This window comes from Alteromonas sp. 009811495, assembly GCF_028865455.1.
GTDB lineage: Bacteria > Pseudomonadota > Gammaproteobacteria > Enterobacterales > Alteromonadaceae > Alteromonas.
In genome coordinates this window covers 1-57,671 of the sequence record NZ_CP113972.1, presented here as the reverse complement: position 1 = coordinate 57,671, position 57,671 = coordinate 1, and the positions used below count along the sequence as shown (strand labels likewise).

Annotated in this window: 48 protein-coding genes and 3 rRNA genes (1 of these 51 running past the window's edge); 26 read left to right on the top strand and 25 right to left on the bottom strand. The window is 43.7% G+C overall.

The features are described from left to right. Together OZ660_RS00255 and radC are read right to left on the bottom strand one after the other, a co-directional pair. Positions 1–112 carry the start of a hypothetical protein gene (locus OZ660_RS00255; RefSeq protein WP_274742163.1) on the bottom strand. Its footprint begins 236 nt before the window's first position, so the window shows 112 of its 348 coding nt (coding positions 1–112); its start codon is at positions 110–112; its stop codon lies beyond the left edge, outside the window. Between the two features lie 95 nt (positions 113–207). After that, the gene (gene radC / locus OZ660_RS00250; protein WP_274742162.1) at positions 208–885 is read right to left on the bottom strand and encodes a RadC family protein; all 678 of its coding nucleotides are present in this window, start codon (positions 883–885) and stop codon (positions 208–210) included. Between the two features lie 174 nt (positions 886–1,059). On the opposite strand from radC, the gene coaBC reads away from it, so the two are divergent. Continuing rightward, positions 1,060–2,289: a bifunctional phosphopantothenoylcysteine decarboxylase/phosphopantothenate--cysteine ligase CoaBC gene (gene coaBC / locus OZ660_RS00245; RefSeq protein WP_202265820.1), complete on the top strand. Its 1,230-nt coding sequence runs from the start codon at positions 1,060–1,062 to the stop codon at positions 2,287–2,289. A 114-nt stretch (positions 2,290–2,403) separates the two neighbouring features. Further along, positions 2,404–2,991 carry a nucleoid occlusion factor SlmA gene (gene slmA, locus OZ660_RS00240; RefSeq protein ID WP_202263064.1) on the top strand — a complete coding sequence of 196 codons (588 nt, stop codon included), beginning with the start codon at positions 2,404–2,406 and terminating at the stop codon, positions 2,989–2,991. A gap of 83 nt (positions 2,992–3,074) precedes the next feature. Here the strand turns inward: slmA and OZ660_RS00235 are convergent, their stop codons facing one another. Continuing rightward, a complete protein-coding gene (locus OZ660_RS00235) occupies positions 3,075–4,139 on the bottom strand; it encodes a CDP-glycerol glycerophosphotransferase family protein (RefSeq protein WP_202263063.1) in 1,065 nt (354 codons plus the stop codon). A gap of 112 nt (positions 4,140–4,251) precedes the next feature. Between OZ660_RS00235 and OZ660_RS00230 the strand changes: the two genes are divergently transcribed. Beyond that, on the top strand, positions 4,252–5,091 hold the full coding sequence (locus tag OZ660_RS00230) for an adenylyltransferase/cytidyltransferase family protein (protein ID WP_274742161.1): 840 nt from the start codon (positions 4,252–4,254) through the stop codon (positions 5,089–5,091). A 43-nt stretch (positions 5,092–5,134) separates the two neighbouring features. Here OZ660_RS00230 and OZ660_RS00225 read toward each other — a convergent pair whose 3' ends face one another. Then, a complete protein-coding gene (locus tag OZ660_RS00225) occupies positions 5,135–6,772 on the bottom strand; it encodes a M28 family metallopeptidase (RefSeq protein WP_274742160.1) in 1,638 nt (545 codons plus the stop codon). Positions 6,773–6,979: 207 nt separating this feature from the next. Here OZ660_RS00225 and OZ660_RS00220 point away from each other — a divergent pair, with 207 nt between their 5' ends. The 9 genes from OZ660_RS00220 (at position 6,980) to OZ660_RS00180 (ending at position 17,732) form a co-directional block, all read left to right on the top strand. Then, positions 6,980–7,315, top strand: coding sequence for a DUF1820 family protein (locus tag OZ660_RS00220; protein ID WP_202263061.1), 336 nt, complete (start codon positions 6,980–6,982; stop codon positions 7,313–7,315). Positions 7,316–7,353: 38 nt separating this feature from the next. After that, positions 7,354–9,105 (top strand): DUF885 domain-containing protein, encoded by a 1,752-nt coding sequence (locus OZ660_RS00215; protein WP_274742159.1) that lies wholly within the window; start codon positions 7,354–7,356, stop codon positions 9,103–9,105. Between the two features lie 2 nt (positions 9,106–9,107). Beyond that, the gene (locus tag OZ660_RS00210; protein ID WP_274742158.1) at positions 9,108–9,617 is read left to right on the top strand and encodes a hypothetical protein; all 510 of its coding nucleotides are present in this window, start codon (positions 9,108–9,110) and stop codon (positions 9,615–9,617) included. A gap of 237 nt (positions 9,618–9,854) precedes the next feature. Further along, positions 9,855–10,544 carry a translesion DNA synthesis-associated protein ImuA gene (imuA, locus tag OZ660_RS00205; protein WP_202263058.1) on the top strand — a complete coding sequence of 230 codons (690 nt, stop codon included), beginning with the start codon at positions 9,855–9,857 and terminating at the stop codon, positions 10,542–10,544. Between the two features lie 2 nt (positions 10,545–10,546). Beyond that, positions 10,547–11,989: a Y-family DNA polymerase gene (locus OZ660_RS00200; protein WP_274742157.1), complete on the top strand. Its 1,443-nt coding sequence runs from the start codon at positions 10,547–10,549 to the stop codon at positions 11,987–11,989. 30 nt (positions 11,990–12,019) lie between these two features. Next, positions 12,020–15,094, top strand: coding sequence for an error-prone DNA polymerase (locus OZ660_RS00195; protein ID WP_274742156.1), 3,075 nt, complete (start codon positions 12,020–12,022; stop codon positions 15,092–15,094). A 78-nt stretch (positions 15,095–15,172) separates the two neighbouring features. Then, positions 15,173–15,976, top strand: coding sequence for a transporter substrate-binding domain-containing protein (locus OZ660_RS00190; protein ID WP_232369643.1), 804 nt, complete (start codon positions 15,173–15,175; stop codon positions 15,974–15,976). Next, positions 15,957–16,784, top strand: coding sequence for a transporter substrate-binding domain-containing protein (locus OZ660_RS00185; RefSeq protein WP_274742155.1), 828 nt, complete (start codon positions 15,957–15,959; stop codon positions 16,782–16,784). Before OZ660_RS00190 ends, OZ660_RS00185 begins: the two co-directional genes overlap by 20 nt. Before the next feature lie 93 nt (positions 16,785–16,877). After that, a complete protein-coding gene (locus OZ660_RS00180) occupies positions 16,878–17,732 on the top strand; it encodes a DUF2785 domain-containing protein (RefSeq protein WP_274742154.1) in 855 nt (284 codons plus the stop codon). A gap of 98 nt (positions 17,733–17,830) precedes the next feature. On the opposite strand, the gene rrf is transcribed toward OZ660_RS00180, so the two are convergent. From rrf to OZ660_RS00165, 3 genes are all read right to left on the bottom strand, one after another. After that, a 5S ribosomal RNA gene (rrf, locus tag OZ660_RS00175) occupies positions 17,831–17,946 on the bottom strand. 134 nt (positions 17,947–18,080) lie between these two features. Then, positions 18,081–20,956: ribosomal RNA gene (locus OZ660_RS00170) — 23S ribosomal RNA — on the bottom strand. A gap of 273 nt (positions 20,957–21,229) precedes the next feature. Next, a 16S ribosomal RNA gene (locus tag OZ660_RS00165) occupies positions 21,230–22,762 on the bottom strand. The 16S, 23S and 5S rRNA genes sit together here, the layout of an rRNA operon. 625 nt (positions 22,763–23,387) lie before the next feature. Between OZ660_RS00165 and OZ660_RS00160 the strand changes: the two genes are divergently transcribed. Continuing rightward, positions 23,388–23,921 carry a gamma carbonic anhydrase family protein gene (locus tag OZ660_RS00160; RefSeq protein ID WP_274742153.1) on the top strand — a complete coding sequence of 178 codons (534 nt, stop codon included), beginning with the start codon at positions 23,388–23,390 and terminating at the stop codon, positions 23,919–23,921. A gap of 85 nt (positions 23,922–24,006) precedes the next feature. Here OZ660_RS00160 and aroE read toward each other — a convergent pair whose 3' ends face one another. After that, positions 24,007–24,831, bottom strand: coding sequence for a shikimate dehydrogenase (gene aroE / locus OZ660_RS00155; protein ID WP_274742152.1), 825 nt, complete (start codon positions 24,829–24,831; stop codon positions 24,007–24,009). On the opposite strand from aroE, the gene OZ660_RS00150 reads away from it, so the two are divergent. Further along, positions 24,830–25,258, top strand: coding sequence for a group II truncated hemoglobin (locus tag OZ660_RS00150; protein ID WP_274742151.1), 429 nt, complete (start codon positions 24,830–24,832; stop codon positions 25,256–25,258). The genes aroE and OZ660_RS00150 overlap by 2 nt on opposite strands. A gap of 91 nt (positions 25,259–25,349) precedes the next feature. Here OZ660_RS00150 and OZ660_RS00145 read toward each other — a convergent pair whose 3' ends face one another. The 7 genes from OZ660_RS00145 to OZ660_RS00115 all read right to left on the bottom strand — a co-directional run bounded on the left by OZ660_RS00145 (position 25,350) and on the right by OZ660_RS00115 (position 31,105). Beyond that, positions 25,350–26,024, bottom strand: coding sequence for an OmpW family outer membrane protein (locus tag OZ660_RS00145; protein ID WP_274742150.1), 675 nt, complete (start codon positions 26,022–26,024; stop codon positions 25,350–25,352). 192 nt (positions 26,025–26,216) lie between these two features. Next, positions 26,217–27,149: an oxygen-dependent coproporphyrinogen oxidase gene (gene hemF / locus OZ660_RS00140; RefSeq protein ID WP_202263050.1), complete on the bottom strand. Its 933-nt coding sequence runs from the start codon at positions 27,147–27,149 to the stop codon at positions 26,217–26,219. After that, entirely contained in the window at positions 27,146–27,745 is a 600-nt protein-coding gene (locus OZ660_RS00135; RefSeq protein WP_274742149.1) for a Sua5/YciO/YrdC/YwlC family protein, read from the bottom strand. Before OZ660_RS00135 ends, hemF begins: the two co-directional genes overlap by 4 nt. Before the next feature lie 23 nt (positions 27,746–27,768). Then, positions 27,769–28,311 carry a DNA topoisomerase family protein gene (locus tag OZ660_RS00130; RefSeq protein ID WP_274742148.1) on the bottom strand — a complete coding sequence of 181 codons (543 nt, stop codon included), beginning with the start codon at positions 28,309–28,311 and terminating at the stop codon, positions 27,769–27,771. 71 nt (positions 28,312–28,382) lie between these two features. Then, the gene (locus OZ660_RS00125; protein WP_014947732.1) at positions 28,383–28,859 is read right to left on the bottom strand and encodes a DUF494 family protein; all 477 of its coding nucleotides are present in this window, start codon (positions 28,857–28,859) and stop codon (positions 28,383–28,385) included. A gap of 1 nt (position 28,860) precedes the next feature. Continuing rightward, positions 28,861–29,964: a DNA-processing protein DprA gene (dprA, locus tag OZ660_RS00120; protein WP_274742147.1), complete on the bottom strand. Its 1,104-nt coding sequence runs from the start codon at positions 29,962–29,964 to the stop codon at positions 28,861–28,863. Between the two features lie 37 nt (positions 29,965–30,001). After that, the gene (locus tag OZ660_RS00115) at positions 30,002–31,105 is read right to left on the bottom strand and encodes a LysM peptidoglycan-binding domain-containing protein (RefSeq protein WP_274742146.1); all 1,104 of its coding nucleotides are present in this window, start codon (positions 31,103–31,105) and stop codon (positions 30,002–30,004) included. Between the two features lie 186 nt (positions 31,106–31,291). Between OZ660_RS00115 and def the strand changes: the two genes are divergently transcribed. The 4 genes from def (at position 31,292) to trkA (ending at position 35,523) form a co-directional block, all read left to right on the top strand. Further along, positions 31,292–31,801 carry a peptide deformylase gene (gene def / locus OZ660_RS00110; RefSeq protein WP_202263046.1) on the top strand — a complete coding sequence of 170 codons (510 nt, stop codon included), beginning with the start codon at positions 31,292–31,294 and terminating at the stop codon, positions 31,799–31,801. A gap of 8 nt (positions 31,802–31,809) precedes the next feature. Continuing rightward, positions 31,810–32,766, top strand: coding sequence for a methionyl-tRNA formyltransferase (gene fmt / locus OZ660_RS00105; RefSeq protein ID WP_274742145.1), 957 nt, complete (start codon positions 31,810–31,812; stop codon positions 32,764–32,766). Further along, a complete protein-coding gene (gene rsmB / locus OZ660_RS00100) occupies positions 32,763–34,082 on the top strand; it encodes a 16S rRNA (cytosine(967)-C(5))-methyltransferase RsmB (RefSeq protein WP_274742144.1) in 1,320 nt (439 codons plus the stop codon). The genes fmt and rsmB overlap by 4 nt, the downstream gene beginning before the upstream one ends. A gap of 61 nt (positions 34,083–34,143) precedes the next feature. Next, positions 34,144–35,523: a Trk system potassium transporter TrkA gene (gene trkA / locus OZ660_RS00095; protein WP_202263043.1), complete on the top strand. Its 1,380-nt coding sequence runs from the start codon at positions 34,144–34,146 to the stop codon at positions 35,521–35,523. On the opposite strand, the gene OZ660_RS00090 is transcribed toward trkA, so the two are convergent. Then, positions 35,520–36,971 carry a TrkH family potassium uptake protein gene (locus OZ660_RS00090; RefSeq protein ID WP_202263042.1) on the bottom strand — a complete coding sequence of 484 codons (1,452 nt, stop codon included), beginning with the start codon at positions 36,969–36,971 and terminating at the stop codon, positions 35,520–35,522. The genes trkA and OZ660_RS00090 overlap by 4 nt on opposite strands. 127 nt (positions 36,972–37,098) lie before the next feature. Continuing rightward, positions 37,099–37,752: an isoprenoid biosynthesis glyoxalase ElbB gene (gene elbB, locus OZ660_RS00085; protein WP_226433694.1), complete on the bottom strand. Its 654-nt coding sequence runs from the start codon at positions 37,750–37,752 to the stop codon at positions 37,099–37,101. A 433-nt stretch (positions 37,753–38,185) separates the two neighbouring features. Between elbB and polA the strand changes: the two genes are divergently transcribed. After that, a complete protein-coding gene (gene polA / locus OZ660_RS00080; protein WP_274742143.1) occupies positions 38,186–40,996 on the top strand; it encodes a DNA polymerase I in 2,811 nt (936 codons plus the stop codon). Positions 40,997–41,401: 405 nt separating this feature from the next. On the opposite strand, the gene yihA is transcribed toward polA, so the two are convergent. Continuing rightward, positions 41,402–42,043: a ribosome biogenesis GTP-binding protein YihA/YsxC gene (yihA, locus tag OZ660_RS00075; protein WP_274742142.1), complete on the bottom strand. Its 642-nt coding sequence runs from the start codon at positions 42,041–42,043 to the stop codon at positions 41,402–41,404. Between the two features lie 174 nt (positions 42,044–42,217). On the opposite strand from yihA, the gene OZ660_RS00070 reads away from it, so the two are divergent. The 4 genes from OZ660_RS00070 (at position 42,218) to OZ660_RS00055 (ending at position 44,946) form a co-directional block, all read left to right on the top strand. Further along, entirely contained in the window at positions 42,218–42,841 is a 624-nt protein-coding gene (locus tag OZ660_RS00070; protein ID WP_202263038.1) for a c-type cytochrome, read from the top strand. A 375-nt stretch (positions 42,842–43,216) separates the two neighbouring features. Then, a complete protein-coding gene (locus OZ660_RS00065; RefSeq protein WP_274742141.1) occupies positions 43,217–43,876 on the top strand; it encodes a class I SAM-dependent methyltransferase in 660 nt (219 codons plus the stop codon). Positions 43,877–43,966: 90 nt separating this feature from the next. Next, positions 43,967–44,473, top strand: a complete 507-nt coding sequence (gene yihI, locus OZ660_RS00060) for a Der GTPase-activating protein YihI (protein WP_202263036.1) — start codon at positions 43,967–43,969, stop codon at positions 44,471–44,473. Positions 44,474–44,490: 17 nt separating this feature from the next. After that, positions 44,491–44,946: a DUF2489 domain-containing protein gene (locus OZ660_RS00055; protein WP_274742140.1), complete on the top strand. Its 456-nt coding sequence runs from the start codon at positions 44,491–44,493 to the stop codon at positions 44,944–44,946. A gap of 34 nt (positions 44,947–44,980) precedes the next feature. Here OZ660_RS00055 and OZ660_RS00050 read toward each other — a convergent pair whose 3' ends face one another. Next, on the bottom strand, positions 44,981–45,568 hold the full coding sequence (locus tag OZ660_RS00050) for a DNA-3-methyladenine glycosylase I (protein WP_274742139.1): 588 nt from the start codon (positions 45,566–45,568) through the stop codon (positions 44,981–44,983). A 132-nt stretch (positions 45,569–45,700) separates the two neighbouring features. On the opposite strand from OZ660_RS00050, the gene glyQ reads away from it, so the two are divergent. From glyQ to OZ660_RS00035, 3 genes are all read left to right on the top strand, one after another. Continuing rightward, the gene (glyQ, locus tag OZ660_RS00045) at positions 45,701–46,606 is read left to right on the top strand and encodes a glycine--tRNA ligase subunit alpha (protein ID WP_202263033.1); all 906 of its coding nucleotides are present in this window, start codon (positions 45,701–45,703) and stop codon (positions 46,604–46,606) included. A 2-nt stretch (positions 46,607–46,608) separates the two neighbouring features. Continuing rightward, complete coding sequence (glyS, locus tag OZ660_RS00040) at positions 46,609–48,687, top strand: glycine--tRNA ligase subunit beta (RefSeq protein ID WP_274742138.1); 2,079 nt, start codon at positions 46,609–46,611, stop codon at positions 48,685–48,687. 87 nt (positions 48,688–48,774) lie between these two features. Beyond that, positions 48,775–49,218, top strand: a complete 444-nt coding sequence (locus OZ660_RS00035; RefSeq protein ID WP_202263031.1) for a hypothetical protein — start codon at positions 48,775–48,777, stop codon at positions 49,216–49,218. Positions 49,219–49,271: 53 nt separating this feature from the next. On the opposite strand, the gene OZ660_RS00030 is transcribed toward OZ660_RS00035, so the two are convergent. The 6 genes from OZ660_RS00030 to dnaA form a co-directional block, all read right to left on the bottom strand. Then, positions 49,272–50,402: a hypothetical protein gene (locus OZ660_RS00030; RefSeq protein ID WP_274742137.1), complete on the bottom strand. Its 1,131-nt coding sequence runs from the start codon at positions 50,400–50,402 to the stop codon at positions 49,272–49,274. A 1-nt stretch (position 50,403) separates the two neighbouring features. Further along, on the bottom strand, positions 50,404–51,090 hold the full coding sequence (locus tag OZ660_RS00025) for a hypothetical protein (RefSeq protein ID WP_274742136.1): 687 nt from the start codon (positions 51,088–51,090) through the stop codon (positions 50,404–50,406). 192 nt (positions 51,091–51,282) lie between these two features. Next, positions 51,283–53,703 carry a DNA topoisomerase (ATP-hydrolyzing) subunit B gene (gyrB, locus tag OZ660_RS00020; RefSeq protein WP_274742135.1) on the bottom strand — a complete coding sequence of 807 codons (2,421 nt, stop codon included), beginning with the start codon at positions 53,701–53,703 and terminating at the stop codon, positions 51,283–51,285. A gap of 8 nt (positions 53,704–53,711) precedes the next feature. After that, entirely contained in the window at positions 53,712–54,800 is a 1,089-nt protein-coding gene (recF, locus tag OZ660_RS00015; protein ID WP_202263027.1) for a DNA replication/repair protein RecF, read from the bottom strand. 127 nt (positions 54,801–54,927) lie between these two features. Continuing rightward, positions 54,928–56,028 (bottom strand): DNA polymerase III subunit beta, encoded by a 1,101-nt coding sequence (dnaN, locus tag OZ660_RS00010; RefSeq protein ID WP_202263026.1) that lies wholly within the window; start codon positions 56,026–56,028, stop codon positions 54,928–54,930. Between the two features lie 32 nt (positions 56,029–56,060). Then, complete coding sequence (dnaA, locus tag OZ660_RS00005) at positions 56,061–57,671, bottom strand: chromosomal replication initiator protein DnaA (protein ID WP_274742134.1); 1,611 nt, start codon at positions 57,669–57,671, stop codon at positions 56,061–56,063.

Genomic DNA, 57,671 nt, shown 5'->3' with positions numbered 1-57,671 from the left:
CGCCAGATACTGCACCAACACCACCAGCACCAGAGCCGCCTTCGCCTTCTTGTGCGTTTACACCTGCCGCCATAGTTGCGGCTGCAAATAATGCAATAATTGACTTCTTCATAACAGTCCTTTAAAAAAAAATAACCCACTAATATCCTATGCTAAATCATTTTCACCTATTTGACTAGATTCTAAGCGAAAAATGATTCAAGTTTCTTATCTTAGCAAGCCTCGTTGTGCGAATGAAACAGTTTCTTTGTCTCCAACCACAAAATGATCGAGCACTGGCACATCGATCGCTTTCATTGCGTCTTTGATCTCACCCGTCAACCGAATATCTGCATGGCTAGGTTCTGCAATGCCTGAGGGGTGATTGTGCACTAGGATCACAGCGGCTGCATTGTCGATCATCACTTGTTTGATCAATTCTCTGGGGTAAACCGCAGCACTATTGATCGTGCCATTAAACATAGTGCGAAATGCGATAAGTTGATGCTGACTGTCTAACATCAGTAAAGCGAACTTCTCTTGTTCACAATCTCTTAATTTTGCTTGTAAATAACGCTTTGTATCATCCACATTATTAAAGACATCCTGCCGTTTTAATTGAATTTCTAGATTTCTTCTAAAAAGCTCAAAGCCCGCTTGAAACTGCGCATATTTGCATGGTCCTAACCCTGCTATATCTGAAAACTGTGTGAGTGACGCGGTAACCACACCGCGCAGATCGTTGAGTTTGTGCAACAAGTCATGTGCAACTGCCAACGCCGACTTACCTTTTATTCCTTTCCCTAAAAGAACAGCAATAAGCTCAGCATCGCTTAGGCTGTTTACGCCTTGTTCAAGTAGCTTTTCTCTGGGCCGCTCACTTTTGGGCCATACCTTTATTGACATTATGTGTAATACCACAGTATTTAACGTGATGAGTGTTATAAAAGAAATACGTAGCTGTAACGACTGTATTAAAGACGGGTTTCGCCACAAAATCGTCTTTGTAGCTTTGGTTCAGCTATCCGATTTTTATCGAGCATGGTAGGCTAAAGCTAATTTGTGAAATGACCATTTACTATGTCAATTGCCAATAAAAATATCCTACTTGGTGTTACAGGCGGTATTGCTGCCTACAAGGCACCTGATCTTGTGAGAAAATTAACAGCGCTTGGCGCTAATGTACGCGTTGTATTAACCGACTCAGCTGCAGAGTTTGTCAGTCCGTTGTCATTACAGGCTGTTTCGGGCAACCCTGTTCATCAACATTTATTAGACCCTGCAGCAGAAGCAGCGATGGGCCATATAGAATTGGCAAAATGGGCCGATATATTGGTTATTGCACCTGCCACTGCGAATACGTTAGCCAAACTGGCTCATGGTATGGCTGATGATTTACTGACCACACTGTATCTTGCAACGACTGCCCGCGTTTTCATTGCGCCAGCTATGAACCAACAAATGTGGAAAGCACCCGCAACGCAGTCAAATTTGAGTTTACTAGCAAGTCGGGATACCTATTTTATTGGTCCTGCCAGCGGTGAACAGGCATGTGGTGATATAGGTGCGGGTAGAATGGTTGAGCCTATTGATATTGCCAATGAAATAGCGCAGGCTTTTCAAGTGGCAAACGAACTCACTGTTTTGCTCGACACACTTAGCGATAAACGTATCACTATCACCGCAGGCCCTACACGTGAACCGCTTGACCCCGTTCGCTACATTTCTAACCACAGTTCTGGAAAAATGGGATTTGCTATTGCACAGGCTGCTGCACAAGCAGGTGCAAACGTTACTTTAGTCGCGGGGCCAGTGTCCCTGCCGACACCAAATGGGTGTGAACGTGTGGATGTTACAAGTGCACAAGAGATGTTAGATGCTTGTCTGTCACTTGTACCGACAACTGATATATTTATTAGCACTGCCGCAGTAGCGGATTACAGGGCAGCAAATGTAGCAGATAACAAAATTAAGAAAACAGGTGATGAGTTAACACTTACTTTTGTTAAAAACCCTGATATTCTAGCTACAGTTTCTGAGCGAAAAGATAGACCATTTTGTGTTGGCTTTGCCGCTGAAAGCCAAGATGTGGAAACCTATGCGCGTGCTAAGCTTGTTAAAAAGCAACTTAACATGATTGCGGCCAATGATATAACAGCAGAAGGTTTAGGGTTTAATAGCGATAAAAACGCATTACATGTTATTTGGCCTGAGGGTGACAAAAAGCTACCCGCCACCAGCAAGGACAACTTGGCTATGCAGTTATTGTCGCTAATTGCACAACAATATTCGGCCGTTCAGAAAAACTAACAGATACTTTCTAAGTGTCGATAATAACAATAATAAATACAACAAATTGGCATAAGCCAACTTAACATGGAGCCCGTGCGTATTACGTGCGGTTGCGGAGGAAATACAGTCGTCATGCCTGCTGTCAAAAAAACAAATCGCAGAGCGCAAATTCTGCAAGCACTTGCTGGAATGTTAGAAACCAGCCCAGGTCAACGAATAACTACTGCAAAACTAGCGGAAAAAGTTGGGGTTTCAGAGGCCGCACTATACCGTCACTTCCCTAGTAAGGCGAGAATGTTTGAAGGCCTTATTGAGTTTATTGAAGATACGTTGTTTACGCGAATCAATAAGATTGTAAACGAAGAAAAAGATTCACTAACACGCTGTCAGCTTATTTTGCATCTTATTTTAGGCTTTGCTGAAAAGAACCCTGGTATTACACGTATTTTGAACGGTGATGCATTAATGGGCGAGCAAGAGCGGTTACGTGCGCGTATTGCTAAACTTTTTGAGCGACTTGAGACTCAGTTAAAACAAGTATTGCGTGAACGAAAACTGCGTGAAGGTAAGACATTATCTGCCGATGAAGCGATTATAGCCAATATGCTTATTAGCTACACAGATGGACGCATTAATGCGTTTATTCGCAGTGGCTTTACTCGCAAACCCACTGAACAATTCAACGAGCAGTGGAATACATTTAAACAAATGTTTATTTAACACATTAGCATAGCCATTAAAGCCCGCTACAGGCGGTGCTTTAATGGTAGCTCATTATGCTTTTGGCAGCATCATCTTAAGCTTCAGTGTTGCTCTAAATAGTCCACTATACGCACCGAACTTTGCCCATCCGTTGGACCTACGTGATTTTCGGTATATTCCTTACGCTCTTTTTCAAACAGTGACTTATCGCGCATTTGTTTTGTCACGGCCTCTTTTAGTTCCGAAAAGTCGTTAATATGCATACCAATATTTTGGTAAATCACGTTGTCCTTGCCAAAGCGTTTCTCAAAGCGGTATTTAAAAATACCTCGGTATGACCATTTCAGTTTAAAGAAATTACATACGATTACAGGCTTAGCAAGTGCTACAAATTCAAATAGCGTGCTTGATGCTTCGCTGATGAGAATGTCCGCTTCCTTCATAAAAGGAAGCAATGAAATGTCTAATTCAGTTGCCACATAGGTATTGCTAAACTGCGACCACTTTTTCAGTTTTTTGCGCTGATTTTTGTAAGCTTCACGGGTATAAGTGAATGTGTGCGGTTTAATGAGTATGTTGAACTCGTTAAACTGACTAGGCCAATTATCGGGAAAACGCTCTAGTGAACTCGGATTGAACGTAGGCGCAAATAACAGCGTTGGTTTGTCTTTGTCGAGTCCAAGCTTGTTGTAATCTAACCCTGGTTCAGTCTGATTAAAAAGTGGGTCTAACTTAGAAAAGCCAACCTGCACAAATGTATCATTTGGGTACAGTTCTTTAATTTTAACAAGGCGCTCTTTTCCTTCAATAAACCTCACTGTCATAGGCGTACACGACTTGTGGTAGTAGCTAGGTTTAGGCCCAACGCCGTGGCCAAGTTGCGCCGTTTTACTAACGTTGTGAATTTCATCTAAGTACGAGAAAGAATTACCAAAGAATATCCAGTCTGGGGCGTCTTTTAAGTATAACTCTTTTGCCGCTTTTTCATCATCAACCCAGCAATATTCATAGGCAAGCGCAGACAATACCTGTTCAAATTTTTGCGCATCATTTTTGTTGCTATAACACACCAGTTTAATTTGGTGGCCCCGCTTGGCTAGTTCATCACAAATAGGAAGAAATTGGGGCAAGTAATAAACATTGACGGTATCAAACGCTATTTTCATAAAATTCTTTTTCTATCATTTCTATTAAGTAGTACCAAAAAACGTGTGTGACTGTGCGCAGCACATGGTTTGTATTACACTATGTCACCTGTCCATTAACGCAACGAGAGCTATGCTAAACGCCACCCTATCAAAATTCGGATATCCCGAGAGCCTTATTAAAACCTATGACTATTGGCACGTGCTATTAAGACCAGGTCAAGTAACGCTGGGGTCTTTGGTACTTGTTTGCAAAGAAGATGTCTTTCAATACTCAGATATTTCTGACGAAGCAGCGAAAGAACAAAAGCAAGTTGTTGCTGATATTGAAAGGGTACTTAAAAAGCGTTTCAACTTCAGCAAAATAAATTATTTAATGTTGATGATGGTCGATCCCATCGTTCATTTCCACGTTATTCCTCGATATGAGCATCCCGTCGGCTTCTGCGAGAAGCAGTTTGAAGACAAACACTGGCCAAAACCACCTGTTTTAAGTGATGTACTTGAGTTAGACGATGTCTATATCAATGAATTAAGGTCTACGCTGAAAGCAGATTTTGCTTTGATCAACGATGATGCCGTTGAAGTTGGCAAGAAATACCGAAGAATGTACACGTCAGGTTGCTTCGATATTTTCCATCAGGGTCACCTAAATATTCTTAAGAAAACCAAAGCGCTTTGTGACTACTTGATTGTGGGTGTCTCTACTGACGAGTTAATTGAAAAGTCTAAAGGCCGTCCCCCACTTATTCCATTTGAAGAGCGTATCTCTATTTTAGAGTCAAACCGATTTGTGGATGAGGTAATTCCGCAAATAGACAAAAACAAACAGAAAGTGGTTGATGAGTATAACATTGATGCTATTTCTGTCGGTTCAGATTGGAAAGGAAAATACCCAAGTGTGACATGCGATATGGTGTATTTCGACTATACGCCAAACGTAAGTTCAACTGTGTTAAAACGAAAACTCTAATCGAAAAATTGAGCTAGCAGTGCGCTGCTAGCTCATCATCACTTTACTTGCCGAATGTGTTTCCGAAGAAGTCGCCTTTATTCCACTGAGGCTTGTCTTCTTGGTTTGCCAATGTCCAACCAATTTGCGCATTTACCTTGGTAAAGGTCTCTGCAGCTTTCCAGTTAAACGGCTGGTGAATATCATCGCTAGGCTTGTGGTAATGTGTCGACAAGAACTGACCAAACACTTTGCTGCCATCTACGTTAGGATCTTTTGACTTTAGGCCCGGTACCATGAATACCGCAGGTACACCTTGTTTAACAAACGCGTAGTGATCTGAACGAGTAAACAACGCTTGTTCCGGCCATGGGTCTGGACTCAACTCAATATCTGCATTTGCTGCGGCTTTTTCTACTGACGCTTGAAGGTCGCTATGGTTAGCGCCAAAAGCAATTACGTCAGCAAATTCGTACGTCAAAATAGGCATATCCAAGTTTACGTTGGCCACCATTGACGTTACAGGTACTGTAGGGTTACGGGCGAAATAATCGGCTCCTAGTAAACCTTTTTCTTCACCAGTTACCGACACAAACAAGATTGAGCGCTTTGGCTTTTCTTTCATTTCACTGAACAAGCGTGCTGTTTCAAGCATAACTGACGTGCCTGACGCATTATCCATAGCACCGTTATTAATGTTGTCTTTCTTCACCGTTTTCGCAAAACCAATGTGGTCTGAGTGCGCAGAGAACACAACATATTCGTCTTTTAGTTTTGGATCAGAACCTTCTAAAATGCCCACAACGTTAGGGCTGGTGATCGTGTCGTGAGTGCTCTTTTTGCTGATATCTACAGAACCTTTAAGTGCAAAGCCTGTTGGTACTTTGTCTGCTTCAAGCAATGCATATACATCGTCTAGGCTTTTCTCAGCACCGTTAAATAGCTTACGTGCTGCGCCTTCACTCATGTAAGCACCGCCTTTTAGCTGCGCAAAACTATTAGCTGGATTACCGTCTTTGTCTAGCCATGCCATGCGCGGTGTATGAATGTAGTTCAGTCGACTCTGGTATGGACGTACTTTTTCGTTCTTAGGCGTAGTAATAGTGATCATACCGATAGCACCATTATCTACTGCATATTTTGACTTTTGGTAGCCAGATGCAAAGTGCGCGCCTTCCTCTGATGGGAAGCCACTTGGCTTACCTGCAAGCGCAACTACAATCTTACCTTCTACATCTAGGCCTTTGTAATCGTTATGTGATAATTCATCAGCAACGATACCGTAGCCAACGAATACCATCTCACCGTTAACGTGTGCATCAGTATTCAACAGGCTTGGGCCAGCCAAATATTCCTTGGGGTAGTCAAAGCTAATGGTTTCGCCATTTTGAGTCAGCGTAAACGACGGCGACTCTTGAATAAGATTTGCCTTTCTGAATGACACATTTTGAATATAGCCGTCAGTGCCCGCTGGCTTTAAGCCATATTTTGCAAACTCTGTGGCAATGTATAGCGCAGCAATTTCGTGGCCACGTGAACCTGTATCACGGCCTTCAAGTAAATCATCTGCTAAGAAGAACAAATGCGATTTGATGCGCTGCGTATCAGGGTTAAAGCTACTATCTGTCGATTCATGGTTGTGCGCTGTCGCGGCAAATGTCATTGCCGTCATTGCACCACCAATAAGGAGTTTTTTTATCATTTTAGTTTTACCAATTAATTATGTGATTATTTCACGTAAGTGGACTGCTCAACATGGTATCGCAGTTCATGACTGCAATGCTATTTTATGCCTGCGAGTATTGCATTTAACTTCACCATGCGTTTCCTACCGTTGCTCGTATTTTTGCCCCAGTGTAAAATTATGCTTTATACGTACGGCACTTTTTTTAGGATTTAAGAACAGCACATGTCTAAAGACGACACGCTATATCGCGTTCAATTTGTGAGTAATGGCGAGCGCTACGAATTGTATGTAAAAACCCTTATTCAAGGGGCACTGTTTGGTTTTATCGAAATTGGTGATTTTGTTTGGGATACCCATACCAGTGTTGTGGTAGATCCTAGCCACGAGCGCTTGAAATCAGAGTTTGCTGATGTCACCCAAACCTACGTACCAATGCATAATGTACTTCGCATTGACGCGGTGAAGAAAAAAGGTTCAGCCAAAATTACTAAATTAGAAAATAAATCTGATAAAGTAACCTCATTCCCTAGTCCAATTTATACACCAACGAAAGAGTAACCGCCGGGTCTAGCCGGTAAAGGTTACCGGAGACCCTTATGTATCGCTATGTGTTAGCAGCAATACTGTTAGTAAGCAGTATCAATCTGTCGGCTAAGCCTAACAATGATGAAAGCTTGTACCAACTATTAGATGAAATATGGCAATACGAGCTTTCTGTTTCTCCCTTACTAGCGTCGCGACAGGGTCATAGCGAACAAGCACATTTGCTGCCAGATATCTCGCCAAGCGCGTTAGCTACGCAGCATAAGCAGTGGCAAGCGTTTCAGAAGTCTTTAGCGCAATACAACCAAGATACCATTTCTAAAGACGCCTATATTGCACTTTTAATGCAGCAATATCGCCTTGCCAACTATGTAGATGAGTATACTTACCGTGCATATCTGGTTCCCATCAATTCAGAATATGGTTTTCATGGTGCAATGGCATCGCTACCTAACCTATCTACGTTTAAACGAGTAGAAGACTACAATGCGTATATTAGCCGCTTAAACGCCCTTCTCCCCTATTTTGAGCAACAAATGGCTTATATGAAGCAAGCACTTAAAGAGGGGTACACCCAACCTAAAGTGGTACTTGCTGGGTTTGAGGATTCCATCTCTTCTTATTTAGTGGACAAAGTAGAAGACAGTGGTTTTTACGCGCCTTTCACACGCTTTCCTGAGTACTTTTCAGAAGAAGAGAAAACAAACTTAACTAATCAAGGTCAACGCGCCATTAAAGAACGTGTTTTACCCGCCTACCAAGCCTTTTACGACTTTATGGTTGAGGACTATATTCCTAACGCAAGAGATGACATTGCTGCCAATACTTGGCCTGACGGTGTCGCGTATTACGCTAATAGAGCCAAACATTACACCACGACGGATATGAGCCCGCAGGACATTCACAACTTAGGCCTTGCTGAGGTGAAACGCATACGCAGCGAGATGCAGCAAATAGTGGACGAACTTGCTTTTGAGGGGGACATTAACGACTTTATCGCGTTTTTGCGTGAAGACCCTCAATTTTACGCCACCAGCGCAGAAGAATTATTAAAAGAAGCGTCGTTTATTGCTAAGAAGATGGACGCCAAGCTTCCTTCTCTTTTTGAATACTTACCTAGAACGCCATACGGCGTTGCACCTGTTCCAGATAGTATTGCACCTAAGTACACCACAGGTCGCTATATTCACCCTAGTCGCGATGATCAGCCAGGTTATTATTGGGTGAATACGTACGCGCTTGATAAACGTCCGCTTTACGCTTTACCTGCACTCACGTTGCACGAAGCCGTGCCGGGTCACCATTTGCAAATTTCACTTGCGGCAGAACTTGAAGATTTACCTATGGTGCGCCGCAATACGTATATTTCAGCGTTTGGTGAAGGCTGGGGACTGTATTCTGAGTTTTTGGGCATTGAAGCCGGCATTTATGAAGACCCTTATGATGACTTCGGCCGCTTAAGTTATGAGATGTGGCGAGCATGCCGTTTAGTTGTCGATACAGGTATGCACACGATGGGCTGGACGCGGCAACAAGCAGTTGATTACATGATGGAAAATACGGCATTATCAGAGCACAATGTGAATACGGAAATAGACCGCTATATCTCATGGCCTGCACAAGCGCTGTCATACAAGATTGGCGAAATTAAGATTAAAGCACTTCGCAAGAAAGCGGAAACGGCGCTTGGTGAGAATTTCGACGTACGTAAGTTTCACCGTGCAGTGCTAGAGAACGGTTCTGTTCCTTTGTTTATTTTAGAACAGCACATTAATACCTTTATAGAAGAACAAAAGGCTAATTAAGCATGATCGTTGCATTTAGTGTTATAGGATTACTTATCCTGCTGTTAATTTACTTTGTGCTTCGCGCGCAGAATCAACAAAAAGAACTCGCGCTATTGCGCCATTCTAATAAGCAATCAAACAACAAAGTTAACTATGCTTATCGAAACCTGGTGCTGGTGAACGATCTGTTGGAAAAGAACTTAGTGCTTCGCATTGAAAGTGCTTTTAAGAGCCGCCTTATTGACCAAAACCAGTACAATGTACTGCACATGCTCATGAGAAACTTTTCTAACATTGTTATGGGTTGCTGTGAAAAAGGGCTGTCGTTTGAAGAGTCTTTAAACAAGGCATTAAGCTACGAAGAATTGACACTTGAAGATGTGAAAGAAGTGGTTAAGGGCCTGCCAAGCAATGTACGTATGGCATGGTCAAAGAATACGTCAGATGGTTTTATCGCCTTTTGTCACGCCGTCACCTCTGCTATCTCTGGCACAACAAAGTCAGAAAAAAGCGACGCACCACAAGCGTAATCGCCCCCTTTACAGCGTTTTTATAAATGCTGTCTGCAATTTTTGCGGGCAGCATCCATCGATAGCTCAATCTCGATACTGCACTCACAATACTTAACTCTCTTACATTTAATTTTTCTGTTTTCCATACTTTTTAATAACTTAGAAAAGCACTACGACAGGTACTGCGAGTTTTTCTTGAAAAGGGTATTTGCTGCACTATAATACTGTATATAAATACAGTTCATTTTGAGTGCCATGCTAGAATCTTTATCAGAGCTTAACAAGCATCCGCATATATGGCGGGCCCGAGAGCAACATAAAGGCGAAACTAAATTTTCGCTTGGGTATGCTCGTCTTGATAAAGCCCTCAATGGTGGTGTTGCATCTACAGGCCTTATACGCATTGCCTCATGCACTGGTGTAGGAGAGCTCACATTATTTAAACAGGTTTTATGCCATCAGCGTACGCATAAAATGGTGGTATTTATTAACCCACCGGGTGTATTACAAACACCTTGGTTAGCAGAATTAGGGCTAGATCTTCAGCAGGTGTTGGTAGTTAACACACAAAACGAACAAGACTCCCTATGGGCAGCAGAGCAATGTTTAAAAAGCACCGCGTGTCACTGTGTTGTGCTGTGGAGTAATGCTGTTGATGCTAAAGCCGCAAGGCGTTTACAAGTAGCGGCTACGCACAATGACGCCCTATGTTTACTGTACACCGCATTAAATAAAAATGTCCTCGCTCAGCCACTCCCTATATCACTGGATATCGCATTACACCACCGTGCACAGCAATTGTCTGTGGATGTTCGCAAACAGCGTCATGGTTGGCCAGTTAACAGTATTGCCATTGATCATCGCTGGACACCGGATAATCACGCTATTAAATGGGCCATGGAACATAACAAACTGACAGGCCAAGCACTCCACTCGGTAAGCTAATTATGCTGTGGATGTATATTCATTGCTATCAACTGACGTTAGATGCGTACTTGCAGACTATTGGTCATGGCGAAAAGCCCCATGCGACGACTGCAAAAGGCACACTGCCTAACGAGAACGATAACCCTGTTGCGGTATATTGCAGTAAATCAAACCGTATTACGCAGGTTAATAAGACTGCGCATAATATGGGCATTGAAGTAAACCATGGGCTTGCACAAGCCGCAGCCCTATGCCCCCACATTCATATACTGCCTTTTGATGCTGAGAACGAGCGAGTTATGCTGTCGCAGCTTGCCCACCGGCTTTACCCTTTTGCTTCTGATATCGCGCTTGATGAACATTGTGGTTTGGCTATACGGCTAGATAACCTTACGCATTATTACGGGGGGCATAAGGCACTGTGGTCGACACTTTCTCGGGAACTGTCGTTATCTGGTACCACCTACCACTTTGCCACCGCCTGGACTATAGAAGCAGCCAAAGTACTGGCAAAGCACCAGGTAAACACATATTTAGACGCACACGATGATATCAAAAATGCATTGTCATCGTGCTCACTGCTACTGACTGAGTTAGCCCCTAAGGTGGTCGAGTCATTAACCAGAGTTGGCATTAAACACGTCCATCAGTTGCTGGCCATGCCCGTACACGAACTCGGCAGACGTTTTGATAATCGCACCATCACTTATTTAACCGCACTTCGAGGCGAAACCTTTCCCAAAGTCATACTATTTAGGCCACAGGCGTATTTTGATGATGTGGTACTGCTGCCTTTTGATATTGAAAACACGCAGCATCTGGTGCCTTTTATTACACAGCAACTTGAACACTTGTCGCATTATTTGCGCGCGCGTAATTTACACACGGCATGTATTCACGTGCATATCCATTTTCGAGAAGCGCCGATTACCGTTATAGACATTCGCGCCGCCATGCCACAATCATCGGTAAATAGTTGGCTTAGCTTACTCACATTAAAAATAGAAAATGTAATATTGCCAGAGCCCGCAACGGCGCTTTCGCTTAAGTGCGATCAATTTGAAGATATCGACACCGACAACAGCGACTTTTTCAGTAATCGCTTTAACGAGGTTGCGCAAAAGCAATTAATTGGGCGTTTAAATGCCAAGCTTGGAGAAGACAGTACTTTTCAACCTAAAGCGGCAGATAGTCATCAATTTGAGTATATGACAGTCAATGAGGCCTCTGCCCCACTTAATACCTACAGCAGTGACATTGCGCCCACGTTAACCTTTAAAAAGCCCAAACCCCTTACCCAGCCTACTCACGTGTGTTTTGGCCCTATTAGACTACACAGTGAATGGTGGCACGACATGCCTCATAAACGTGATTACTTTATTGCTCAAACAACACAAGGCATACGCATGCTCATTTTTAAAGATGAAGCCAGTCAATGGTGGGCACAAGGGCTTTTTTGTTAGTGCTTGTGCGTATTGCAATGAAGTAGAACGATGAAATACAGCGAGCTTTTTTGTCAAAGCCACTACAGCTTTTTATGTGGCGCTTCATCACCGGGTGAACTGGTTACTACAGCCTCATTTTTAGGCTATGACGCTATTGCCATCACTGACGAATGCTCAGTTGCAGGCGTAGTGCGCGCGTACGATGAAATTACACATCAGCGTTTGCCTATCAAGCTTATTGTGGGGAGTTATTTTGTTTTTGATGATTCCTTATCTTTTGTTCTATTGTGCCCCAATAAAGCTGCCTACAGCGAGCTATGCCGTATTATTACTAACGCAAGGCGCCGCTCAGAAAAAGGGGAATATCAGCTGGCCGAATGGGACCTGCGTACTATTAGGCACTGTAAATTTGTATGGCTTCCTCGAGGTAACAACACCCATGACACATATTGGGCAAAATGGTTACAAAAGCATTCCGCGATAGACGCCTATATTGGCGCACAGCGTTTACTTGATGGGCACGATCACCATAGATTTGCGCACTACAACACACTGCAGGCAACTTATCCGTTCCCTGTTATCGCTTGTACCGGTGTACTTATGCACCATGCAGACAGACTGCCACTACAACATGTTTTGCACGCAACGCACGCACACACCAGCGTGCATAAAATTGGCCGGAAGGCGCTGAGTAATGCCGAGCGAAGCCTACGCACTACTCACAAAATAAAAAAACTTTATCCAGAAAAATGGATAGCTAATACCAATGCTTTGGCAAGCTTATTTACCTTTTGTTTAAGTGAATTACGTTACCAATACCCAGCGGAGTTAGTTCCTGATGGATACACGCCAACCTCTTATTTGCGAGAGCGAGTAGAAGCGGGCATAAAAGTGCGCTTCCCCGAGGGGCTCAAACCCGACATACGGGCTATTATAGAAAAAGAGTTAACGCTTATTGCAGAGCAGGAATACGAGTACTTCTTCCTAACCATTTATGACATTGTACAGTTTGCCAAGCGCCAAGGTATTTTGTATCAAGGAAGGGGCTCGGCGGCTAATTCTGTCGTGTGTTATTGCTTAGAAATTACTGCCGTCGATCCAAGACAAATTAGCGTACTCTTCGAACGCTTCATTTCCAAAGAGCGCAACGAACCGCCCGACATAGATGTAGATTTTGAGCATCAGCGGCGTGAGGAAATTATTCAATACATTTACCAAAAGTATGGCAGAGAACGTACCGCAATAGCTGCAACCGTTATTTGCTATCGCTTTAAATCAGCGTTCAAAGACGTCGGTAAAGCACTAGGTTTTAGCGAGTCACAGCTAGACTTTGTCATCAAACAAATAAATCGCAGAGACAGCGTTATCCCGTGGAAATCGCAGCTTGCAAACCTTGGGTTAAACCCAGAAGACAACAAAGTACGTCAACTCATCACGCTAACCGAAGCGCTATTAGGTACACCTCGGCACTTATCACAACATGTGGGAGGCTTTGTTATCAGTGCCGGGCCTTTATATGACCTTGTACCGGTAGAAAACGCCGCAATGGAAGCGCGAACCATTATTCAATGGGACAAAGACGATATCGAAACCTTGGGATTACTCAAAGTCGATGTACTCGCACTCGGTATGCTAAGCGCAATTCGCCGTGCTTTTCAGCTTATTAATAAGCAGTATCCGCATGAAGTGAGTATTCCATTTATCACTAAACTTGGTGATGACAAACAAGTGTTCGACATGATTTGCAGGGCCGACACTGTTGGTGTGTTTCAAATTGAATCTCGCGCGCAGATGTCTATGCTTCCCCGTTTAAAACCACGACGTTACTATGACTTGGTGGTGCAAATCGCCATTGTTCGTCCGGGACCTATTCAAGGTGATATGGTGCATCCTTATCTTATTCGGCGTCATGGCAATGAAGTGATCACCTACCCATCTAAAGCGGTAGAAGGCGTGCTTTCTCGCACTATGGGCGTTCCCATATTTCAAGAGCAAGTTATTCAACTTGCCATGGTCGCTGCAGGTTTTAGTGGGGGTGAAGCTGATCAACTGCGCCGTGCCATGGCCAGTTGGAAAAAAGACGGCCGCATTTTTGAGTTCAAAGAAAAGCTGATTAAGGGCATGACAGATCGCGGCTATGAAAGCACCTTTGCACATAACTTGTTTGAACAAATTAAAGGGTTTGCAGGGTATGGCTTTCCCGAGTCTCATTCAGCCTCGTTTGCCGTATTAGCCTATGTATCATGCTGGTTAAAGTTCTATTTTCCTGTGGAGTTTTACGTGGCATTACTTAACAGCTGGCCTATGGGCTTCTACTCGCCCTCACAACTTGTTCAGGACGCTAAACGACATGGCATTACTGTATTTGCACCTTGTGTAAACCAGTCAGATGTTGAACACACTTTGGTTATTAAAGGGCAAGAAAAACAACTTCAACTAGGATTAACCCTTATAAAAGGGTTAAGCGAAGAAGCCGCGCACGAACTGGTAAAGTTACGTCCAGCCAAGGGCTACAGCAGTATCAATCAAGTTCAACAACTTAGTCTAAAGCGCAACGAGTTAGAAGCACTTGCCAGTGCTGATGCACTACGCACATTATCAGGCGATCGCTACCAAACACGTTGGCGAATGATGGATACGCAAACCAGCCTGCCTCTTTTTGATGATCAAGAAGCATCAAGCACACTTACTGCACCGCCCTCTGAAGCTGAAAATTTGCTAGAGGACTACGCCGCTACCGGGCTTTCTGTAAATAATCACCCTATTGCACTGCTTAAGCAAAAACACAAACTGCACGATATCAGTTGGTCAGACACGCTTACCCACAAGAAAAACAAGTCGGTGGTAAAAGTATTAGGTGCCGTAACCGGCAGGCAGGCGCCAGGAACCGCAGCTGGCGTTACTTTTCTTACGTTAGAAGATGATAGGGGCAACATTAATATTGTAGTGTGGCAAGCGACTGCGCGAGCACAACAGCAAACGTTTTTGAAAGCCAAATTACTTCAAGTGAATGGTATAATAGAGTGCTCTAAAGAAGGTGTTATTCACGTTATCGCTGGAAAGCTAATTGATAGAACACCTTGGCTTGAAAACATTACTTTGCCTTCTCGAGACTTTCATTAGTGTTTACACCGTTACAGAGCTGGCATACCTTGTAAGAATAAACGGACGCCACGATAAGTAGGGGCATTGAGGAGTATTTTGACAAATTTCTTGAAGCGATTTATCACACTGCTATTTTGTTACACGCTAGGCACGAATGCACTTGCAGATAAATTTATTGTTGGCGCTCAAAATTTGGACTACTTTCCTCACTACGACTTTAGCTCGGAAATTGATAAAGGCGTAGGATGGGCAATATTGGAAGCTTTTTCTGAAGCTTCAGGGCACGAGTTTATCTATCTCAGTATGCCTATTCGCCGTCTTCAAATGGAGCTCCTAAAAGGAAATGTAGACTTTGTTTATCCCGATAATCAAGGCTGGTACAACAGCATTACATCTTCTAAGCAGAAATATTTTTCCCTACCGCTAACTTACGCATTAACAGGTACCATTGTTTCTACTAACAATGCAGGGAAAGGCATTGATGGGGTAAAACATTTAGCGATGCCGCTGGGCTTTACACCTGTTAACTGGCAGCAACGCATCGACAATGAACAAACTAAAATCACATGGGTAAAAGATTTAAAACAAGGATTTGCTTTACTCTACCAAGGACGTGTGGATGCATTAGACTTAGAGTACTTTGTTACACAGTACGCCAGCATCAATGCCTATCCGACAAATGCTTTTACCCTTGATTTAACATTGCCACATAATGAAATTCCATTTTCACTATCTACGCTTTCACACAGCGCAATCATACAAGAACTCAATGCATTTATTGCCTCAAACCCTGAATTAATTGATAGTATAAGACGCAAATACGGCATTACACCGTACTCTGAATTATCAAAACAGCTATTAAAGGAACAAGGGTTAAACCATGACGAGGTTTGGAAATAGCAATCGATTCACTGTTGGCTTATTTCTCCTTGTAATTCATTTAATTACTCCTCCTACAACTCATGCAGATAACTTTGTTGTAGGTACACAAGACATTGCATATCTCCCCTATTACAATTTCCCCTCTACACACGATAAGGGAGTTGGCTGGGCGATCCTAGAAGCATTTGCTAAGGAAAGCGGACATACTTTTGAGTATGTGGTTATGCCCATCAATAGACTTCAAATTGAACTAAACAAAGGTAATCTTGATTTTGTTTTTCCAGACAACCAGCGCTGGAACAAACATATTGACAGCGTTATGGGGAAAATTTATTCGAATGCGTTGATAGATAGTTTTGCCGTTACGCTTGTTAAAACAGAGAATATAAATCGTCCACTGTCGCACATTAAACGCCTCGCTATACCACAAGGCTTTACACCTGCTAAATGGACGGATTTGATCGCCACTAAACAAGTAAATGTAAACGAAGTAGAAAACGTGTATCAAGGACTTCGATATCTTCAGTCAGATACTGTTGACGCAATGGACGTTGAATACAACGTAGCAAAGCGCTATGAGGAACGATTTGCGCAACTAGGTCCTTTTACCGCTGACTTGACCTTGCCTCATAATTCAGTAGCGTTTTGCTTGTCATCTTTAAAACATCCAGCGCTAATCGAAGAGTTCAATACCTTTTTGAGTACACATAAAACACTTATTGAGGAGATAAAGCAGCAATACCATATTACCAGTACGCAAGACGTGATTGAAGAAGCCAAGCGGATGCAAAAGATAGATAATGAAGACATATGGCGCTCACAATAGACGCATTTAATCCCTTTTGAGCCGATACGCGCTAGCAGTCTTCTTTTAAATTACGTAGTGTAGATATACTAAGAATCTTAAAAGCGCTACGTTATGAAATTTAAAATACTCGCAATGGCTACTGGTATTTACCTTTCTCAAGGGGCATATGCGGCGTGTCCGATTACTAAAGATTTTCTCGATAAAGATAACGCCGTTCAAAATCTAACATTAAATGAAAAAATTAGTTGTTTAGCTTCTGAACTACCAAAAGTAAGAGATGGTATAGCCTTTACAGAGATCAGTAACACGTTACGAAGTGGTGAATTATCAGCACAAGATGTCAGGGGGGTTTACGAAACACTGCTAGACGAACTTAGTAAACCTAATAAAGAAGCGTATCACACATCATTTCTTATCTTGGCACTCGCTGAAGTTGCACGCGTTGATAGAATCACGCCTTTCTTAAGTAAAGTAGAGCGAGAAAAATTAGTTAGCATAGCCATTAAAGCGTTAACCGATGTAGAGAATTACACTGGATTTGATGAGCGAGTTGGGTATATTCATCAAGTAGCGCACGCCGCTGATTTAGTACTTCAACTATCACTCAACGATGCTATAGATACTGATTCTCTTCAAGCACTGTCTACGGCGATACAGCAAGCTATTAATCCATCATCAACACATTTTTATCATTACGGTGAACCCGACAGATTAGTGCGAGCTACTGTATATCTCATGCTTAGAGAGTCGCTTACGTTAGAGTATTGGAAATTGTGGCTTGCTGATGCAGCTAAGCCTCCTAAAACTACGTGGCAGGATGCTTATGGTAACAATGAAGGGTTGGCCGCACTTCACAATACCCAAAGCTTTTTTAACAGGTTATTGCTATGGACAAGCGATGCACAGAACCCAAAGCTTAAAGCAATAAATGAACAAGTACTTTTGCATTTAAAAGCAATTAGGTGATGCAGCGCAGTACGCTCAGTTGTTGGCTACTTCTTTGATGCTTTCAAACAGGCACAAAAAAAGCCCTTGTCATTAGACAAGGGCTTTTCGGAATTAGGACCTGGCAGTGTCCTACTCTCACATGGGGAAGCCCCACACTACCATCGGCGCTAATACGTTTCACTTCTGAGTTCGGAATGGAGTCAGGTGGTACCGTATCGCTATGGCTGCCAGGAAAAACTGGTAACAATCTAGAAAACTGGATATCAATTCAATCGTGAGTAACTACTTTTCACTCTACTTTCTGCTCATTTTTCAGAGCTTAGCTTGTCTACAACACTCAAAAGCCTAAAGCTTCTTGGGCGTTGTATGGTTAAGCCTCTCGGGCAATTAGTACAGGTTAGCTTAACGCCTTACAACGCTTCCACACCCTGCCTATCAACGTCATCGTCTATAACAACCCTTCCAGAACTTAAAGTTCAGGGATGACTCATCTTTGGGCCGGCTTCCCGCTTAGATGCTTTCAGCGGTTATCCGTTCCGAACATAGCTACCGGGCAATGCCATTGGCATGACAACCCGAACACCAGCGGTTCGTCCACTCCGGTCCTCTCGTACTAGGAGCAGCTCCCATCAATCATCCAACGCCCACACCAGATAGGGACCGAACTGTCTCACGACGTTCTAAACCCAGCTCGCGTACCACTTTAAATGGCGAACAGCCATACCCTTGGGACCGACTTCAGCCCCAGGATGTGATGAGCCGACATCGAGGTGCCAAACACCGCCGTCGATATGAACTCTTGGGCGGTATCAGCCTGTTATCCCCGGAGTACCTTTTATCCGTTGAGCGATGGCCCTTCCATACAGAACCACCGGATCACTATGACCTACTTTCGTACCTGCTCGACGTGTCTGTCTCGCAGTTAAGCTAGCTTATGCCATTGCACTAACCTCACGATGTCCGACCGTGATTAGCTAACCTTCGTGCTCCTCCGTTACTATTTGGGAGGAGACCGCCCCAGTCAAACTACCCACCAGACACTGTCCACAATCCCGATAAGGGACCAATGTTAGAACATCAAACATACAAGGGTGGTATTTCAAGGACGGCTCCACACAATCTAGCGACTGTGCTTCAAAGCCTCCCACCTATCCTACACATGTAGGTTCAATGTTCAGTGCCAAGCTGTAGTAAAGGTTCACGGGGTCTTTCCGTCTAGGTGCGGGTACACAGCATCTTCACTGCGATTTCAATTTCACTGAGTCTCGGGTGGAGACAGCGTGGCCATGGTTACACCATTCGTGCAGGTCGGAACTTACCCGACAAGGAATTTCGCTACCTTAGGACCGTTATAGTTACGGCCGCCGTTTACCGGGGCTTCGATCAAGAGCTTCGCATACGCTAACCCCATCAATTAACCTTCCGGCACCGGGCAGGTGTCACACCCTATACGTCCTCTTACGAGTTTGCAGAGTGCTGTGTTTTTAATAAACAGTCCCAGCCACCTGGTCACTGCGGCCCCCATCTGCTTACCGCGCAAGGCGTTCACAAACAGGGGCGTACCTTCTCCCGAAGTTACGGTACAATTTTGCCGAGTTCCTTCACCCGAGTTCTCTCAAGCGCCTTAGTATTCTCTACCTGACCACCTGTGTCGGTTTGGGGTACGGTTCACATAATCATAAGTTTAGAAGCTTTTCCTGGAAGCAGGGCATCAACAACTTCACTACCGTAGTAGTTCGTCTCGCGTCTCAGCTTTAAGAACCCGGATTTACCTAAGTTCTCGGCCTACTCGCTTTCACTTGGACAACCAACGCCAAGCTTGCCTAGCCTTCTCCGTCCCTCCATCACTGATTATATAAGTACGGGAATATTAACCCGTTTCCCATCGACTACGCATTTCTGCCTCGCCTTAGGGGCCGACTTACCCTGCCCTGATTAGCATGGGACAGGAAACCTTGGTCTTCCGGCGTGGGAGTTTTTCACTCCCATTATCGTTACTCATGTCAGCATTCGCACTTGTGATATGTCCAGCAAGCTTTACAACTCACCTTCATCCACTTACACAACGCTCCCCTACCCAGCATGTAAACATGCTGCCGCAGCTTCGGTATATTGCTTAGCCCCGTTACATCTTCCGCGCAGGCCGACTCGACTAGTGAGCTATTACGCTTTCTTTAAAGGGTGGCTGCTTCTAAGCCAACCTCCTAGCTGTCTATGCCTTCCCACATCGTTTCCCACTTAGCAATATTTTGGGACCTTAGCTGGCGGTCTGGGTTGTTTCCCTCTCCACGACGGACGTTAGCACCCGCCGTGTGTCTCCCGGATAGTTCTCATTGGTATTCGGAGTTTGCAAAGGGTTGGTAAGTCGGGATGACCCCCTAGCCTTAACAGTGCTCTACCCCCAATGGAATTCGTCCGAGGCTCTACCTAAAAATAGATTTCGGGGAGAACCAGCTATCTCCCGGTTTGATTGGCCTTTCACCCCCAGCCACAGGTCATCCCCTAACTTTTCAACGTTAGTGGGTTCGGTCCTCCAGTTGATGTTACTCAACCTTCAACCTGCCCATGGCTAGATCACCGGGTTTCGGGTCTATACCTAGCAACTAAACGCGCAGTTAACACTCGCTTTCGCTACGGCTCCGTTATTCACTTAACCTTGCTACTAAATATAAGTCGCTGACCCATTATACAAAAGGTACGCAGTCACCCCGAAGGGCTCCCACTGCTTGTACGTATACGGTTTCAGGTTCTATTTCACTCCCCTCACAGGGGTTCTTTTCGCCTTTCCCTCACGGTACTGGTTCACTATCGGTCAGTTAGGAGTATTTAGCCTTGGAGGATGGTCCCCCCATATTCAGTCAAGATAACACGTGTCCCGACCTACTCGATTTCACTGTAAAGAATCCGTCGTGTACAGGGCTATCACCTTGTATCGCTCCTCTTCCCAAAGGATTCCACTAAATTCTAAACAGCTTAAGGGCTGCTCCCCGTTCGCTCGCCGCTACTAGGGGAATCTCGGTTGATTTCTTTTCCTAAGGGTACTTAGATGTTTCAGTTCCCCTCGTTCGCCTCGTTACACTATGTATTCATGCAACGATACCTATAAATAGGTGGGTTTCCCCATTCGGACATCTGTGGCTCAAATGCATTTTGTCGGCTCACCACAGCTTTTCGCAGACTTACACGTCCTTCATCGCCTCTAACTGCCAAGGCATCCACCGTATACGCTTCGTCACTTAACCATACAACCCCAAACAGCCTTTTGACTTCTGTCTAAGTTATGTCGCATGAATGACAAGCTAATCGGAAGAATTGCCTTGCTATCAAATCATCGATTGATAACAAGCAATTCAGTCAAGTAGAGTAAAAAGTCATCTTTCGATTTCTCAGTTACTCAATTTTGATTGATTACTATTAATATCAGCTTTCCAAATTGTTAAAGAACATAAGTTTTGTTCAATAAAAACAAGACTATCTGTGTAGGCACTGCATCAAGGCGTCTATCGACGTAATGGTAAGGAGGTGATCCAACCCCAGGTTCCCCTAGGGTTACCTTGTTACGACTTCACCCCAGTCATGAAACACAAAGTGGTAATCGTCCTCCCGAAGGTTAGACTAACTACTTCTTTTGCATCCCACTCCCATGGTGTGACGGGCGGTGTGTACAAGGCCCGGGAACGTATTCACCGCAGTATTCTGACCTGCGATTACTAGCGATTCCGACTTCATGGAGTCGAGTTGCAGACTCCAATCCGGACTACGACATTCTTTAAGGGGTCCGCTCCACATCACTGTCTCGCTTCCCTCTGTAAATGCCATTGTAGCACGTGTGTAGCCCTACACGTAAGGGCCATGATGACTTGACGTCGTCCCCACCTTCCTCCGGTTTGTCACCGGCAGTCTCCTTAGAGTGCCCAACTTAATGCTGGCAACTAAGGACAAGGGTTGCGCTCGTTGCGGGACTTAACCCAACATCTCACGACACGAGCTGACGACAGCCATGCAGCACCTGTGTCAGAGTTCCCGAAGGCACCAATCCATCTCTGGAAAGTTCTCTGCATGTCAAGTGTAGGTAAGGTTCTTCGCGTTGCATCGAATTAAACCACATGCTCCACCGCTTGTGCGGGCCCCCGTCAATTCATTTGAGTTTTAACCTTGCGGCCGTACTCCCCAGGCGGTCTACTTAGCGCGTTAGCTTCGCTACGCACGATTTAAAATCACACACAGCTAGTAGACAGCGTTTACGGTGTGGACTACCAGGGTATCTAATCCTGTTCGCTACCCACACTTTCGCACATGAGCGTCAGTCTTTGGCCAGGGAGTCGCCTTCGCCACTGATGTTCCTCCAGATATCTACGCATTTCACCGCTACACCTGGAATTCCACTCCCCTCTCCAAGACTCTAGTCTGCCAGTTCTAAATGACCATCCCAGGTTGAGCCCGGGGCTTTCACATCTAGCTTAACAAACCGCCTGCGTGCGCTTTACGCCCAGTAATTCCGATTAACGCTCGCACCCTCCGTATTACCGCGGCTGCTGGCACGGAGTTAGCCGGTGCTTCTTCTGTTGTTAACGTCACGGCTAGCAGGTATTAACTACTAACTTTTCCTCACAACTGAAAGTGCTTTACAACCCGAAGGCCTTCTTCACACACGCGGCATGGCTGCATCAGGGTTTCCCCCATTGTGCAATATTCCCCACTGCTGCCTCCCGTAGGAGTCTGGGCCGTGTCTCAGTCCCAGTGTGGCTGATCTTCCTCTCAGAACAGCTAGAGATCGTCGCCTTGGTGAGCCTTTACCTCACCAACTAGCTAATCTCACTTGGGCCTCTCTTTGCGCCGGAGCCGAAGCCCCGTTTGGTCCGAAGACATTATGCGGTATTAGCAGTCGTTTCCAACTGTTATCCCCCTCGCAAAGGCAAGTTCCCAAGCATTACTCACCCGTCCGCCACTCGTCATCTTCTAGCAAGCTAGAAATGTTACCGTTCGACTTGCATGTGTTAGGCCTGCCGCCAGCGTTCAATCTGAGCCATGATCAAACTCTTCAATTAAATATATCGAAATATGAATCGTCGTTGTGACACTCTTAACGAGTGCCCACACAGATTGTCTTGTCTAAATTTTTAAAGAACGTTGCGACTTCGTCGCAATTCACTAGAAGCTTTGCTTCTTAGTGACTCACCCTGTTCGAGTGAGGTGCGCATTATACGCTGGAAGTTTTCGTTGTCAACACTTTTTGAAAATTTATTTTCTGAAGCGTTTCTTCTAAACTCCCGTCTTTACTGGCCTATGTAGGTAGTAGAGACTTACTTCAAGAGGCTTGCTGTTTTGCTTTCCCCCCGAAGCGGATGCGCATTTTAGGGAATTGAGCGCCCACGTCAACACTTATTTTAAAAAAAGTGTCATATTGCGTTTGTTTGCTCAATAAAGCCCCACTTCGCTCAGCAAACAGACTATTTTATCGTTTCACTATGGACCATCTAGCGATCTACGCTATTTATTATCACCTAATCATGCTCTCCTTTGTTTGTAATAAACATATAGAGATTAAGTACACCTGTATTCTTAAATAACGCAATTGGCGTGGTAAAGTAATTGTCATTACTATTACTCATTCATTTTTCGATACCTAAAATAGTAGAACGAATAAAGTATCAATAGAAAAGGAATCATACTTTGACCCTACGTACCTATAAATCGATAACCCCATCTCTTGGTGCTAACTGCTATGTCGATCCGTCAGCTGTGATTGCAGGTGATGTAGTATTAGGCGATGACGCAAGCATTTGGCCCCTTGTTGCGGCAAGAGGCGATGTAAACAAAATCAGAATAGGTGCCCGTAGTAATGTACAAGACGGTAGCGTGCTGCACGTTACTCGTAAATCATCACAAAACCCCGAAGGCTTTCCATTAATTATTGGTGAAGATGTGACGGTAGGTCATAAATGCATGCTTCACGGTTGTGAGCTTGGCAGTCGGATACTGGTTGGTATGGGCGCTATTATTATGGACGGCGTTATTGTAGAAGATGATGTGTTCATCGGTGCGGGTACATTAGTCCCTCCCAATAAGCGTCTTGAAAGTGGGTACCTTTATGTAGGCAACCCAATGCAAAAGAAACGTCCTCTAAAAGAAAGCGAAATGGCCTTTCTAAAACAGTCGGCGATTAACTACGTTAATTTAAAAGACGAATATTTAGAAGACGCCTAATCCTCTACATTCAGGACGCTATTTGCCTATGAAAGCCTTTAATAAGTGGCGCTGCTGGGCTAAGTCCCGACACAGAGCCGTGCCACTAGCGCTTTATTAGTTCTCTTACTTTATCTACTACCTGGGCAGTATTTGGTTTTTTGCCTGTCCAGATGGTAAATGCTGCTGCGGCCTGTTCAACTAACATACCTAACCCATCTAGACTTTGCGCTACTCCCAATTTTGTCGCTTCTTGCATAAAAAGTGTTGGTGAATTTTTATAAACCATGTCATACACCGCTTCACACTCACTTAAGGACGCCGCATTTATATTGCATGGAAGTTCGCCGTTTAAACTTGCTGCAGTAGAATTAATGATCACGTTTGGTGTTATCGACGCTACGTCCTCAAGCGTCATTACCGCTATTTCATTGTACTGACTTTCACTGGCCACCTGCTCTGCACGGCTTAGCGTTCTATTAGCAATAGTAAGTTTCGCGATACCGGCCTCAAATAACGGAGAGATAACACCTCGTGCCGCACCACCCGCACCTAGCAGTAAAACGTGTTTATCTTTTAGTACTACACCGTTATTAAGTAAATCATTCACTAAACCAATACCGTCGGTATTAAAACCATTAACCTTTCCATCCGCTGTCTTCATCAGAGTATTTACGGCCTTTGCATCATTCGCGGCAGCGTCTTCAACCTGAGCAAAGTTATAGGCGTCTAATTTGAACGGCATAGTAACATTGCATCCAATTGCAGCATCTTGGGCTAGAAATGCTGACGCTGCATCGACAAAACCATCTTCAGGCGCCAGAATTTTCTCATAAGAAATCTCTTCGCCTACCTGTTGTGCAAACATTTGATGAATAGTTGGTGATAAACTCTGGGCTATAGGATTTCCGAATACAGCGAATTTTTTCATGGGAATACGAGACTTATTTAAAACAAAACAGAAAAGCGAAGATGTTAAAAAGAGTACACCATATTATCGAATAGGTGGAGAAGAGAAAGTAAGAGCACTTTCCAATACGTTCTATGACATTATGGAAACCGATCCTATGGCTAAAGAACTATTGGCTATTCATCCACAACCACTCGACAGAATTCGACATGTATTCTTTTTGTACTTGAGCCTGTGGTTAGGCGGTCCCGATGACTTTCAGCAACAGTTTGGCCATCCGCGCCTTCGTGCCAGACACTTACCCTTTACTGTGACACCTGTGCTTAAAGACCAATGGATGTATTGTATGCGCAAGGCGATGTTTCAGACCGTCGACGATATGGCACTTGCTCAACAATTGCTGCAAGCGCTAGATCAACTTGCAGAGCATATGATTAATAGCAAATAAAAAAGCGCGCTGTCGAGAATAACTCTCTTGGCGCGCAAGTCCCCTGTTACTGTCCACGCTCTTTATGGCGCATAAGTAGTGCGATTAGATACTAGAACGTATAGCCCACTGAAATAGTGTAAACCCAAGGGTCGATTTCAATATCGCTCACAACGCCATCAGCATCACCTACTTTAAATGTTGCGTCGGTATCAATATCGATGAAACGTACTGAGGCATTCACGTGCCATTTTTTATCTACAATGTAGTCCATTCCAACTTGTGCTGTAAGTCCAAATGAATTGTCTAGTGATAAGTCGCTAAGGCCAGCATCGCTGTTAGCCCCTGTAAACTCTTCGTCAAAGAAAATTGTATAGTTTACACCAGCTCCAACATATGGCTGAAACGGCGAGTTAGCATCGTTAAAGTAGTAGTTTGCTGTTAACGATGGTGGCAAATGTGTTACTTCACCCAATTGAGTACCCGTACCCAACGGATCGGAAACAGAGAAGTTTACATCGTGTTTGAAAGGTGTAGCAGCTAACAACTCGAGGTTGATGTTGTCTGTTAGGAAGTACGCCACATTAATACCAAGTTGCGTATTGTTATCAACCGTTAATGCAACACCTAGATCAGTACCACCAGCAATGATATTTGATGATGACTCATCTGGGGCAACGGTAGTTAGGCCGCCGCGCACAACCCAGTCACCTTGCTGGTGAGCGCTAGCTAGTGGAGAAAGTGCTGCGAGTGTAAGGCAAATTGCTGAAAGAGTGTGTTTACGCATGGTGTGTCTCTCGTGTGTTTAAATAAGATGACGCCACTGTACGCTTTTGATGAAGTGAAATGTTGATCCAGCGCAAAGTTCATAAGTAACTGAAACACTGACACTAATACAAGTTGATATAGATCAAAAAGAAACGCCGCAATGATTATGTTGCGGCGTTTCTGGCATATTGGTTAACCATTATCGCGCGAGTTACCACTGTGTAGGTTTAAGCCAATCGACAAGTTTGGCTTCTGCACTACCTGGTGCAGGTGTATAACAATACTCCCATCGCGCCAGCGGCGGCATCGACATAAGAATTGACTCTGTCCTACCACCAGTTTGCAAACCAAACAAAGTGCCTCTATCAAACACCAAGTTAAACTCTACGTAGCGGCCACGACGATACAGCTGAAAGTCACGCTCCCGTTCGCCGTAAGGCGTTTGTTTTCTGCGTTCCACGATAGGGACATAGGCATCAATATAGCCATTACCCACTGCTTGCATAAACGCAAATGATTGATCGAATCCCCACTCATTGAGATCATCAAAGAAAAGACCGCCAACACCACGCGTTTCATTTCGATGCTTCAGATAAAAGTAATCGTCACACCACTTTTTGTATTTTGGATAGACCTCTTCACCAAACGGCTTGCAGAGTTTCTTAGCTGTATCATGCCAATGCACAACATCTTCTTTAAATGGATAAAAGGGCGTTAGGTCAAAACCACCACCAAACCACCAAATAGGTGCCTCTCCCTCTTTTTCTGCAATAAAAAAGCGTACGTTTGCATGTGAAGTGGGAATGTAAGGGTTATGTGGATGAATAACGAGAGACACCCCCATCGCTTGGAAATTACGGCCTGCTAGCTCTGGTCGGTTTGCCGTTGCGGATGCAGGCATTTGACTACCAAAGACATGTGAAAAATTGACGCCGCCTTGCTCGATAACCGCACCGTTTTTAAGTACACGCGAGCGACCGCCGCCTCCCTCTTCACGCTGCCAGCTATCTTCGACAAACTGGCCTTTTCCGTCGGCAAGCTCTAATGTTTGGCAAATAGTATCTTGCAAGTTGAGTAGATAAGCTTTTACCTGTGCAATAACATCTTCTGCGTTTTTTCCGTCTAGTAACTCTGTTGATATCATGGGCGTATTACCTCTGCTGTATCGCCATCTCTTATTACACTGGGTTTTGTAGCACCGCCAACTTCGCCCTCAACATATGTCACGGAATCTGCAAACACAGCTTTAGCTTGCTCTAGTGTTATGGCGGGAGGATGTCCTGTGAGATTGGCACTGGTTGACACCAGAGGTTTACCTAATTTTGTGCAAAGTGCCACAACCACTGGGTGATTGGTTACCCTAACGGCTATTTTGTCATGCTGCCCAGTAATCCACTGCGGTGCAGTTGCCGATTTTGGTAGCAACCACGTATTAGGGCCAGGCCAACTAGAAAAAATATCAGTGCGTCTGTCTGGCCTAATCGCATTATCATTGACGTAAGGTAAAAGCTGACTGTAATTGGCTGCAATTAAGATAACGCCCTTTTCTACTGGACGTTGCTTAAGTTCCAATAATGCGTTTACAGCAGTTTCATTATCAGGGTCGCACCCTATACCCATGACCGCTTCTGTGGGATAAACCAGTAATTTTCCTTCGTTGAAGGCAGCGACAATCGGGTCGCTTTCTTTCACATCATCCGATGCAGAGCCAATTGCATTCCCATTGTGGAATTCAGACATGTTCTTCTCAGCTTTCGCGCAGGTTATTTCTTAAAGCCACAGGAAGGTTGTGGGCATTGAACTTGCCCTTTTTTATCAATCAACACTCCCCATCCACATTGTGGACAGGCTTCGTTCACAGGCGTGAAATTTAGCACATAACGACATTGGGGATAATGGTTACATGCAAAAAACTGTTTTCCATACTTGTTGGTACGCGATATTAAATGCCCTTTCTTACATTTGGGGCAGTCAACAAGCGTGTCTTCTTGTTGTTTAATTGGAGCAATGTAGTGGCAATCAGGAAAGTTGGTACAGCCAATAAACATACCAAACCGCCCTTTCTTTATAGCCAATGCCCCTTTACATTCCGGGCAAGGCACACCATCCAGTGTTTTTAAAAGCGTGGTTTGTTTATCGTGAAGCGGTTTGCTAAAGTGACAATCTGGATACCCCGTGCAGCCAATAAACGGACCCGATTTACTATTTTTAATATGCAGCGGTTTACCACAATCAGGACAATCACCAAAGTTATCCTCTAGTGCATGCTCGTGAGCGGAGAACAAAGAATGGTCTATTTTCGACATAAGAACCTTAAGCGCACTACCATTGGCAGCGCACTTAGTTAAACACAAAAAGCGCGATGGCAGATTTTAATTTAATGCAATACGCCATCAGGCTCTTCGAACAGTAAATCTTCCATTTGCGCGTAGGCTTTCTCTTTACCCGGCACGTTAAATAGCACCATTAGCACAACCCATTTCAAATCTTCCAGACAGAATTCGTTAGAGTCGATTTCCATTACACGGTCGATCACCATCTCACGAGTTGATGCATCAAGCACATTTACTTGCTCTAAAAACATCAGAAAACCGCGACATTCTACGTCTAAACGCATTTGTTCTTCATGGGTGTAGATACGGCTCAAACTGGTACTAATGCCTTTACAAAAATAAGGCTTTATATCCGTTTCTTGTAATGCAGCCAGTTTCTCTAGCCATGCGAGGGCTTTGTAAATTTCATCATGATGAAACCCTGCGCGCACAAGCTCTTCGGTCAACTCGTCTTGGTCGACGCGAATTTCAGTTTCACTATGTATGAAGTTTTCGAACAGATACATGAGGATATCGAACATGTTATTTTCCCCTCAATTTAACGTAGCCCCCAGGGACAGCGGCTACTAAACCACGCAATTCATATTCTAATAATGACGCCATTACTTTATCGACAGTAACAGCATTGCGCTGGGCTATAACATCAATAGCGGTGATGTCATAATCCACACTAGCTAATAATTTATCGGTTGCCAAGCTATTCACTTCACTTTTTTGTTTTTCGACGTCTACGCCTAAGCTCAACTGCTGAGGCTCAATCGCGAATTCATCGAAAATATCATTTACTTTAGTTACTAATTTGGCCCCCTGTTGGATTAACCAATGGCAACCTTCGGTGTAAGCGTGGAAAATGCTTCCTGGCACCGCAAATACCTCTTTACCTAGATCTGCGGCCAAATTAGCAGTTATCAAGGTACCACTCTTTATTTTTGCTTCTACCACCACAGTGCCCATACTTAGTGCGGCAATAATCCTATTTCGTCTAGGAAAGTGCCATGGCTTAGGGCCTTGTCCGGGGAAGAATTCAGAAATAATAGCGCCCCCAGCATCAACAATACTATGTGCAAGTGCTTTATTCTTTGACGGATATATTACATCTGGCCCTGTTCCCATTACGGCAATGGTACGCCCATTTCCCGTTAGCCCGCCGCGATGAGCAGCACTGTCTATGCCTGTTGCTAAACCACTTGTTACCGTTATTCCAACGGCAGAGAGCCCCTGAGCAAACTCTTGAGCAGTAGTTTTTCCTGCATTACTCGCTCTACGGCTTCCCACAATAGCCACTTGCGGTTTTTTTAGTAGCTCAGGCTCACCAATAACAAAAAGTACCAAAGGTGGACTGACTAGTTGTTTAAGTGCATCAGGATAAAAAGAAGAACCAAAATAAACTAAATGGTGCGCAGGATTACTGCAGGCCCAATTAATCGCTTTTTCTACTAATCCAGGTGCTATAGCCGCTTTTAGCTCATCTAACTCAACCGACACATTAGGTAAATCGGTAAGCAGTGCTAACGCTGAGCATTGATAATGATCAAGTGCCTCTAGCCATTGCTTGCTAGCAACACGCTGAGCAGAGGCCATATGAAGCCAGGCTTGCTCTTGAGAAGAAAGTAATATTGATTGCACTGCCGCTCCTAACATTACGGCAATGCCTGTAACTTGATTACGGGTTAGCGGCTATAAAGCCCTTGGTTACCCCTTTGCTTGCCCGTGTAATCAAACCATAGCTGGCCGTATCAAACGTTTTAAATATGATGACTTCGCCAACTTTCATCGCTGGCTGCGAAACGGTATCCATAAACCATTCACCGCCGCCACTCACGCCGGGCTCATTAACGTAACGAGGCTCTTCGTCGTCAATAATTGCAGGTCCTTGAACATACAACCCCATCACTGTTCCTGGAACAACATCTGCCGTACCTAGATCAATAATAACAACGTCATACTTACCTAGTAGGTCGTGATCATGGAGGTCGCCTACTACTCTGCCACGCTGTGATGTGGCAGGCATGAGCGTTAAGCTATCTGGGTATTCAAAACCGCCTTCCAGAAGTTTGTCACCGCGCTTTGCCTCTTGATTGGCATCGTCAATATGCAGCAGCATGGCATTTTCAGTCTGTCCTTCAGGAATAACTGACGCAGTAGAAATGTGAGTGACCTGAACACCGAGTATTTCACCTTGTAAGTTTTTGATCGTATCTTGCTTTCTTACTACTTGATACTGACTGTTGGTACTGAACTGCGTCTGACCTAAAACGAAATCATCAGAGGCGAAACGAACATTACCATCTTGATTGCCCAGCAGTTTGGGCAGAATTTCGTAGTTGCCTTCATCAAGAAATGTATGCTGTCTGATAAATGGAGCAATGGCTTCCCATGCCAATACATCAATCGGCGATGGCTTAACGCGTTTATTCGTTTGTGGGGAAAGTCGCAAAGAAGGCTTTTCACGCTGTAGCGTCAATACTGGCTCACCGTCTACAAAGCCCACTGTGATGACATCACCAGGGTAAATAAGGTGAGGGTTGTTGATTTGAGTATTGGTTCGCCATAATTCTGGCCACAACCACGGTTGGTCAAGAAACACATTCGCAATACCCCACAAGGTATCACCTTTTTTCACTGTGTACGTCTGTGGCGCACTTTCTTTTAGCTGCAATGACAACGCGGGTAAAGACAGCATCGCGCATATGGCTAAAATAATCATTCGACAAGAGTTGTTTAATCGCTTTTTCAAATTAACCACCTGCAAAATATTCACTGCCATACATTGTTGCTTTTTCAGACAATAGCACTATATCGGCATCTATACGTATTGTTATAGGCATTCGGCAAAAAACTGCACGAAAGCACGTGATATACGTTAGAATAGTAACTTAATAGGCACTGTAAAGTGTGCTGGCAATTAGATCGTATATGAATTTATACAGCGAAAAGGTGAAGTAAGCGAGAAATGGCAATTTTAGACGTATTAAGTTTTCCTGATGAACGTCTTCGTACGGTAGCTAAGCCGGTCGAAGAAGTGAATGACGAAATTAAGCAGCTCGTATCTGACATGTTTGAAACCATGAAAGATGAAAATGGTATTGGCCTAGCGGCGACGCAAGTCGATCGTCACGTACAAGTTGTAGTCATGGATGTATCAGAAGATCAAAGCGAGCCACGCGTATTCATTAACCCTGAAATTATTCGCAAAGATGGGGTGACTATCAGCGAAGAGGGCTGTTTATCTGTACCAGGCAATTACGCCAAAGTAGAACGCGCAGAGTCAATTACCGTTAAAGCACTTGATGCAGACGGAGAAACATTCGAGCTTGATGCAGAGGGCTTACTCGCCATTTGTATTCAGCACGAATTAGACCACCTAAAGGGTAAGCTTTTTATTGATTACCTGTCTCCTTTAAAGCGCCAACGCATTCGTAAGAAGCTTGAAAAAGAAGCACGTTTAGCCGCTAAAGCGTAAGGACACTTGTGACAACGCCATTGAAAGTTATTTTTGCCGGTACGCCGGATTTTGCCGCTAAGCACTTAGCGGCGTTATTAGATAGCAAACACGATGTTGTTGCTGTTTATACGCAGCCAGACCGTCCAGCCGGACGCGGCAAAAAGCTCACTGCAAGTCCCGTCAAGGTATTGGGTGAAGAGCACAACATTCCCGTTTATCAGCCTGCTTCGTTAAAACAAGATGCAGCCCAGCAAGAACTTGCTGCCATAGACGCTGACATAATGGTAGTGGTGGCCTATGGTTTATTATTGCCGACAGCGGTACTTAACGCGCCTAAGTTAGGCTGCATTAATGTGCACGGCTCAATTTTGCCAAAGTGGCGTGGTGCAGCCCCTATCCAGCGTTCCATTTGGGCGGGCGATAGTGAAACTGGTGTCACAATCATGCAGATGGATGAAGGTTTAGACACTGGCGATATGCTTCACATCGCTACACTCCCCATAGAAAGCAGTGATACCAGCGCAACGTTATACGATAAGCTTGCCGCACTGGGCCCTAAAGCGCTTGTCGATGTACTCGATAACTTCGATAGCTACTCGCCAGAAAAACAAGATGATGCATTGGCCACCTATGCGAAGAAACTTTCTAAGGAAGAAGCTCTTATTAATTGGCATGACGATGCTGCACAGATTGAACGTAATATTCGCGCATTCAATCCGTGGCCTGTCGCCTGGATGAAAATTGACGAACACAATGTCAAAGTATGGTCTGGTGACGTTGTAGCATTGGATAAAGCTGTTTCACCTGGCACCATTGTCAGTGCTAATAAAGAAGGCATAACCATTGCCACAGGAAAAGGAGCACTGCGTATTACCAGTCTGCAAATACCTGGTAAAAAAGCATTGCCAGCAGCTGATGTTATCAACGCACGACAAACCTGGTTTGAAATCGGTCGCAATCTTACACAAGTGACAACAGAGTGAAGCCATTCCCCCTTCCCAAACAAAAAAACCTACGCGCAGACTGTGCGTGGGTTATTTATCAAATTTTAGAACAGGGTAAATCATCTCGAGAGTGTCTCGAACGCGTGCAGCGCAGACACAATATTCGCGATAACGCATGGCTACAAGAAATGTCATTAGGCGTTATGCGACAATTGCCTGTATTACAGCACTGGCTAAGGACTTTGTTAGACCGTCCGCTTAAAGGCAACAAGAAGATTATTGAACACCTTATTTTACTCGGGTTATATCAACTTAACTTTACCCGCGTTAGCCAACACGCTGCTGTAGGTGAAACGGTGGCCGCGGCCTCCTATTTAGGTGGTGCAGGACTTAAAGGTTTAGTGAATGCTGTTTTGCGTAATTTTGAGCGTGAAAAACTAGCTAGCAAGCCCATAGAGAACCCCATTATTGAAAGTGGACTCCCTAAGTGGCTATACAAAGCGATTGATAGTGCATATGGCGCAGATGCTGACGCCGTGCGCATGGCAACAAATGCAATGGCACCTATATGGCTGCGTGTTAATCGACAGCAAACCTCATTAAGTGACTTTCGCGCAGCTCTTGATAACGCAGAGGTGAAGTACACGCTAAGCGACCACCACCCTGACGCATTAATCTTGACAAAGCGTGAAGATATTACCGCGCTGCCGGGGTTCGATAAAGGTCACTTTGCAGTACAAGACGGCGCTGCCCAACTAGCCGCGCACTACTTACAAGCACAACCTCACGAACGTATTTTAGACTGTTGCGCCGCGCCAGGCGGCAAAACAGGCCACATTGCTGAACTTACGCCCGATGTGGGTTATCTGTTGGCACTTGATGCCGATGGCGACAGATTAAAGCGTGTAGAAGAAAATATGACACGCCTTAAGCATAGCGTTGATATAAAGCAAGGCGACGCTGCTCAACCGTCACAGTGGTGGGATGGACAATTGTTTGATCGAATCTTACTTGACGCTCCCTGCTCTGCCACTGGTGTAATCCGCAGGCATCCAGATATACGCTGGTTGAGAATGTCGACCGATATTGCCAATCTGGCACAGTTACAGCGTAAGATACTCGACGCATTATGGGGCTTATTGAAACCAGGTGGCACCCTGCTATACGCCACTTGCTCTATATTGCCACAAGAGAATAAGCTTCAAATTCAGCAGTTCCTTAAAGACACCTCTGATGCAACGTTAGCGCCGTTGTTAAAGACGGAAACCCCAGAGAATCCAGGTCGCCAAATTTTACCGGGTGAGCAACAAATGGATGGTTTCTATTATGCGAGACTGGTAAAGTCAAAAGCATAAGATGTGCGTTATCAACGTAATCAGAGCGCTAGTGTATAAATAGCAAGGCAAAATAATAACGATGAAAATCATCATTTTGGGCGCGGGCCAAGTAGGCGGAACGCTTGCAGAAAATTTAGTTGGCGAGAATAACGAAATCACGGTTATCGACTCAGACCCTGCTATTCTTCGTTCGCTACAAGACCGTCTCGATCTACAGGTTGTTACAGGTGTAGGTTCACACCCAGATGTTTTACGCAAAGCAGGGGCTGAAGATGCCGATATGCTCATTGCTGTAACTAACAGTGATGAAAGCAATATGTTGGCTTGTCAGGTCGCATATAGTCTATTTAAAACGCCAACTAAAATAGCCCGAGTTCGCTCTGAACAGTACATCATTTATCAGGAACAGCTGTACAAGCAGCAAGACATACCTGTCGACCATATTATTGCCCCTGAACAGTTGGTGACAAAAGCGATCAAACGCCTTATTGACTATCCAGGCGCACTTCAGGTTGTTGAGTTTGCTGAAGGCAAAGCAAGTTTGGTAGCGGTAAAAGCTTACTATGGTGGTTTGCTTGTAGGTCACGCATTATCTGCACTCAAAGACCACATGCCGAACGTTGAAACGCGTGTGGCGGCTATTTATCGTCGTGGGCGCCCTATTCGTCCATTAGGGACTACCGTTATAGAAGCTGACGACGAAGTATTTTTTATTGCCGCAACAAAGCATATTCGCGCGGTAATGAGTGAACTGCAAAAGCTTGAATCGAGTTACAAACGCATAATGATAGCCGGTGGTGGTTTGATAGGTGCAGGCCTTGCGAAAAAGCTAGAGCACAATCACAACGTAAAGCTTATCGAATATAGCCCAGAGCGCGCTAAATACCTATCTGCTCATCTTGACAAGACAATTGTCTTTAGTGGCGATGCATCAGACCCAGAATTGCTAAGCGAAGAAAATGTTGAACAGGTAGACGCATTTATTGCGGTTACAAACGACGACGAAGCTAACATCATGTCGGCAATGCTAGCAAAGCGTATGGGTGCACAAAAAGCCATGGTGCTTATTCAACGCAGCGCGTATGTTGACCTTGTTCAAGGTGGTGAAATTGATATTGCATTTTCTCCCCAACAGGCAACTATTTCAGCCCTGCTAACACACGTGCGTCGTGGCGATATTGTTAATGTATACTCGTTGCGCCGAGGCGCAGCAGAAGCTATTGAAGCAATTGCTCACGGTGATGAGAACACATCAAAAGTAGTGGGTAAGCAAATTGGCGACATCAAACTGCCGCCTGGTACAACAATTGGCGCAGTTGTACGAGATGACCAAGTGATCATCGCCCATAGCGATACCAAGATAGAAGCCAACGATCACGTCATTTTGTTCTTAGTCGACAAAAAATACATTAATGATGTAGAAAAGCTCTTCCAGCCCAGCGCATTTTTCTTTGGCTAACTACGCCAAAACGTCGGTGAAAACAATACAAGTAGTGAAAACACTTCAAGTCGGCCAAATACCATTGCGATAACTAGCAGCCATTTTCCAGCGTCTGTGACATCTGCATAATTTGCTGCCACACTACCTAAGCCCGGCCCCAAGTTATTTAACATAGCTGCCGTTGCTGTAAAGGCACTTAAATTGTCTAAGCCAGTGGCGATAAGACCAATCATAATAATAACAAACACCACTGCATAAGCTGAGAAGAACCCCCATACGGCTTCAACCACACGATCAGGCATTGCTCTATCACCAAATTTTACGCTATATACAGCTTTAGGGTGAATCAGTCTGTCCACTTCTCGCTTACCCTGTAAGAACAGTAAGCAAACCCGAACCACTTTTAAGCCACCACCTGTTGAACTTGCACAACCACCGATAAAACTGGAAAAAATGAGCATAATGGGCAAAAACGTAGGCCAAACCGAAAAGTCTGTTGTCGCAAAACCTGCGGTGGTACTGATTGATACCGCTTGTATCATCGCTTGATCAAGCGCCTGCTCCGCTGAGCTGTAATAACCAGATAAGGTCAGCACTAAGAAACAAATTCCGATAAGCGACGCTTGAATAATGAAAAACGCCTTAAATTCTGGATCTTTAAAATAGCCACGCACCGAACGTGAACTCACCGCCGCGTAGTGCAATGAGAAATTCAGCGCGGCAATTAACAAAAAGACAGTACACACAACGTTAACCATAGGGCTACTGAAATAGCCTAGGCTGGCATCGTGATTTGAAAAGCCCCCGATAGCAACGGTAGAAAATGAATGACATATGGCGTCAAAGACATTCATTCCCGCTAACCAATAAGCCCCCGCACAAGCGATGGTGATTGACAAATAGATGTACCATAAATGCTTAGCGGTATCGGCGATACGCGGTGTCATTTTATTATCTTTTACAGGGCCGGGCGTTTCCGCTCGGTAGAGCTGCATGCCCCCAACACCAAGAATGGGCAGTATCGCTACTGCAAGTACAATGATCCCCATGCCCCCAAGCCACTGTAGCTGTTGGCGATAAAATTGCACCGAATGAGGAAGAAAATCGATCCCTTCAATAACCGTAGCCCCAGTAGTCGTTAGTCCCGAAAACGATTCAAAGAACGCATCGGTCACCGTCATACTAGGCTGTTCAAGTAAAATTAGTGGGATTGCACCTACACTTGCCAGCACCGACCAAAAAAGCGCTACAATCAAAAAGCCTTCTCGCGCCCTTAAGTCGTTCTTTTGCTGGCGATTGGGATACCACAGCGCCATGCCCCCCATAACACACAGCACAAAAGCAAGAACAAAAGGCAAGCCACTACCGTCTTGGTATATCAACGACACTATGGCAGGAGGGATCATAGTTACGCTAAATAGCGCTATCAGCAACCCAAGAATTCGTATGATGGCACGGTAGTGCATAGTTCGTTATGCCTTTATTGTTATAAGCGCAGAAGTCCTTTAGACACTCGATTATAGGACTATAGCGAACAAGGGGAAACCCTTGTTTCCCCTGTTTTATTTTTATCGTCACAGCACGAAACTTAACTTATTTCATCGCCAAAACGGTTTTTACCATTTTAGCGATACTGTTGTGTGCTTCAGTGATACTTTGTGCAAGCATATAAGCGGGTGTAGTCACCAGCTTAGCTTCATTGTCTACAACAACGTCGTCGACATGACAATCTACGTGATGCGCCCCAAGAGCATTTAACCCTTTTGCAGTGGCTTCATCATTACCAATTGTGAGCTTTACGTTGTTACCATAGACTTTCGCAGCCAGAGCAGGAGCAATACAGGCATAGGCAGCTGGCTTTTTCGCTTTAGCAAAAGCTAAACAGGTATCCATTACCGCTTCATTAAAACTGCAGTTATCACCGTCAACCGCGAACGTGCATAAATTTTTCGCCGCACCGAAGCCACCCGGCAAGATCAGCACGTCGAAATCATTTACGTCACATTCAGTGACGGGCTTTATATTGCCACGTGCAATACGCGCCGATTCAACCAACACGTTGCGCGACTCGCCATCTGCAACTTCACCCGTAAGATGGTTAACCACATGAAGCTGTTCAACATCAGGCGCGAAACATTGATATTGAGCACCGTTGAGTTCTATGGCCAACAGGGTAAGTACCGCCTCGTGTAACTCGGCTCCATCAAATACACCACTGCCGCTTAAAATTACTGCAACTCGTTTCATATAGTCCTCCCAGACGTTATGCCATCTACTTATTCAAAATTTGGCTATTAAACAGTCAACTGTTCAAAAAAAGTTCTTAATAATACGTATATACATTGTAAATGGATATGCTACATTACTCGACCAGCTTGGTTAAACCAAAAATAAACGTACACCAAGTTATCCACATAAAATGGAATGATTTGTAGCAGGTATGCTGTTATCACACCTTAGTCTCATTCCCTTATTTTTCTTGATTTGAACGGTGATCCACTTTTTTACAAAGATCATTCGGATCGGCGTGTCTGATACATTAGATCACAAAGTTATCCACAGCGATTGTGGACTTAACTATGAGATCATGTCACACCATTAATCTTGCTTTCGTTTGTGGCGATCTTAGGTAGCCTGTGGCATTCTTGCGCTCATATTTGATATTGGAAAATCGCCCTTTATGCCTGATTCTAAAAAGCCTCCATTTATTCTTGTTGATGGATCTTCCTATTTATTTAGAGCGTTTCACGGCCTGCCGCCACTGACTAATTCAAAAGGCCAAGACACCGGTGCTATTTACGGTGTGGTTAATATGTTGAAAAGCTTGATCAAACAATACAACCCAACGCATATGGCTGTCATTTTTGACGCAAAGGGCAAAACGTTTCGCGATGATATCTATAAAGAATATAAAGCGAACCGCCCTCCTATGCCTGAAGAACTTAGAAGTCAGATCGAACCTCTTCATGCCATTATTCGTGCTATGGGTTTACCCGTTATCGTTGAGTCTGGTGTGGAAGCCGACGACGTTATTGGGACGCTTGCCAATCATGCCACAGCAAAAGGGATCGACACCCTTATTAGCACCGGTGATAAAGACATGGCTCAATTGGTAAACGAGCACGTTACGCTTATCAATACTATGACAAACCAACTAATGGATGTTGACGGCGTAAATACAAAATTTGGTATTCCTCCTGAATTAGTTATCGACTTTCTTGCACTGAAAGGTGACAAAGTGGATAACATTCCTGGCGTACCAGGTGTAGGTGACAAGAGTGCTCAAGCCTTGTTAAACGGTATCGGCGGCATTGAATCCATTTATCAAAATCTCGATAAGATTGCCGACCTGTCGTTTAGAGGCAGTAAAACCATGGCGGCTAAAATGCAAGAGTATGAAGAGCAAGCACGTCTCTCTTATACGCTCGCAACAATAAGTATCGATCTTGACCTTGAATATGACGTTGAAACACTAACACCTCAGCAAGCTGACAATGAGCAATTGCGTGATCTATTTGCCGAGTATGAATTTAAACGTTGGCATAGTGAAGTCAGCGCCCTAATTAGTGGCGATAAAGTGGGTGAATCAGTCAGTGACTCCTCAGGCTCTGCATCGTCTAATACACAGAGCAATGCATCTGAAAATAATTTAGACACCGCCCATTCTGTTGAAATTGATAAGTCTCAATACGAAACAGTATTAGATGAAACGCGTTTTAATGAATGGGTCGCGTTATTAGAAAAGGCCGAGTTATTCGCATTCGATACCGAAACCACTAGCCTAAATTATATGGATGCTGAATTGGTAGGTGTTTCATTTTGTATTGAACCGGGTAAAGCCGCGTATGTACCTGTTGCACATGATTACCCCGATGCCCCCAATCAACTTTCGCGCGACATGGTGCTTAATGCGTTAAAACCTATTTTAGAATCTCACGATTCAATAAAAGTCGGTCAGCATATCAAGTACGATAAAAACGTGCTTGCAAACTATGACATTACACTGAATGGGATTGGTTTTGACACTATGCTTGAGAGCTATGTACTTAATAGTACGGCGCAACGTCATGACATGGACTCGCTTGCGTTAGCTTATCTGGGCCACAAAACCATTCATTTCGAGGAAATTGCCGGTAAAGGTGCGAAGCAACTTACGTTTAACCAAATACCGCTTGAAGAAGCAGGTCCCTATGCGGCAGAAGATGCCGATATTACGTTACGACTGCATCAGGCTATTTGGGAAAAGTTGAGCGGTATTGACGAGCTTAAGCGTTTACTCATCGATATTGAAGTACCACTAGCTTGTGTGTTGTCTCGTATGGAGCAACAAGGTGTACTCATAGATAGCCAAAAGCTAAGACAACAGAGTCAAGATCTTGCTACACGCATTGCTGAGCTTGAAAAAGAAGTTCACGAAGAAGCAGGCGAACCCTTTAATCTAGGTTCGACCAAACAGCTTCAGCACATCCTATTCGAGAAAATGTCGCTACCTGTAATTAAGAAGACACCAAAAGGTGCGCCGTCCACTTCTGAAGATGTATTGCAAGAACTCGCTCTTGAGTACCCACTGCCACAGAAAATTATGGAGTATCGTGGACTAACAAAGCTTAAGAATACCTACACAGATAAATTACCTAAGATGATCAACCACCGGACGGGTCGTGTGCATACATCTTACCATCAAGCGGTTACCGCAACGGGTCGTTTATCATCTACGGATCCTAACTTACAGAATATCCCAATTCGCAACGAAGAAGGCCGTCGTGTGAGACAAGCTTTTGTGCCTCGCGAAGGTAATAAAATAGTCGCTGCTGACTACTCGCAAATTGAGTTACGTATTATGGCGCACTTATCTGGTGATAAAGGCTTACTTGATGCATTTGCGCACGGTAAAGACATTCACAAAGCCACTGCTGCAGAAGTATTCTCAGTGCCATTAGACGATGTCACCACGGAACAGCGCCGAAGTGCCAAAGCAATCAACTTTGGTTTGATTTACGGTATGAGCGCATTTGGTTTATCTAAACAACTTAATATTCCACGTAATGAAGCGCAAAAGTACATGGATTTGTATTTCGAACGCTACCCAGGTGTGCTTGAGTACATGGACAGCACCCGTGAAGGTGCAAAAGAAAAAGGCTACGTTGAAACCGTATTTGGCCGCCGACTTTATCTTCCAGACATAAAGGCAAGTAACGGCGCTCGTCGTAAAGGTGCCGAGCGAGCCGCTATTAATGCGCCTATGCAAGGCACCGCTGCAGATATCATTAAAATGGCGATGATCAAGGTTGATGATTGGATTGCAAATAATGCTTCAGACGATGTCACAATGATGATGCAGGTTCATGATGAACTGGTATTTGAGATAAAAGAAGAAAAAGTAGAAGAGCACGTGGCGACAATTACTGCATTAATGGAAAATGCAGCAACACTTAATGTGCCATTAGTGGTTGAAGCCGGTGTTGGCGAAAATTGGGATGAAGCCCATTAATTTGGTAATTAGATTACAGCTTTTGGGGTTTTGGCGTGTTAATTCACACTCATTTTGGTAATTTAATTACACCCCACCCTTGCCTTTTTCATGTTTTGTTGTAATATTACGCATGTAGGGTACAGAGGTGAGAAAGCTGTTTTCAAACCTTTGCTTTAACCCCGACAATTTGTCGGGGTTTTTTTATGTCTAAAGAAAATAAAAATCATTTATTTTCAATCACTTATATCTTTAATTGCCTTTTTAATTATTTTTAGTGAACTTCTTTATTTCTGACGACTCTATATCTACGGTTTTTATGTGTTTTCTCTCAGTTTACGCCTCGCTTTTAGCGGGGCGTTCTTTTTTGTAAAAGCAGTAGCTTAGTAAAAACGATTGCCTGTTAAAGACAATAGCAAGAAATGACTACTCTTCATCAAAGCTAGCTTCATCCGCATCAGCGTCAGCGTCTTTGTTCAACCCAAACCAACCGTCGAGAATACGCTCTAACTCTGGTAAGCCATGTTTATTTAATGACGAGAATGTTTGTACAGTGACATCCCCCATAAACGCCATAGCCGCTTCTTGTGCCATCAGTAACGTCGCCTTTCGTTTACCCGATTTAAGCTTGTCTGCTTTAGTAAGCAATGCAAGAACCGGAATATTAGAGTCGACAGCCCAATGGATAAGATCCTGATCTAAATCTTTGAATGGGTGGCGAATATCCATAAGCACCACAAGGCCTTTAAGTGATTTACGCTTTTGTAGGTATTCTCCTAACGACGCTTGCCACTTTTTCTTCATCGTTACAGGGACTTTGGCAAAACCATACCCTGGTAAATCAACTAAGCGCAGGTCTTCTTCTAACTCAAACACATTAATAAGTTGTGTACGACCCGGTGTTTTACTGGTTCGAGCCAAGTTCTTTTGACGGGTTAATGTATTTAACGCACTTGATTTCCCTGCGTTCGAGCGGCCAGCAAACGCCACTTCTATTCCGGTATCATTCTTTAAGTGACGAATATCCGGTGCACTGGTAAAGAATTTTGCTTTGGTGTAATACGACATCTAGACTAATCTCCACATGCGTCACAACCTTGGGTTTACAGTTTTTTAATGAATAAACCAACTAAAAACCATAGTTTTATCATGGAATAGGTTTTTCTGACGCGTTAAATGTGTAAAATACGCATGATATCACGTATATCACGCGAGCCGTTGGATCCATTTAAGAGATTTATTATGAAAAAACTGTGTTTGTTGGTATGTATGTCTTTAGGTTTAAGCGCAACTGCTGTAGCAGAAGGCGATGCCGAGGCAGGTAAAGCGAAGTCAGCTGTTTGCGCAGCATGTCATGGACCTGATGGTAACAGCATGATTGACATGAACCCTAAGATTGCTGGCCAGCATGAAAAGTACATTGTTAAACAACTGATGGAATTTAAACTTGCTTCACAAACAGGTGGTGAAGAAGGTCGTAACAATGCTGTAATGAACGGTATGGCTGCCCCACTTTCAGAGCAAGATATGAAAGACTTAGCAGCGTATTTCTCTAGCCAAGACCAAAAGCCTGGTGAAACTCCAGAGCAATATGTTGAAGCCGGTCGCGCTCTGTATCAAGGTGGTGACGAGGAACGTGGTGTAACAGCATGTATTGCTTGTCACGGTCCTAAAGGTAACGGTATGGCCCTAGCAGGTTTCCCTGACATCAGTGGTCAGCACGCAACATACACGGCTTCACAGCTGAAAGCCTTCCGCTCAGGCCAGCGTCATAATGATATGAACGGCATGATGCGTGACATTGCGATGAAATTAACCGACGAAGATATCGAAATTTTATCTAACTATATCGCAGGCTTACACTAAACCGTTCTTTTTTTAAGCACTGTTGTTAAAAATTTGTTACCGAAAAAGTTGTATTTTGAAATTATTCGTGTAATCTAACGGCGTAGTTTGTAGGAGCCTTTGAAAAGCTACAAGCTAAATAACAAGAATAATAATAAAAATACAACATGGATGACGGGATAAAGAGCCACGAAGGCCAACAACAACAATAGCGCTCTGCTAAAAACAAGAATAAGGGGAGCAAAGCTAGGGAAGCCAGCTTACACATAGATGTGTATAACGGGAGAGGTGTCATCTGACACTCATACAATGTAAGGTGATGGTGAAAACCATCACCTTTTTCTTTTTTATAATCCCCAAAATAATTACATTCCTGTATTTACTAATTAATCGTTTATGTCTTGTCCACTTTGCCAACATTCTCATTCTAGTATCGACTATGCTACAGATAAGAAGCGCCACTACCTGCAATGTACAGTGTGCGATTTGGTTTACGTTGCCCCTGAATACCTTCCCTCTCAAGAGAAAGAGAAGCAGGAATATGACCTGCATGAGAATAATTTTGAGGATGAAGGTTATAGAAAGTTTCTTGGAAAGGTTTTAACGCCACTTTCAGCTTATATCTCATCTAATAAGGGAAGTGAATTAAAGGCATTAGATTTTGGTTGTGGTCCAGCTCCGGTACTAGCACAAATGTTAGAAGAGCTTGGTGTTAGCACTAGAGTATATGATCCCTTTTTTGCCAACATCCCTGAAGCATTACAACACACCTATAACATTATCACCTGCACTGAAGCTATAGAGCATTTTCATCAACCTCATCGCGAATGGGCAATGTTCTATCGCTTATTGGCAGAAGATGGAATATTAGCGGTGATGACAAAACGTGTAATTGATAAAGCGCGCTTCGCTAGTTGGCACTATAAAAACGACCCAACGCATGTGTGTTTCTTTAGTGAATCAACCTTTCAGTATTTAGCCCAACGAGATGGATTCAACGTCGTATTCCCCACCAATGATGTTGCGTTATTTTTTAAAGGCTCTGGTTTCAATTGATTTTTTAAACTTCACCCAAAGATCAATACGCGCAAGCGAATTCGCGCTATAATAGCGTTGTTTTTTCACTCTCTTTGTTAATTGGAAATTATGGCACGTTCTAAGAAATCTCGTAAAGTCGGTCTTATCGGCGTTCGAAAAGACCCAGACTTCAAACCAAGCGAAAACCGCAAATCAGACTCGCCCCGCCCCAAAAAGCATAAAGGCAAGCCAGCGGGTAGCCGCCATAATGTAGAGCAACAGAAAGTTTCTGGTAAAAAAAGTGCCGAGAAGAAAGATCCTCGTATCGGCAGTAAAAAACCAATCCAATTGGTAAAAACGTCGGTAACGCCTACACCAGCTCAAAAGAAAAAGTATGCTACCCCAGCGCAAGAATTAGCGGCACTAGAAGCCGATCAACGTTTATCAGATTTACTTGATAAGCTAGACGACGATAAGCCGCTTACACGAGAACAGCAGGCTTATGTTGATGAGAAGATGGCCCGTCACCGCATTCTTTGCGACTTGCTAGGTATCGTTGAAGACGACGATGAAGATGACGATATAGATCCGTTTAGTGATTTAGACGCTATTAACATCGACGACTTTAAGCAGTAATAATTTCAGGGTAACTTATGCTTTGGGCAGTACTTTCAGGCATCGCAATTCTCATTATTCTCGGTCTTGGTTTTTATGCCGGTAAATTGCTGTTTTTACTTAAACAGCAAAAGATTAGACAAGAAGCCACCCGTCAGTCGCGAATAGGTACAATTACCGAGAGCGTGGTGTTAATTGCTAAAGCAATGGAACAGCAGCAATGTGAATTGTCCGAAGGCGTAATTCGTATTGTAAACCTGCTCAACGCATTGCCAATAGTTTCACCGCCAGACTTTAAGGCGCAATACCCACACATATACGCGCTGTTTACCGAGGTCAGCGGCTTTGCCATCTTAGAAGCACGCCAAAAGTTGTCGAAAAGTGAGCGAAGAAAACAGGATATCGCGCGGGAACAAATTGAGTCAGAATATGAGACAAAAGTGTTAGCAGAATTGCCGGCGCTTCAGGCCTATTGCGAAACGCTTACACAATAGGCGTAATACACGCGTTGTTATCACACAGTTCTACTTATTTGATAGCAGCGCGACACGCTTTGTGGTAACAATGACACCCAATTTCATGATCGTTCACCATGCCAACAGCCTGCATAAAGGCGTAGCAAATCGTTTCTCCCACAAAATTGAACCCTTGTTTTTTTAATGCTTTAGACATTGCCTTGGAAGCTTCAGTTGATGTTGGTGCTTCCCTAAAATCTTTCCAGTGATTTACAACGGTTTTTCCGTCTGTAAATTGCCATATAAACTCACTAAAAGGTTGGCTCTTTTCTATCGCTAAATACCCTTTAGCATTACGAATAATCGACTCTATTTTAAGCTTATTTCTGACAATTCCCTTATCGTGCATTAAACGTTCAACGTCACTGTCTGTCATTGTTGCTATTTTCACAGGGTTAAACTGGTGAAACGCGTTCTCATAGTTTTGTTGTTTTTTTAAAATGGTTATCCACGATAATCCCGCTTGTTGACCATCTAAACACAGTTTTGCAAAAAGCGCTTGGCTATCGGTTTCGGGAATTCCCCACTCATTGTCGTGATATGCTTGATAAATTGGGTCGTTACCCACCCAACCACATCGATTTAATTGATCTGGCACCATGAATTTGCTTTTCCTTGCTGTATTGAAGGCTTTCGTGACGTTTTTTCACCCTTTACACCTACATACTATGCCCTACAAATTGTATACTATCCCACCTTTATTTTAGTCAGATAACTAATAAGCAGCGGATGTATGCAGAAATACGATATTAAAACCTTTCAAGGGTTGATCCTTGCGCTTCAAGATTACTGGGCGCGTCAGGGCTGCGTTATTATTCAGCCTCTGGATATGGAAGTAGGTGCAGGTACTTTTCACCCTATGACCTTCCTCCGTTCTCTAGGTCCAGAGCCAATGAGTAGCGCCTATGTTCAACCGTGCCGACGCCCAACAGATGGTCGTTACGGCGAAAACCCAAACCGCTTACAACATTACTATCAATTTCAAGTAATGCTGAAGCCTTCACCTGACAATATTCAGGAGTTGTATTTGGGCTCATTGAAAGAGTTAGGTTTTGATCCGTTAGTTCACGATATTCGCTTTGTAGAAGACAACTGGGAATCTCCAACGCTTGGTGCATGGGGTCTTGGTTGGGAAGTATGGCTAAACGGTATGGAAGTCACTCAGTTCACCTACTTCCAGCAAGTTGGCGGCATAGAGTGTAAGCCTGTTACTGGCGAAATCACTTATGGTCTTGAGCGTTTGGCCATGTATGTGCAAGGCGTTGACAGTATTTACGACCTGGTATGGACTGACGGCCCAATGGGCAAAGTCACCTATCGAGACGTGTTCCATCAAAACGAAGTCGAACAGTCTACGTATAACTTTGAGCACGCTAACGTAGATGCGCTATTTAGAACCTTCGACGAATGTGAAGCAGAAAGCCAGAAATTAATTGAGAATAACCTACCTCTACCTGCTTACGAGCAAGTGATGAAAGCATCGCATGCATTTAACTTATTGGATGCACGCCACGCAATTTCAGTAACAGAGCGTCAACGTTATATCCTTCGTGTTCGTACACTTGCCAAAGCATGTGCAGAAAGTTATTACCAAGCACGTGAAGCGTTAGGCTTCCCACTATGTAACAAGGAGGCATAAGCGTGCGTACAGAGAATTGTTTAGTAGAATTAGGTACTGAAGAGCTTCCACCAAAAGCGCTGAAATCGCTAGGCGAAGCATTTGCCACTCAGTTTGAAGCAGCGCTAACGCAAGCAGATCTAAGTTTTGGTTCTGTTAGCTGGTTTGCCGCGCCTCGTCGTTTAGCTGTTTATGTGTCAGCGCTTGCTGAGGGTCAGGCTGATAAAGTTGTAGAAAAGCGCGGACCAGCAGTTTCAGCGGCGTTTGATGCAGATGGTAACCCCACTAAAGCTGCACAAGGCTGGGCTCGTGGAAATGGCATTAGCGTTGAAGAAGCTGAGCGCTTAGTGACTGATAAAGGCGAGTGGTTGCTTCACAAAGCGCATGTACCTGGTCAATCAGTAGCCCAATTGCTTGAAGGATTAATTAACCAAGCAGTAAGTAAACTACCAATACCAAAGCCAATGCGTTGGGGCAATTACAATACGCAGTTTATCCGCCCTGTTCACACGTTGTGTGTGCTGTATGGCAGTGAAGTGGTGAATGTATCTGTACTTGGTCTTACAAGCGGACGTACAGTGCAAGGGCACCGTTTCCATGGTGAATCGCGCTTTGAACTTGACCATGCTGACAACTATGCAGCAGCATTGGAAAAACAGTATGTACTTGCGGACTTTGAAGCACGTAAAGATAAAGTACGACAGCAATTAGAGGATGCCGCTAACACGCTATCGCTTGCACCAGATTACAACGAAGAGTTGCTAGAAGAGATTGCGTCATTGGTAGAATGGCCTGTAGTGCTACAAGCAGGTTTTGATAAAGCGTTTTTAGAAGTACCTAAAGAAGCGCTTATCTACACCATGAAAGATGACCAAAAATATGTGCCACTGCTTGATTCATCCGGCAATCTGTCAAATACGTTCTTATTCGTAAGTAACATTGAAAGCCAAGATCCAACGCAGGTAATTTCAGGTAACGAAAAAGTTATCCGCCCTCGCCTCGCTGACGCTGAGTTCTTCTTCAATAGTGATAAGAAGACTACCTTAGAAAGCCGCTTAGATAGCTTGGCAACTGTGCTGTTTCAAAAGCAACTCGGTACACTTAAAGAGAAATCTGAGCGCATTTCTGCCTTGGCTGGGTTTATAGCTACACAAATTGATGCAAATGAAACGCAAGCTGCACGCGCAGGCTTACTTGCCAAGACTGACCTTATGTCAAACATGGTAATGGAGTTTCCAGACGTTCAAGGTGTGATGGGTAAGTACTATGCATTAAACGACGGTGAAGATGCACCAGTAGCCGAAGCGCTTTACGAGCAGTATATGCCGCGATTTGCTGGTGATTCATTGCCAAGTTCGGGAGTAAGTGCATCGGTTGCGCTTGCAGATAAGCTCGATACCCTTGTAGGTATATTTGGTATTGGCCAACTACCAAAAGGTGATAAAGATCCTTTTGCGCTTCGCCGTGCAGCAATTGGTGTGCTTCGAATTATTACAGAGCTATCGTTGCCGCTTGATTTAGACGTACTTGTAGCAAAAGCGGTCAATGTTTATGGTAATAAGCTTACCAATCAAGACACACAGACCCAAGTTGTTGACTTCGTTCTGGGTCGATTCACCGCTTTATTGCAAGACCAAGACGTAGCGATAGATGTTATCCAAGCGGTAGCAGCGCGTCGCCCTACCAAGCCTGCGGATTATCTTGCTCGGGTTAACGCTGTTGCGGCGTTTAAAGCGTTAGAGGAATCTGAAGCGCTTGCCGCAGCAAATAAACGGGTTGCCAATATTCTTGCTAAACAAAATGTAGAGGTTACTAGCGAAGTTCACATCGATTCAACGCTATTAACTGAAGATGCTGAGAAAGCACTGAATTCTGCATTAGTAAATGCGCAATTGCAGGTAAATGAAGCATTAGCGTCACAAGATTATCAGCGTATTTTGACAACGTTAGCTACGCTACGTGAAGTAATAGATAACTTCTTTGATAATGTTATGGTAATGGCTGACGATGCAGCAGTGAAACAAAACAGACTTGCTTTGTTGTCACTTTTAAGGCAACTTTTCCTAACGACTGCAGATATATCTATCCTTGCAAAGTCTTAGGCTAATCATTTTGGTGGTGCTTGCATCTACCACTTAAATTAAAAGCCCAACGAAGTGTTGGGCTTTTTTTTACCCCATGGAGTAGTTGTGAAAAAGTTATTTAGTATTCTTACTCTTTGTATTGCGCTTTCTGCATGTTCAAGTAGTGGCAGTTTCAATATTCCAGAGATCATGCCGGATACACCACGAATTCAGTTCGAAAACATGTTTTTGCGTGGTGTTTTCAACTGGTGGGAAGCAGACCCAAGCTACAAATTTAAGAGTACCAGTACAGGTTGGGTGGTAGATGTTGAACTCATTGCCGACGGTCAACCTTACGACTTTCGTCTCTCAGACGCAAAATGGACGCCCTCACAGAGCTGTGGAGGCAAATATAAGGGTCAACCTGTAATGCTGGGTGCCACGGTTTATTTAATCTGTGAGCAAGGCTCAGAGAACCTTCAGTTTACGCCTTCATCAACGGGCAAATACCGTTTCACTATTAGTCCTGCCAGTGCCGGCGAAATTGCGCTAGTGGTTAGCAAGCTATAGTAGTTTCATTGATTACATTTGGTGATCTGATAGTAGATCACCTTTCGTTTTTACTAGTATGCTTGAAACTCTATTTCAGTTAGCTCCATGTCACCTGTTGTGGATTTTTCGAAGAATAGATCGTACTTAAAGCCATTGAAATCTAGTTCCCAGTAATTATCTGCCAATTCAAAGATTTTATCTTCAAACATTTTTTTGATTAAGTTACTACTTTGCCTCGAATAGAGTTCACCATATCGCCATTTCGTTGCTTTGGCTTTGGTATAAAAAAATGCGTTAGACAACAGTACTTTCTCAATTTCATTGTCACTTGAAATGATGGCTAAATGGTTGTCATAAACAAATAATAGGTTTCCGTGTTGTGTTGCTGCTGTGAAAATGGGTGATAATTTTAGTTCACCAATGTTGGTACTTTCTTCTTCTAAACGATTATCTATTATAATGGCATATAGGTCTTGGTAAGAGATGACATTAGCTGGAAAGCTTGAAAGCGTGATATCACTCTCGTCGTCAACGTGGCCATATACGTAATTATATACAGTCCAGTCTTCGTCCTTAGACACACTCGCAAGTGCTAATTCAATATCTATGTAAATGCCTGTTTCTTTGTTCTGTATTCGATAAGTAGTATCGTTCACAAAGCTCCCACTCAACCTTTCAATAAGCGTTTTCTTACTATCCCCTTTTTTTACATCCTTCCCTATTACCCAGTTGTTCGTAGGTCGCTCGTCAAATGCCATGTAGTTCGACAAGCGCTTGGGAATCCATCTGTTGTCATTTTGTATGCGGATCACGCGATTATGCTTTGTTAAAACCCACAAATTTCTCCCGTACGAATAAAGTGTGTGTTCTTCATCAATTTTGTACTCTGAAGTTGGAACACCGAATAACGCGGTCATTTCTGAAATCGTTGTCCCATACATTAGGCCAAATACACCGTTATCTAGAGAAACATTATTGTTGATTAATGGATTAGCTCTATTTTTTTTACCATTACCTAATAACTTGCCAACGTCGAAAACAAAAGCTTTGCCCTCTTCATTTTTGGAGCGAGTATCGTTACTCTCATTAACTGACACGGCTGAAGTAGGCATCTGATACTTATCAACATTATTCAAGGCGGTTGCCTCAAACATCATCATTGTTAAGGTCACTGCTACACCACACTTCGATAGTAAGGTCATTCTATTGATTCCTTTCAACTGATAAATCTTTGAGCTTCTCTATGCTGGTCGATAGTTCTTCAATAGACCTTTCATAATCTACTTTAAACTTATCGTCTTCTAAGAAACGCGATAACGACATCTCTAAATTTAAAATGTGCTTTCTCAATGACCAATAAGTATCTTGATCACTTCCCCGTAGAAACACTTCTATATCCTTAAGGGTAGATATACAACACGCGTTAAGTTCTCCGTTATATTCTTGGCCCATATATTTGATCATATGGTCGCTTTCGAGGGACGCACCACTTAGTGGCACAAGAGGCATGTCATCAACAGCACGCCTGAATTGAATTGTTTTCTCTATCGCAAGTTCAATGAGTCGCATTGCTTCAGTTGCCGCTACCAGGTCGTACTCGCTCAGCCTGTCGGACAATAAGTTAACCTCAGGTGATTTAATACCGACTATTTTCGCTTTTATAAGCACCTGTTTTGCGTTTGATAGCTGTTCTTTAGCGTAGATTAAGTGCGTAATATCAGCAGTAATATTGCCACTGATATTTGAGTTTAAGTAATCATTCGCCTTTATAATGATTTGGTTTTGCTCATTAATCGCGTGGTTATAACGGCGTTCAGACTCTGTCAGTGAGGATTTTTCTGTGCAGCCTAGGGCCAAAAGCGCTGTTATTAAGAGTAAGCCATACCGCATTATTCATTCCTTTGTTTACTAATCCTGAAGAGTCGCATAGTTGTCTTGACGTACTCCATTGCATTACACCCTCTACTATATGCTTAGCACTAAACACAGAGCAAACCTTTAGTCTAATTTTTCAACCCTTAGCCATAAAAAAAGCGGCTCGAAAGCCGCTTTAATAATGTGTGTCGTATAAGTCGGTTGAGACTATACGTCTAGGTTTTCAACTTTAAGCGCGTTGGCTTCAATGAATTCACGACGTGGTTCAACTTGGTCACCCATCAACGTAGTGAATAACTGGTCACAACCGATAGCGTCTTCAATGGTTACTTGCAGCATACGGCGACTTTCCGGATCCATGGTAGTTTCCCAAAGTTGCTCTGGGTTCATCTCACCTAGTCCTTTGTATCGTTGAATATACTGACCGCGTTTTGCTTCGCCCATAAGCCATTCAAGTGCAGCTTTAAACGAGTCTACCGGTTGCTTACGCTCACCACGTTGGATGTAAGCATCGGCCCCCATCATGTCGTTTATAGCAAGATTAAGTTCTTTAAGGCGCTGATATTCTGAAGACTCAATGAATTCGTGATTAATGATGTACTCATAGTCGATACCGTGCATACGCATGATAATCGTAATAAAGTACTCGCTTAATTCTGCATCGTGACGAATCTCGTAACGGTAAGTTGCACCGTCATTTTCGCGCTCTGTTAGTTGCTCAACGAAGTGTTTAGCTACATTTTCAAGGGCAGATTGGTCTTTCAAATCTTCTAGGTTAAGCGTAGGTGTATACAACATTCTGTAAAGAATAGACGCAGGCATTAAGCGCTTCATGCGTGCAATCATTTTCTCTACTGACTGGTATTGTTTAACCAAGTTTTCTAATCCAACACCGCTAATACCTGGGTCATCACTACTTGTGTGCAAAGACGCACCATCAATAGCAATAGACGTTAGGTAATTAGTTAACGCATCATCGTCTTTTAGATACTGTTCTTGCTTACCCTTTTTCACTTTATAAAGTGGAGGCTGAGCAATATAAACGTAACCGCGCTCAATGATTTCTGGCATTTGACGATAGAAGAACGTCAGCAGCAAGGTACGAATGTGAGACCCGTCAACATCAGCATCGGTCATGATGATTATACTGTGATAACGTAGTTTCTCTGGATCATACTCGTCGCGACCAATGCCACACCCTAACGCTGTGATCAGTGTGGCGACTTCTTGCGAAGATAGCATCTTATCGAAGCGCGCTTTTTCAACGTTAAGTATTTTACCTTTAAGTGGAAGAATCGCTTGGTTCTTACGATTACGACCCTGCTTTGCTGAACCGCCCGCAGAGTCACCCTCCACTATGTATAGTTCACTTAGTGCAGGGTCTTTTTCCTGACAGTCAGCCAATTTACCCGGCAAACCTGCTAAGTCTAATGCACCTTTACGGCGTGTCATTTCACGTGCTTTACGTGCTGCTTCACGGGCACGTGCGGCATCAATAATCTTTCCTGCAATGATCTTACTTTCTGCAGGGTTTTCTAATAAGAAATCGGCTAACTTTTCGTTCATCGCCGATTCAACAGCAGGACGTACCTCTGATGAAACCAACTTATCTTTGGTCTGAGAACTAAACTTAGGGTCAGGCACTTTTACAGAAATAACCGCAGTTAGACCTTCACGTGCATCGTCACCACTGGCGTTGGTTTTCGCTTTCTTATTAAGCCCTTCCTTCTCCATGTAGTTGTTCAATGTACGTGTTAACGCGCCACGGAAACCGGCTAAGTGGGTACCGCCATCGCGCTGTGGAATGTTATTAGTGAAGCAGAATACGTTTTCTTGGAAGCTGTCGTTCCATTGCATTGCTACTTCTACTGCGATGCCGTCTTCTTGCTCACTGGCAAAGTGAAACACTTTTTGATGAACGGGTGTTTTTTTCTCATTTAAGTATTCAACAAATGCTTGAATACCACCTTCATACATAAAGTGGTCTTCTTTCCCATCGCGTTCATCTTTTAAACGTATGGAAACACCAGAGTTTAGGAACGATAATTCACGTAGGCGTTTTGCCAGAATGTCGTAGTGATATAGCGTATCAGTAAAGGTATCAGCACTAGGCCAAAAACGAATCATGGTGCCCGTTTTATCTGTATCGCCAGTAACGGCTAGCGGTGCTTGTGGTACACCGTGATGATATTCTTGTTCGTGCGCTTTTCCGCCACGGCGAATACGCAACTTCAAACGACTTGAAAGTGCGTTTACAACTGAAACACCAACACCGTGAAGACCACCTGATACTTTATAAGAGTTATCATCAAACTTACCGCCAGCGTGAAGTACTGTCATAATAACTTCGGCAGCTGAAACACCCTCTTCAGGGTGAAGTTCTGTTGGAATACCACGGCCATCGTCAGACACAGACACTGAGCCATCACTGTGAATTTGCACAACGATCTCAGAACAATGTCCAGCAAGCGCTTCATCGATTGAGTTATCGACAACCTCGAAAACCATGTGGTGCAACCCTGTACCATCATCTGTGTCACCGATATACATACCAGGACGTTTTCTTACGGCATCTAATCCTTTAAGTACTTTAATACTGGACGAGTCGTAGTTGTTCTCTGCTGACATACTAGCTTTTACTCCTCTTTCACGTTCCCATGTTCCACGTGAAACATTTTCTTTTCGTTATATTTTTGTATAAATTCAAGTTGCGTGGATTCAATGGCAGTAACGAAAACCTGCGTATCCATTTCTAGCAACCCGTCAATAAATTGTTCTCTTTTATCCGCGTCCAATTCAGCACCAACATCATCGAGCAAGAAAATACTCTTGTGATGAGTTGCTGAGTTATACAACCTAGTCTGTGACATTTGTAGCGCTGCCACAGCCATTCTAAGCTGCCCTCTCGATAAAAGCTCTTGGGCATTCACACCGTTTACTTTAAGCCGTAAATCAGCCTTGTGTGGCCCAGAAGAGGTATGCCCTATTTTACCATCATACTCACGCTTTTTAACTAGGCTTTCTGATAAAGACACATCTTTTTCCCACCCTTTATAGTAACTCAATTCCACTTCAAAGGTTGGAAGAAATTCCTTTGCATATTCTTTAAAAATTGGCGTTAACGATGACACATAGTCCTGCCTAAATGCTGTCATTGACTCGCCAAGCTCCGCAAACTGTGATTCCCAATATTGGTTTTCGGGAGCAGCTAAATTGGCTTGTTGCTTTAGTAATGCATTTCGATGCTTTAAGAATTTTCCATACTGGTTAGCTAGCGAAGGAAAATGATGTTTCACGTGAAACAATCCCCAATCGCAAAATCGCCGACGTTCTGCTGGAGAGCCGATAATGAGGTCTGTACTTTGTGGCGTAAAAAGTTGAATAGGCACAAGGCTCACCAAATCGGCTAACTTTGTGCTGTGCTCGCCATTAATACTACACGTAAATGTGTCAGCCCTGCTACGCTGAAAGCCAAGCTTAAGCGTATCACCCTCATCCGTTAAACAAGATGCAAAGACACTAAAGCTATCCTTTTCATGTTGAATCACAGAGCCATGTTTATTCGTCCGAAAAGAACGTCCAAAACCTAAATAATAAAGCGCCTCAATCAATGAGGATTTACCACTACCGTTAACACCTCGAATAACGGTAAGCGTAGGTGAAGGAGAAAAAGTGATAGAAGAAAGATTACGAAACTGAGTAATCTGGATTCGATCCAGTTTCATGATGTCATCACGTTGCTGATAAAAAAGAAGCGACCTAGTTTACCTAGACCGCTTCTTTGAAAACTAAAAACAAATTTCAAAATGCAATTTTCAACGATTAATGTTATCTAAATACCAGCGCTTTGCTCTACAAGCGCATCGGCATGATAACGTAAAGTGCAGAATCATCAGCACTGTCTTCAATTAGCGCGCTGGCATTCGAATCAGAAAGGCTTACTTTGACATCATCAGTGCCTAGAGCATTCAGTACATCAATCAAATAAGCAACATTAAAACCAATTTCTAAATCGTCACCCTGATACTGTACATCTACGATTTCTTCTGCTTCTTCTTGCTCTGGGTTATTAGCAGTAATTTTTAACTCACCAGATGATAGATTTAAACGTACACCTCTGAACTTTTCATTCGACAGAATTGCTGCTCGAGAAAAAGCATCTTTAAGTACCGCTTTACTTGCGATAATTTCCTTATCACCATTTTGCGGTAGTACACGTCTATAATCAGGAAAACGACCATCAACTAGTTTAGAAGTAAAGATAAAATCGTTTGAAAATATGCGTAAATGATTTGCGCCAATTTGTACCTTCAACGACTTGTCGTCTTCGCTGATAAGGCGTGATATTTCTAATACCCCTTTTCGCGGAATGATCACCTGACGAGCCGGAAGCGACGTTTCATAATTTAAACGACACAACGCAAGACGGTGACCATCGGTAGCAACCGTACGAATAATATTTTCTTCGGTCTCAAGTGACATACCGTTAAGGTAATAACGTACGTCTTGCTGTGCCATAGAGAAGCTCGTTGAATCAATAAGCTTCTTTAAATCGCTACACGTTAGTTCAAACTCTACTTCGCCTTCCCAATCTTCAAGATTAGGATAATCATTTGCTGACAAGGTAGATAATGTATAGCGACCTCGACCAGCTTTAATCAGCGCTTTACTGCCATCCAATGAAAAATGAATGTCAGTACCTTCGGAGATACCACGAATAATATCGAACAACTTCTTGGCAGGAACAGTAATCTCACCTTCGGTAAACTCACCTTCAAGCTTAACGCTCGAAATCAGCTCAACCTCTAAATCTGTACCAGTAAGCCATAGTGCGTCCTCACTAACCTTAATAAGGACGTTTGATAAAATAGGAAGCGTATGTCTACGCTCTACAGCACCAGACACCAGCTGTAGGGGTTGTAAAAATTGTTCGCGGCTTATAGAAAATTTCATCGCTGTGCTATCTCGCCTCTAAGGTCGTGTTGTTAGGAAGACAAAGTCCTAATGAGGTTCTTATAGTCCTCTTTTATATCATGACTTTCTTCTCTTAGCTGCTCTATTTTTCTACATGCGTGCAAAACGGTAGTGTGGTCTCTGCCACCGAACGCATTTCCTAGTTCGGGAAGACTGTGGTTCGTTAGCTCTTTAGCCAGTGCCATAGCAACCTGACGCGGACGCGCAACACTGCGGCTTCTACGCTTAGATAAAATATCAGCTACCTTAATCTTATAATAATCTGCGACAGTTTTCTGAATATTATCAACGGTTACCAACTTTTCTTGTAGCGCAAGTAGATCACGAAGTGCTTCGCGCACAAAGTCGATTGTTATAGGTCGACCTGTGAAATTGGCGTTAGCGATAACACGGTTTAATGCGCCTTCTAGCTCACGTACATTAGAACGAAGTCGCTTCGCGATGAAAAAGGCAACTTCGTTTGGTAGATGAATTCTATTTTCAGCCGCTTTGCGCATTAAGATGGCAACACGTGTTTCTAGTTCTGGCGGCTCAATAGCTATGGTTAGGCCCCAACCAAAGCGCGATTTCAATCTGTCCTCAACCCCGTCAATCTCTTTAGGATATCTATCAGAAGTAAGAATGATCTGTTGGTTACCTTCAAGAAGCGCATTAAACGTATGGAAAAACTCTTCTTGTGACCGCTCTTTGTTGGCAAAGAATTGAATATCATCGATAAGTAATGCATCAACACTACGATAAAAGCGTTTAAAGTCTTCAATCGCATTGTTTTGAAGTGCTTTTACCATGTCCTGCACAAATCGCTCTGAATGCATATAAACAATTTTAGCGTCGCCGTTATTGGCAACAATTCCATTACCAACTGCATGCAACAAGTGGGTTTTACCTAAACCAGTACCGCCATATATAAATAATGGATTGTATGAGCCACCCGGATTATTTGCGACCTGCGTCGCAGCTGCACGCGCAAGTTGGTTTGATTTACCCTCAACGAAGTTATCAAACTGATAAGTAGGATTAATATTGCTTTTGTGCTTCATCGCCTCAGGAATAGGGATGACTTTTGGTGGTGACGTCACGCGCTGTGTTTGTGAGCCATTGACGCTGTTGCGATCGTAAGTATGGCGATCGCTATGATCCACCGACGGCGCACCGCGATCATTAGTGGTATACGAACTACCATGATCACTATTTGCAGTATAACCACTACTACCAGGGTTAGTAGGAACTGAAGCCTGATTTGCACTATAAGAATGTGATGATGATGGCGGTGCAGAGTGTTGGCTGGACGGCGACGACATCTGCTGCGGCGCACTATTATGAGTATTTACAGACGGTGATGATGGCTGTACTTGAGGCGCTGGCGATGCTCGGTTAACACTTTGACGACTCATTACCTCTAAACGCAATTGTGGTGCATTGTCACCCGCAAACTCACGAAGAAGTGCCGTAATGTTATTTAAGTACTTATCTCTTACCCAATCGAGTACGAAGCGATTTGGCGCATACAGCGCCACAAATCCATCTTGTTCTTCACAAACAAGCGGTCGTATCCACATACTAAATTGCTGCGTAGGTAATTCTTGGCGCAGCCTTTCAAGACATTGGTTCCACAAGGACAT

What these genes read in the sequence shown, in the direction of transcription:
- radC (WP_274742162.1), bottom strand. Translation starts at nt 885, where the DNA reads ATGTCAATAAAGGTATGGCCCAAAAGTGAGCGGCCCAGAGAAAAGCTA.
- coaBC (WP_202265820.1), top strand. Translation starts at nt 1,060, where the DNA reads ATGTCAATTGCCAATAAAAATATCCTACTTGGTGTTACAGGCGGTATT.
- slmA (WP_202263064.1), top strand. Translation starts at nt 2,404, where the DNA reads ATGCCTGCTGTCAAAAAAACAAATCGCAGAGCGCAAATTCTGCAAGCA.
- OZ660_RS00235 (WP_202263063.1), bottom strand. Translation starts at nt 4,139, where the DNA reads ATGAAAATAGCGTTTGATACCGTCAATGTTTATTACTTGCCCCAATTT.
- OZ660_RS00230 (WP_274742161.1), top strand. Translation starts at nt 4,252, where the DNA reads ATGCTAAACGCCACCCTATCAAAATTCGGATATCCCGAGAGCCTTATT.
- OZ660_RS00225 (WP_274742160.1), bottom strand. Translation starts at nt 6,772, where the DNA reads ATGATAAAAAAACTCCTTATTGGTGGTGCAATGACGGCAATGACATTT.
- OZ660_RS00220 (WP_202263061.1), top strand. Translation starts at nt 6,980, where the DNA reads ATGTCTAAAGACGACACGCTATATCGCGTTCAATTTGTGAGTAATGGC.
- OZ660_RS00215 (WP_274742159.1), top strand. Translation starts at nt 7,354, where the DNA reads ATGTATCGCTATGTGTTAGCAGCAATACTGTTAGTAAGCAGTATCAAT.
- OZ660_RS00210 (WP_274742158.1), top strand. Translation starts at nt 9,108, where the DNA reads ATGATCGTTGCATTTAGTGTTATAGGATTACTTATCCTGCTGTTAATT.
- imuA (WP_202263058.1), top strand. Translation starts at nt 9,855, where the DNA reads ATGCTAGAATCTTTATCAGAGCTTAACAAGCATCCGCATATATGGCGG.
- OZ660_RS00200 (WP_274742157.1), top strand. Translation starts at nt 10,547, where the DNA reads ATGCTGTGGATGTATATTCATTGCTATCAACTGACGTTAGATGCGTAC.
- OZ660_RS00195 (WP_274742156.1), top strand. Translation starts at nt 12,020, where the DNA reads ATGAAATACAGCGAGCTTTTTTGTCAAAGCCACTACAGCTTTTTATGT.
- OZ660_RS00185 (WP_274742155.1), top strand. Translation starts at nt 15,957, where the DNA reads ATGACGAGGTTTGGAAATAGCAATCGATTCACTGTTGGCTTATTTCTC.
- OZ660_RS00180 (WP_274742154.1), top strand. Translation starts at nt 16,878, where the DNA reads ATGAAATTTAAAATACTCGCAATGGCTACTGGTATTTACCTTTCTCAA.
- OZ660_RS00150 (WP_274742151.1), top strand. Translation starts at nt 24,830, where the DNA reads ATGGGAATACGAGACTTATTTAAAACAAAACAGAAAAGCGAAGATGTT.
- aroE (WP_274742152.1), bottom strand. Translation starts at nt 24,831, where the DNA reads ATGAAAAAATTCGCTGTATTCGGAAATCCTATAGCCCAGAGTTTATCA.
- OZ660_RS00145 (WP_274742150.1), bottom strand. Translation starts at nt 26,024, where the DNA reads ATGCGTAAACACACTCTTTCAGCAATTTGCCTTACACTCGCAGCACTT.
- hemF (WP_202263050.1), bottom strand. Translation starts at nt 27,149, where the DNA reads ATGATATCAACAGAGTTACTAGACGGAAAAAACGCAGAAGATGTTATT.
- OZ660_RS00135 (WP_274742149.1), bottom strand. Translation starts at nt 27,745, where the DNA reads ATGTCTGAATTCCACAATGGGAATGCAATTGGCTCTGCATCGGATGAT.
- OZ660_RS00130 (WP_274742148.1), bottom strand. Translation starts at nt 28,311, where the DNA reads ATGTCGAAAATAGACCATTCTTTGTTCTCCGCTCACGAGCATGCACTA.
- OZ660_RS00125 (WP_014947732.1), bottom strand. Translation starts at nt 28,859, where the DNA reads ATGTTCGATATCCTCATGTATCTGTTCGAAAACTTCATACATAGTGAA.
- OZ660_RS00115 (WP_274742146.1), bottom strand. Translation starts at nt 31,105, where the DNA reads ATGGCAGTGAATATTTTGCAGGTGGTTAATTTGAAAAAGCGATTAAAC.
- def (WP_202263046.1), top strand. Translation starts at nt 31,292, where the DNA reads ATGGCAATTTTAGACGTATTAAGTTTTCCTGATGAACGTCTTCGTACG.
- trkA (WP_202263043.1), top strand. Translation starts at nt 34,144, where the DNA reads ATGAAAATCATCATTTTGGGCGCGGGCCAAGTAGGCGGAACGCTTGCA.
- OZ660_RS00090 (WP_202263042.1), bottom strand. Translation starts at nt 36,971, where the DNA reads ATGCACTACCGTGCCATCATACGAATTCTTGGGTTGCTGATAGCGCTA.
- elbB (WP_226433694.1), bottom strand. Translation starts at nt 37,752, where the DNA reads ATGAAACGAGTTGCAGTAATTTTAAGCGGCAGTGGTGTATTTGATGGA.
- polA (WP_274742143.1), top strand. Translation starts at nt 38,186, where the DNA reads ATGCCTGATTCTAAAAAGCCTCCATTTATTCTTGTTGATGGATCTTCC.
- yihA (WP_274742142.1), bottom strand. Translation starts at nt 42,043, where the DNA reads ATGTCGTATTACACCAAAGCAAAATTCTTTACCAGTGCACCGGATATT.
- OZ660_RS00070 (WP_202263038.1), top strand. Translation starts at nt 42,218, where the DNA reads ATGAAAAAACTGTGTTTGTTGGTATGTATGTCTTTAGGTTTAAGCGCA.
- OZ660_RS00065 (WP_274742141.1), top strand. Translation starts at nt 43,217, where the DNA reads ATGTCTTGTCCACTTTGCCAACATTCTCATTCTAGTATCGACTATGCT.
- yihI (WP_202263036.1), top strand. Translation starts at nt 43,967, where the DNA reads ATGGCACGTTCTAAGAAATCTCGTAAAGTCGGTCTTATCGGCGTTCGA.
- OZ660_RS00055 (WP_274742140.1), top strand. Translation starts at nt 44,491, where the DNA reads ATGCTTTGGGCAGTACTTTCAGGCATCGCAATTCTCATTATTCTCGGT.
- OZ660_RS00050 (WP_274742139.1), bottom strand. Translation starts at nt 45,568, where the DNA reads ATGGTGCCAGATCAATTAAATCGATGTGGTTGGGTGGGTAACGACCCA.
- glyQ (WP_202263033.1), top strand. Translation starts at nt 45,701, where the DNA reads ATGCAGAAATACGATATTAAAACCTTTCAAGGGTTGATCCTTGCGCTT.
- OZ660_RS00030 (WP_274742137.1), bottom strand. Translation starts at nt 50,402, where the DNA reads ATGACCTTACTATCGAAGTGTGGTGTAGCAGTGACCTTAACAATGATG.
- OZ660_RS00025 (WP_274742136.1), bottom strand. Translation starts at nt 51,090, where the DNA reads ATGCGGTATGGCTTACTCTTAATAACAGCGCTTTTGGCCCTAGGCTGC.
- gyrB (WP_274742135.1), bottom strand. Translation starts at nt 53,703, where the DNA reads ATGTCAGCAGAGAACAACTACGACTCGTCCAGTATTAAAGTACTTAAA.
- recF (WP_202263027.1), bottom strand. Translation starts at nt 54,800, where the DNA reads ATGAAACTGGATCGAATCCAGATTACTCAGTTTCGTAATCTTTCTTCT.
- dnaN (WP_202263026.1), bottom strand. Translation starts at nt 56,028, where the DNA reads ATGAAATTTTCTATAAGCCGCGAACAATTTTTACAACCCCTACAGCTG.
- dnaA (WP_274742134.1), bottom strand. Translation starts at nt 57,671, where the DNA reads ATGTCCTTGTGGAACCAATGTCTTGAAAGGCTGCGCCAAGAATTACCT.